This is a genomic window from Cerasicoccus frondis, assembly GCA_031296915.1.
GTDB classification, from domain to species: Bacteria; Verrucomicrobiota; Verrucomicrobiia; order Opitutales; family Cerasicoccaceae; genus Cerasicoccus; species Cerasicoccus frondis.
Map to the genome: position 1 here is coordinate 1 of JAVDPC010000041.1, position 40,734 is coordinate 40,734.

General features: G+C 56.1%; 31 protein-coding genes. 11 read left to right on the forward strand and 20 right to left on the reverse strand.

The window, feature by feature from the left end:
- Window positions 1-524: 524 nt before the first annotated feature.
- Window positions 525-4,049 carry a hypothetical protein gene (locus RBB63_RS21640; protein WP_309387357.1) on the reverse strand — a complete coding sequence of 1,175 codons (3,525 nt, stop codon included), beginning with the start codon at window positions 4,047-4,049 and terminating at the stop codon, window positions 525-527.
- 201 nt (window positions 4,050-4,250) lie between these two features.
- On the opposite strand from RBB63_RS21640, the gene RBB63_RS21645 reads away from it, so the two are divergent.
- Window positions 4,251-5,510 carry an NAD(P)-binding domain-containing protein gene (locus tag RBB63_RS21645; protein WP_309387358.1) on the forward strand — a complete coding sequence of 420 codons (1,260 nt, stop codon included), beginning with the start codon at window positions 4,251-4,253 and terminating at the stop codon, window positions 5,508-5,510.
- A gap of 6 nt (window positions 5,511-5,516) precedes the next feature.
- Here the strand turns inward: RBB63_RS21645 and RBB63_RS21650 are convergent, their stop codons facing one another.
- From RBB63_RS21650 to RBB63_RS21680, 7 genes are all read right to left on the reverse strand, one after another.
- Window positions 5,517-7,289: a hypothetical protein gene (locus tag RBB63_RS21650; protein ID WP_309387360.1), complete on the reverse strand. Its 1,773-nt coding sequence runs from the start codon at window positions 7,287-7,289 to the stop codon at window positions 5,517-5,519.
- A gap of 780 nt (window positions 7,290-8,069) precedes the next feature.
- The gene (leuA, locus tag RBB63_RS21655) at window positions 8,070-9,854 is read right to left on the reverse strand and encodes a 2-isopropylmalate synthase (protein WP_309387361.1); all 1,785 of its coding nucleotides are present in this window, start codon (window positions 9,852-9,854) and stop codon (window positions 8,070-8,072) included.
- A 484-nt stretch (window positions 9,855-10,338) separates the two neighbouring features.
- Window positions 10,339-11,295: a class I SAM-dependent methyltransferase gene (locus tag RBB63_RS21660; protein WP_309387362.1), complete on the reverse strand. Its 957-nt coding sequence runs from the start codon at window positions 11,293-11,295 to the stop codon at window positions 10,339-10,341.
- Between the two features lie 108 nt (window positions 11,296-11,403).
- Entirely contained in the window at window positions 11,404-13,494 is a 2,091-nt protein-coding gene (locus RBB63_RS21665; protein ID WP_309387363.1) for a transglutaminase family protein, read from the reverse strand.
- Between the two features lie 57 nt (window positions 13,495-13,551).
- A complete protein-coding gene (locus tag RBB63_RS21670) occupies window positions 13,552-14,454 on the reverse strand; it encodes a transglutaminase family protein (RefSeq protein ID WP_309387364.1) in 903 nt (300 codons plus the stop codon).
- Window positions 14,451-15,326, reverse strand: coding sequence for a transglutaminase family protein (locus RBB63_RS21675; protein ID WP_309387365.1), 876 nt, complete (start codon window positions 15,324-15,326; stop codon window positions 14,451-14,453). The genes RBB63_RS21670 and RBB63_RS21675 overlap by 4 nt, the downstream gene beginning before the upstream one ends.
- Before the next feature lie 113 nt (window positions 15,327-15,439).
- Window positions 15,440-17,992, reverse strand: a complete 2,553-nt coding sequence (locus RBB63_RS21680; RefSeq protein ID WP_309387368.1) for a circularly permuted type 2 ATP-grasp protein — start codon at window positions 17,990-17,992, stop codon at window positions 15,440-15,442.
- Window positions 17,993-18,151: 159 nt separating this feature from the next.
- Between RBB63_RS21680 and pncB the strand changes: the two genes are divergently transcribed.
- From pncB to RBB63_RS21730, 10 genes are all read left to right on the forward strand, one after another.
- Entirely contained in the window at window positions 18,152-19,300 is a 1,149-nt protein-coding gene (pncB, locus tag RBB63_RS21685) for a nicotinate phosphoribosyltransferase (protein ID WP_309387370.1), read from the forward strand.
- 35 nt (window positions 19,301-19,335) lie between these two features.
- Window positions 19,336-20,307, forward strand: a complete 972-nt coding sequence (locus RBB63_RS21690; protein ID WP_309387372.1) for a C45 family autoproteolytic acyltransferase/hydrolase — start codon at window positions 19,336-19,338, stop codon at window positions 20,305-20,307.
- Entirely contained in the window at window positions 20,297-21,010 is a 714-nt protein-coding gene (locus RBB63_RS21695) for an NUDIX hydrolase (RefSeq protein ID WP_309387373.1), read from the forward strand. Before RBB63_RS21690 ends, RBB63_RS21695 begins: the two co-directional genes overlap by 11 nt.
- 215 nt (window positions 21,011-21,225) lie before the next feature.
- Window positions 21,226-21,780, forward strand: a complete 555-nt coding sequence (locus RBB63_RS21700) for a nicotinamidase (RefSeq protein WP_309387375.1) — start codon at window positions 21,226-21,228, stop codon at window positions 21,778-21,780.
- A 68-nt stretch (window positions 21,781-21,848) separates the two neighbouring features.
- Window positions 21,849-22,421, forward strand: a complete 573-nt coding sequence (locus RBB63_RS21705) for an NUDIX domain-containing protein (protein WP_309387377.1) — start codon at window positions 21,849-21,851, stop codon at window positions 22,419-22,421.
- A gap of 13 nt (window positions 22,422-22,434) precedes the next feature.
- Window positions 22,435-23,676 (forward strand): hypothetical protein, encoded by a 1,242-nt coding sequence (locus RBB63_RS21710; protein WP_309387378.1) that lies wholly within the window; start codon window positions 22,435-22,437, stop codon window positions 23,674-23,676.
- A 9-nt stretch (window positions 23,677-23,685) separates the two neighbouring features.
- Complete coding sequence (locus tag RBB63_RS21715; RefSeq protein ID WP_309387379.1) at window positions 23,686-24,534, forward strand: TIGR02452 family protein; 849 nt, start codon at window positions 23,686-23,688, stop codon at window positions 24,532-24,534.
- 2 nt (window positions 24,535-24,536) lie between these two features.
- Complete coding sequence (locus tag RBB63_RS21720; RefSeq protein WP_309387381.1) at window positions 24,537-25,625, forward strand: ADP-ribosylglycohydrolase family protein; 1,089 nt, start codon at window positions 24,537-24,539, stop codon at window positions 25,623-25,625.
- A complete protein-coding gene (locus tag RBB63_RS21725; protein WP_309387383.1) occupies window positions 25,609-26,169 on the forward strand; it encodes an RNA 2'-phosphotransferase in 561 nt (186 codons plus the stop codon). Before RBB63_RS21720 ends, RBB63_RS21725 begins: the two co-directional genes overlap by 17 nt.
- Window positions 26,170-26,321: 152 nt before the next feature.
- Window positions 26,322-27,227: a hypothetical protein gene (locus RBB63_RS21730; protein ID WP_309387384.1), complete on the forward strand. Its 906-nt coding sequence runs from the start codon at window positions 26,322-26,324 to the stop codon at window positions 27,225-27,227.
- Here the strand turns inward: RBB63_RS21730 and RBB63_RS21735 are convergent.
- From RBB63_RS21735 to RBB63_RS21790, 12 genes are all read right to left on the reverse strand, one after another.
- Complete coding sequence (locus RBB63_RS21735; protein WP_309387385.1) at window positions 27,168-27,701, reverse strand: hypothetical protein; 534 nt, start codon at window positions 27,699-27,701, stop codon at window positions 27,168-27,170. The two genes, RBB63_RS21730 and RBB63_RS21735, sit on opposite strands and share 60 nt — an antisense overlap.
- A gap of 17 nt (window positions 27,702-27,718) precedes the next feature.
- Entirely contained in the window at window positions 27,719-28,957 is a 1,239-nt protein-coding gene (locus tag RBB63_RS21740; RefSeq protein WP_309387386.1) for a DUF7305 domain-containing protein, read from the reverse strand.
- A 94-nt stretch (window positions 28,958-29,051) separates the two neighbouring features.
- Window positions 29,052-29,609, reverse strand: a complete 558-nt coding sequence (locus RBB63_RS21745; protein WP_309387387.1) for a PulJ/GspJ family protein — start codon at window positions 29,607-29,609, stop codon at window positions 29,052-29,054.
- Window positions 29,575-30,012, reverse strand: a complete 438-nt coding sequence (locus RBB63_RS21750; protein ID WP_309387389.1) for a PulJ/GspJ family protein — start codon at window positions 30,010-30,012, stop codon at window positions 29,575-29,577. Before RBB63_RS21750 ends, RBB63_RS21745 begins: the two co-directional genes overlap by 35 nt.
- A 463-nt stretch (window positions 30,013-30,475) precedes the next feature.
- Window positions 30,476-31,009, reverse strand: a complete 534-nt coding sequence (locus RBB63_RS21755; RefSeq protein ID WP_309387390.1) for a hypothetical protein — start codon at window positions 31,007-31,009, stop codon at window positions 30,476-30,478.
- A gap of 20 nt (window positions 31,010-31,029) precedes the next feature.
- The gene (locus RBB63_RS21760) at window positions 31,030-32,358 is read right to left on the reverse strand and encodes a DUF7305 domain-containing protein (protein WP_309387392.1); all 1,329 of its coding nucleotides are present in this window, start codon (window positions 32,356-32,358) and stop codon (window positions 31,030-31,032) included.
- A 2-nt stretch (window positions 32,359-32,360) separates the two neighbouring features.
- On the reverse strand, window positions 32,361-32,912 hold the full coding sequence (locus tag RBB63_RS21765; RefSeq protein ID WP_309387393.1) for a prepilin-type N-terminal cleavage/methylation domain-containing protein: 552 nt from the start codon (window positions 32,910-32,912) through the stop codon (window positions 32,361-32,363).
- Entirely contained in the window at window positions 32,878-33,309 is a 432-nt protein-coding gene (locus tag RBB63_RS21770) for a type II secretion system protein (protein ID WP_309387395.1), read from the reverse strand. Before RBB63_RS21770 ends, RBB63_RS21765 begins: the two co-directional genes overlap by 35 nt.
- Window positions 33,310-34,025: 716 nt before the next feature.
- Entirely contained in the window at window positions 34,026-34,568 is a 543-nt protein-coding gene (locus RBB63_RS21775; RefSeq protein WP_309387397.1) for an antibiotic biosynthesis monooxygenase, read from the reverse strand.
- A gap of 93 nt (window positions 34,569-34,661) precedes the next feature.
- Window positions 34,662-35,876, reverse strand: a complete 1,215-nt coding sequence (locus tag RBB63_RS21780; protein ID WP_309387398.1) for an aspartate kinase — start codon at window positions 35,874-35,876, stop codon at window positions 34,662-34,664.
- Window positions 35,877-35,988: 112 nt separating this feature from the next.
- Window positions 35,989-38,871, reverse strand: coding sequence for an alkaline phosphatase family protein (locus RBB63_RS21785; protein ID WP_309387400.1), 2,883 nt, complete (start codon window positions 38,869-38,871; stop codon window positions 35,989-35,991).
- Window positions 38,872-39,806: 935 nt separating this feature from the next.
- Entirely contained in the window at window positions 39,807-40,403 is a 597-nt protein-coding gene (locus tag RBB63_RS21790; RefSeq protein ID WP_309387402.1) for a hypothetical protein, read from the reverse strand.
- Between the last annotated feature and the right edge of the window lie 331 nt (window positions 40,404-40,734).

A 40,734-nucleotide genomic window follows, 5' to 3' on the forward strand; every position in this document is an offset into this window, starting at 1 on the left:
GCTCATCGGTGTTTAGCTCAATCTTTGCTACATTGCGTCCACGTGTTTCCATGCAAAAGAGCATGAATGGGCTCTCCCAAAAAGTACAGCTTATTTTGAGATAAAATTCGCTGACACCACACTAGTTATGCCCTTCCTCACATTTCACGCAGGCACAGATTTTATACCGAAATATGTCGAGCTGCTGTCGGTGAAGGCTAGCTGGGCTTTTCGAAAAAGACGCATAAGGGTTTTGACAACAACCGGGTACGCTTTGGGCATAATGAGGGCGGGCAGGCTTTAATTGGGTTGGGAATGCGGTGGCATGTAGGGCTCGTGCTGGCGCGATGTCGCCGATTGCCTCTCCGCCGACCACTGGTTGCGGCGTCGCGCCAGCGCGAGCCCTACATCAGGGTGTGGTCGTTTTGAGGCGAATTCTGAACCCTGCTGTATGCCTGGCAGATTGAATGTTTGGCAATATTTTGGCCCGCTGAAGTGGTCTGATTCCACCTCAGGTAATCTCCTGCGCTGAACCGGATACGCTGCTAGTAGCTGAAGTCGGTGAGGGGGTGGATGCCGATGGGGAGGTCCTCGACTTTTTCTACGCCGGAAATCACATAGACCGGGTCGGACTCGATGTAGATGACAATGTTGCCCTGGAATGGTTGCAGGGTGACGTCTTCCGACTGCACGATGACGCCGCGCTCGACGCAATAGAAACCGTCTTTGTTTTTGATCAAGACGTTGGGCGCCCACAGGGTCGAGCCGACCGAGTAGTTGAGGTAACTGCTGCCGACTTTGATTTCGATGGGCTTCTTGAGCTTGGTCAGGTAGAGGAAGCGGCTGCCATCGTCGCAGGGAATGAGGACGTATTCGCCTTCCGGGACTGCGTTGCCTTCCCACCACACGCGGAGTTTGTCGCCGTTTTGCTCCAGCAGCAGCGGGTCCATAATCAACTGTGTATCGCGCAGCTCTTGGCCGGCGGTGAGGCCCTTGGCCTGCTCGAAGAGGCGGTAGCTGTTGCCGAAATGAGCAAAGGCGTTGCCGGAGTCTCCCACGTGGAATGCCCGAGGCAGAAAGAGCTGTTGTCCATTTTGATAAAAGCGATACTGGCCAGCCTCGCGCTTGAGGATGACCGGCGCGCTGAAGCTGTAGGTTGCGTGGGAGATGTTGCCATACTTGGGTGGGGGCGTCTTTTCGCCCGGGCGGCCGCGATTGTCGTAGGGAAGCATCTGGTAGGTCGCGCCCGGCCGCTTGAGATCGGCGTCTTCCAGGATGCCCCAAGGCTGATCGTCTTTGAGGACGAGCAGGTCGCCGTTAGGGTAATAACCGCCATTGGCGAGCTTGCCATCGGGCGCGCCTCCATTGTCGAAGAAGCTCAGATTACCTTCGGCGGAAGCGCGATACCAAAGGACAACGTCGGTGCCGAGGTCTGTGGCCGGGAAGAGCTTTTCTTCGCCGGTTGCGAGGTCGCGAATCAGGTAGGTGTGGCCGTTCTTGGTGTTGTATAACGCGAGGGAGTTGCCGCTGCGGAACTGCTTGTTTCCAGACAGTGCGCGACCGCGGTCGTAGAGGTTGATTTGTCCATTCTTAGCCAGATAGAGCATCGCCGTGGACGACACCTTGAGCTCCAATTTGCCGCGTGCATTCGGGTTTTTCTTGGTGGCGGGCAGCATGGCGTTTTCGCCGATGTAGTAGTTCTGGGCGATGGGCTCATAGAAAATGCCGTGCGAAAAGGGCCTCTTTTCCGAGTAGCTGCCATCGAGTTGACCGACCTGTAAGTCGTGCGCGTAAACGTAGGGGTAGCTGTTCTCGGCCAAGCCTGCTTCGTTGATCCAATGCCAGCGGTCGGGCTGCCAGGTGTCGGAGTGGTAGTAGTAGTTGATTTCGGTTTGCTTGCCGTCCTGATCCATGCGGACGTAGGCATTGCCGAAGTGGTCGTTCATGTATTGGAAGGTCTCTTCGGTGACTTTGTCGCCGTCCTTCTCGACTTTGCGGACAAGGCGGCCGTTGCCGTAGACTTCCTGAAGTGTTTTATCAATGCTTGGCCCGGTGATGGACATCGTGACCTGGAGTTGGCCATCCAAGTCCTCATAACCATAGGTAAAGTTGATCGTCTTTTTACCGCTCTGGCGGACTTGTTTAATGACGCGGCGATCATCATCGTATTCATACGTGTTGACCTCGACCAGTTGACCATCGGTGGTGATGTAATACGAGCTTTGGATCGTGCCGTTCTGGTTGTATTTGTAGATGGCGTCGATGTCCCAAAGTGAGTTCGTGTAATGCTTCTCCATGAGGAGTTTGTTACCGTTGTCGAAGAGCCGGTAAGTGGCTTTCTCGCGGCGGGCGGTTTCCTCGTCGGTGAAGTACTGGCCGGTGGGATCGAAGCGCGTGCCATCTTCGTCAAAGTAAAGGCGTTGGTTCGCCCCAAGGTAGTAAGCGATGTCGCCTTCGAGGTTCAGGTCAGGCAAGCCACTGACATAGGCGAACGGATTCAGCGGCGCATCCGTCTTGTTGACGTAGGCGCGCGCGTAGGATTGCTTTTCCTCGGGCGTAAAGGTGTAGAGCGCGGCGACGTCTTCCGTGGTGTAGCCGGGGACGGTTTCGCGGCTCCCTATAGTGGCTAAATCGGCCACATCGGCGGTGAACTTATAGTCGTCAGGCAGCGGGGTGACGGTTTCGTTATCCCCGTCGAAAAAGCGGAACGGGTAGACGCCGGGCTTCGGGTTGTTGAGCGCGCCAGGCAAGACATATTTGGGGCGATCGCCATCATAAAAAACCAGATCGTCTTCGCCCACTTTACCTTTGATCCTATCAAGGGGGTTCTCGATGGAACTGCCGAGGTAGAACAGCTCCAGCTCGCCGCTGTCGCCAACCACGTAATACATGTGCCCGCTCGCAAATCGAGTGGTGTGGTCCAGCAGGCGTCCGGTCAGTAACTCCTCCCCGGACTCCATGTCGAAAAACAACGAATAGTTAGAGGACAACCGCTCGTGATCGGAGTAGGTGATGATGCCGGTATTGGCCGTAACGCTTGCTTTGTTCTTTGAGTCTTTAAACACCGTAAGGCCGCGGTAAAAAGGCTCGATGGAGTCGTCATATAAGAAGGCGATGGTGTCGGCATTGGCAATGAGCAGTTCCGCCGGGCGACGTTCGCCGGGCTTGAGCGGCTCGCTCAGATCGACGCGGTAATAGCTTTCGTTGAAATCGTCGTAGATGATGACGTCTCGCTTGCCCTCGCGATGGGTGAATGCGACTTCCTTGGCCAAATCGCCGTTGCGGAATACGCTGACCGGTGTTGTTCTATCCTTGGGCACGGCGCCGTAGAGGAGCTCGTTGCGTTGCTTGATCTCGGGGTAGTATTGGTAGCGGGTCTTGAACTCGTCGCGGACGCCGTTGTTCTGCGCATGCACCATCTTGGTCGGGTTGCCATAGTCATCGAACTCATACTCCACCGTTAGCTCAATGGTGTCGCCCTCGGCGCGCGACGCCGTCAGGAGGCCATTGGTGTAGGTCAGGAAACGGCGCTTGGCGGGGCTGTCGCCCTTCTGAGTCGTCTCGGTAATGTGGACGTTGTCGCCATCCACTTGGTAGTCGTAGGTGGTGGTTTCCGTTCTATCCCCATCGGTTTTTTGAATACGGTTGAGGCGCCCGGCATCGTCATAGGAGTAGACGATGACCTCTTCGCTGTTGTTATACTTGTGTGTCGTTTTGCTAAGCAAACCATCGTCCCGAAATTCAAAATGCGAATCGCGTCCGCTGAAGTAGTATTCGCGGGTCACTCGGCCTTCGGCGTCGGTTTCCCACGGAACGCTGCCTTTGCTGATTGGCTGGCCATCTTCGTAGCGCACGTAGCTGATGTCTTTGATCATCCGGCCGTCCTCGCCGAAGACTTGCTTATCCGCCGAGAATACTGGCCCCTTGAGGTTGAAGTGCTCGGTCTTGTATTTAACCGGAATCGGATTGAGCGGAGCATTGCTCCAGTCCACTTTTTGAGCGAAAGCAGCAATGCCTGGCACAACGCAAGCCAGGATCGCAAGCAGCGAAAGTCGGTAGTTTTTTAGCATGGTGAGTCGTGAGCGTAGTAAGGCGTCGAACCTTATTCTTTAATCAATCCCCCCATCGGTCGGCAAGCCGACTTTGTTAAGCTTTTCTTCAACTATATTCATTGCACATGCTTGGCTTGCCGTGGCGTCAGGCAGTGGGCTAGTGTTGAAACGATTGCCACGTCCGCTATGTTGAACGACAACCAACCCGATCTTCCTGCAATGCCTAACTCACCGCCGAATAAAACGCGGCCACGTGTGGCGGTGATTGGCGCAGGGGCTGCAGGGCTGGTTGCGGTCCGCGAAGCCTTGCGCGAAGGCTTGGACGTCGTGGCTTTTGAAGCCAGTGACCAACTTGGCGGCGTGTGGGATTTTCATGAAGCTGCGGAAGATGACCCTCTGGGCTTGAACCCGAGTCAGCGCATCCACAGCTCGCTCTATGCGTCGCTGCGCACGAACCTGCCACGCGAGCTAATGGCGTTTCGCGATTACCCGATGGATGTGGTGAGCTACGTTGATGAGCGGCAGTTCCCGGGGCATGTGTGCGTGCTGGCTTACCTGCAACGCTTCGCGCGGGACTTCGAGCTCATGCCGCACATCCGCTTCAACGTGCGCGTGCATCACGTGACGCCGGTGGACGATGGTTGGCGCGTTAAGTTGGCCAACGGCGGTGAGGAACGCTTCGATGCGGTGATGGTTTGCAACGGGCATTACCGCGAACCGCGCGTGCCGAAATTGCCGGGCATGGAACGCTTTGGCGGGCTGCTGATGCACAGTCATAACTACCGCCGACCGGAAAACTTTGCAGGGCAAAGTGTCGCCGTGTTTGGTGCGAAGGCTTCCGGCGAAGACCTCGCGCGCGAGATCAGTCAATGCGCCAAATGCGTTTACTGGTGCGCGAATGGGTTCGGTCATGAGCCCGCAGGGCAGGGCAACATCGATCGGCGTCCAGCGATTGCGGGCTTCGCGATGAACGACATTAAGCTGACTGATGGCGAGGTGATTGCAGACGTCGACGCGGTTATCTTTTGCACGGGCTATCATTACCGGTTCCCGTTCCTCGCGGATGGATTGGTCGCCGTGGACGACAACTGGGTGCACCCGCTTTACCTGGATCTCATTCCGCCGCAGCATCCAACGCTGGCCTTCATTGGCCTGCCAAATTCAGTGATTCCGTTTCCGCTGTTTGAGGTGCAGGCGAAGTGGTTTCTGAGGCGCATTGCGGGGCGTTTTGCGTTTGCATCGGAAGGCGAGATGCAGGCGGCTGTCGCTGAGCGCGAGCGCGAGTTAACGGCGGAAGGGCGTCCGCTGCGTCACTTCCACAAGCTGGAAGACGAGCAGTTTGCCTACATGAATTTACTCGCGGCGGAGTGCGGCGCGGAGCCGTTGCCGAGTTGGTTTGAGCCGATGGCGCAAACCGCGCGGGAGAACCGAAAACGGTATCCGCAGCGCTACCGCGACACGCCGATTCCCAAGCCGTGAGCCGCGCTATTGCGTGAGCGTGTTGCTGGCCTCCGGGAGCGGGCCATTGATGTAGGTCACTTCGAACGTTTCGGGGTCGAGCATCGTGACGCGTTGCGTGGTCTCCACGCCATTGTGCGTGCCGCCAAAGTCTTCGCCTGCGTGCAGTTGCTTGGCGGAAAACGAGCCCTCGCCCCAAAAGGAACTGCCCGCGTGAAGCTCGCCGTTCATCACTTGAATGTATTCACCCGTCGCGTCTTCGGTATCGGGTTGAATGCGAACGAAGGCCACGTGCGTTTCGCCCTCGCGGTCGATCGCAGTGAAGGCGTAGCCGTTGAGCGGAATCGTCTGCGTGGCGCTGCCATCGTTGGCGATCGTCGGCACGCCGTTGGCCTCGAGTTTGGTGAGCGTGGGGAATTCGGGCGCCCAGTTTTGATCGCCGGTAGCGGCCTGCCCGAGCTTCTCCATGCGCGAATCGAGGTTGGCATTTTCAATCTCATTGAGCAGGTAAATGCGCGGCATGAGCGACATCGCTTCATCGGCCCGGCCTTGCTTCTCAAGGGTCTCCGCCACGGTGATCAGAGCGATCGGGCTCAGCGCGTTTGCATTGGTCAGTGCGCGCTCGGCGAAGGTGCGTTGATCGTCCTTGGCCCACCACGGGTTGAGCATCATGAGCACGGCGACGGGTTGCTCATCGGCAAACGCCTGGCTCGCAATGGCGCGGTATTGGTCTTGCGTTAGGCGTCGAATGTAGCGGGCAATGTATTCGCGATCCGTGGTGCTTGGCTCAGTGCTTTCCAGGCTGCGATCCATGGGCCAGACTTCGAGCTTTTCGGCGTATTCCTGAGTGAGCCGGAGAATGGGGATTTCGTTTGGATCGCCTTCGCGGTAGCTGGATTCTTTCCAAGCTTTGTCCTGCAAAGCTTCACTGATTTGTTTCAGCGGAAACGTCGCGCCAGCGGGAACCGTTAACCGCCAATAAGTTTCGTTGGGCAGCAAAAGTCCGTGCCCGGAAAGCATGAGCTCGGGCTGGTAGGGCGCGAAGGCTTCGGGCATCGGCTCGTTGTGAAACGCGGGGTAGAAGTAATCCGGCAGCTCGATGGTTGCGGATTGATCGGAAGCTTTGTCCTGCAAAGTCTGCATTTGTTTGGTGATGTGATCGACGAAACTTTCGGTGATATTGTCCGCCATGGAGTCGCTGAAGTTGCGGTCAACGGAGACGCCTTCGAATCGCTGTTTCACGTCCACGGAGCCATCGACAGTCCAACGCAAAACGGGCGGGGTGAGTCGGTCGCGGAGGGTGTTGTTGGAGTTGTAGGGCTGCGCGCCGCCTTGCAGGGTTGCTGTCACGGCCTGCTCTTGCTCCAACGCCCCTGCAGTGGTGGAGGTATCTTCGATGCCGATGGTGAAGATGGCGTTTGGCAGACGCGAGCCGGGCTCCGGCCATTCGTTGTAGGTGAGGATGGTGACGACCGTGTGAGGCGACGCGGTTTGCAAAGCTTCCTGCATGCGCGTGGCGACATTCTCCGCGAGCATGCTGCCATCGGTGCGCAGGTCGATGCGGTCGAAGCGAACGATGTCGAGATTGCCAGAATTAGTCGTCGAACTGAAGCGGGAGTTGGACCGGGTGGCGGTGGTCCCGGCATGCGATTCAACAAATGTCTCGGATGGTTCTTGGTTAGGCGCTGTATCTTCTTTGGCGAGCGGCGTGTTGCTGTAGTAGAGAAATCGGATGCTCGCCCCGAGGATGACAAAGAGGACGATGGCTATACGGATTTTATCAGACTTAGGTGTAGGCACAACATACTATGCCTTATGGATTTTTCTTGTGTTGGCAAATCATTCTGATCACGCCGTCAACTCGTCGGGTATATCAGCGCGAATCACCGAGCACAGTGTTCCAACAAAATGTAGAGGCCGTAATTAGCGGTTTTGAGGCGCTTGATCTCGTGGGCGATCGGTTTCTTAGCGCAGCCAAGTGATACAAAGCCAACGGTCGGTGTGTCTACGGTCGTGCCATTAGAAGCAAGGAAAGCGGCCTATCAGGACGGATTTTTGACCGAAAATCGATGCTTATCGGCGGGAGGAGAATCTGGAGGGCGATACGTTGAACCTACAAGCATCGCCCTCCAGTTAGTAATCTACTCGTATGCTAGTTGGATCTTTGAACCCCGTGCATATCCACTGGAATCCACCCCATCATCCTGGCGCAACCCTACCCATGGTTTAGACCAAAACCTTAGCTTGGTTGTGACTAAACCCTTACCACGTACGCGAGGAAGCGTCGGCGATACTTCTGGGAAGAGTCGGCGACGCTTCGATTGACAGTCGGCGATACTTCGCCCGCTCGGGGGCTCGCCTCAGGGCCGACTTTTCATGGTGAAAGTATGGCGGAATAGCCCGACTTTTGCGACGCAAAAGTGCGGCTGAAGGTGGAAAAAGATGGAGCCCGGTACCCCTAATCCAACTGAAATTTAAAGCGGCAGGATGCCGCTTCAACGGTGAGCGCCCACCAAAAGGGCGATCCCGCTGCTGCGGAATCGCCCTTGAAGTTAGATTGGTTGTTGCGGCTTCGCCGGGCTAGGCGCGCATGCGGTTGTAGGCGCTGACGAGCGCCTTCAGGCCGGCTTGCTCGATGGACGGGTCCAGCCCGCAGCCCCAGAAGTGCTTGCCGTCTTGCTCGTTCACGATCTGGACGTAGGCGGCGGCGTCCGACGCCGAGCCGCCGGTGATGGCGTGGCTGCGGTAGTCGGTGACGCGGAAGTCCTTCAAGCCCTCCTTTTCCAAGGCGTGGGCAAGGGCGTTGATCGGGCCATTGCCGTAGCCTTCGGTGACGATCTTTTTGCCCTCGAAGGTCAGCGAGAAAGTCCAGCCATACTCGGTTCCGCTTTCGCCCTGACGCTTGGCGCGCTGGTGGACGAGGGCGCCGTCGTCGTTGGCTGCTTCCACGTGAGTTTCGTCGTGGTCGCGCAGCTTCAGCGGGCCTTCGCGGTTGACGAATTCGGTGAAGAATGCGTCGCGAATTTCATCGACGGACAGCTCGCGGCTCTGCGCATCAGCCTGGGCGCTGACGAAGTTGCCGACCTCGGGGTGCATCGACTTGGGCAGCTCCAAGCCATGCTCGCGGTCGAGCACGTAAGCCACGCCGCCCTTGCCGGACTGGCTGTTGATGCGGATGATCGCCTCGTAGTTACGGCCGATGTCCTGCGGGTCGATGGTCAAATACGGCACCGCCCACTCGATGGCATCCGCGCTTTCCCCTTCTCCCTGCTGACTTCTCGCTTCTGCCTCACGCTTGATGATGTCCATGCCCTTCTTGATGGCGTCCTGGTGGCTGCCGGAGAATGCCGTGAAGACCAGCTCGCCCGCGTAGGGATGGCGCTCGTGCACGCCCATGCGCGTCAGGCGCTGATACACCATGCGGATTTGGTCCAGATCGGAAAAGTCCAAGCCGGTCTCGATGCCGTGGCTGTTCAAGTTCAAGGCGACAGTGACGATGTCCAGGTTGCCGGTGCGCTCGCCGTTGCCGAACAAGGTGCCCTCGACGCGGTCCGCACCGGCCAACATCGCCAACTCGGTGGCGGCGGTGCCGGTGCCGCGGTCGTTGTGGGTGTGCAAGGAGACTTGCACCTTGTCGCGAATGCCGTCGGCCTTCAATTGATTGCAGAACCACTCGATCATGTCGGCGTGGACGTTGGGCGTTGCCCATTCGACGGTGGCTGGCAAGTTGAGGATGATTGGCTCTTCGGCGGTCGGTCCCCAGATGTCGGTGACGGATTTGCAGATGTCGTAAGCGTAATCCAGTTCCGTGTCCGAGAAGCTCTCGGGCGAGTATTGGAAGAACACTTTGCCATCGGTGACTTTGTCCGCCAATTCGCGGACCAATTGCGCGCCTTCAGTGGCGATGGCCTTAATCTTCGCCTGGCTGGAGTCGCTGAAGGTCACGCGGCGTTGCAAGGGCGAAGTGCTGTTGTAGAGGTGCACGATCGAACGTGGCACGCCCTCCAGTGCCTCAAAGGTGCGGCGGATTAAGTGCTCGCGCGCCTGGACCAGGCATTGCACGGTGACGTCCTCGGGGATTAAGTTTTCGTCGACGAGGCGGCGGAAAAAGCGGAATTCGGTGTCGGACGCCGAGGGGAATCCGATCTCGATTTGCTTGAAGCCGATGCGGCAAAGCATTTGGAAATACTCCAGCTTTTCCTCGACGCTCATCGGGATGGCGAGGGCCTGGTTGCCGTCGCGCAAGTCGACGCTGCACCAGATGGGCGCGCGCTCGATGTGGTTATCCGGCCAGGTGCGGTCGGCGAAGCGGGTCTCGAACTTCTTGTGGAAGGGTCGGTATTTACGCAATGATGCGGGTTTCATGACAAAGGTAATATCAGTGAAGGTTGATCGCGGGCCTGCCAAGCGCTAATCCGCGCACAATGCAGGCAGGCCAAGAATAGAAAAAACGGCTATTTGCCGGAAAACTTTTTGTTTTAACGGGGAATGGTCCCCGCGGCCACATCGGGCCATGACGAAATTGCTAGTCCCCCTCAGGGGAGAAGCTTGGCGGCCGCGAGTTGTAAGAAGGCGCGCTTCATGATGGTGCAGGGTATACGACTGCGCGGGGTTGCTTGTCAAGCCGCATGTCGTGACGGTTTTGAGGCGCAGACGAACTGCTAGAGCCTGTGAGCGAAAAGCCAACAACGCTGGCGCGGAAAAGCACTCGGTTTAGGGCTTGGGGCCAGATTGGAAGTTCGCGGCGTTGGCATTTCAATCACGGGCTTCCAGCCCGCTCAATCAAAGCCGCCTTGCTGGACACGAAAAATCACTGCGGCCTGATCGGCCAATCTAGATGAAAAGTGCTCTAGTTACGCTGTAAGTAAAAAGAGCCGGGCATGGTGTCTTCCCGCAGGAAGGGGCAGACTCCCTTCAGCGTCTCGTGATGCCGGTGATGCAGGAAATTAAGCGCGGCAATAATCGACCACTCGCTGTTGTGCGTGAGGAATGATTCCAGAATGTATTGTTCATTCCAAAAGCGCACGAGCCCGAGGAGCCATTGGTCGGGGTAATTTCGGGGAGAGAAAATATCGTGGACGTGCACGATGACGCCTGGCTTCAGAGTCGGGAGTATTTGCAGGTATTCGTGGAGGACATCGCCTTCCGGCCGAATAATGTGAGAGGAATCAATAAACAGCAGGTCATTGCGCTCGAGATCCTGAAAGATCGCCAAATCGAGCGTTTCAACTTTTTCCCGCACGACGGTAACGGGGAGCGATTCCAGCCAATGGCGCTCGTAGGGTTCCACGCACTGGTGACGGCAGGTGTAGTTCGCGTCGTCCTGTTGATTGGCTTGGACTGCAGTGGCGGCGATAATCGTGGAGCTGCCGCTGCCAATTTCGAAGATGCGCCGCGGCTTTTTGGCGCGAATGATCTGATACAAAAAGTCGACGTCGCCTGCGATGAAGTTGCCGTTATCCCAGCTGTATTGCACCTCTCCGTGTCGCTGCTTGATCGCATCGGGGATTTCGTTGGCGTAAGTGAGCTCTTCTAGCAGCTCCAATTGCCCGGCTTCGTTCCAATCGATCCCGGGCAACGGTCGATCAACCTGATAAGTGCCATGGCGAGGCTTTAGCTTGAATTCGGGCTCGTAATAATGGTCGCGAATCGGCAGCACGCCGACCTTAAACAACGCCTTCTTGCAGAGCGGCATTTTATCCAAGCCAGCCTGACGAATGGACCGCAACAGCCAACCTGCCGGAAAGACGAAGGCAACCGACAGCAGGTCGATTATGGGCAGTAGTTTGGTGAGTTGGCGCTTCATCGATGTCTGCTGCCACAAGACTAGGAGCTGGATTATTCAGCAAGGATAAAATGTTGAACTAGGCATGGGCCTGCCGTGAGGAATGGTCCGTGTTCGGCTAGTGGTAGGTTATTGGCGGCGCAGGTCGATGGTCCAAGTGGATTCCGGTGCGGTAGTGGCGCTTTTTATTTCTTCGTAGGGCATCGGTTTGCGCAGCTTGATCCAGCGGGCGTCGCTGCGCTTGCGCGCTTCTTGGTCATCAGCGGGTAGGCCGTCATACATGGGGCCTTCGGGATTCCAGTAGTGGTATTGCGCGCCGGTCAGGCTGTCTTCCGTTTGCCAGTGAATGTTGAGCGGCGACTGGATCATCACATGCGGATGTAAGGCCGGGTAGGCGCTGGCGCATTTGTAGCGCAGGCCAACTACTTTCTGTCCGTCGACATCCTGCCAAGGGAGGGCGATGCCGTTGACGATCAGTTGACCTTGATCCGCAAGCTTTGCATCGCAAAGTGAAAGTTCCAGGCGGTCGGTGGAGTTGTCTACTACGCGCACCGTGGCGGCGCCTTGGCTTTCCTCGGCCATGAGCGGCCAGGGTTCAAAGGCTTGGCGTATGGTCAGCTCGCCGCCGGGGATTGCGAGCTTGCCGACCACGGGGCAACGGAAATCCAAAATAGGCTGCAGCCAGCTTGGGTCGAAGTCGATGCCCGTGCGCTTGATGTCGGCGCAGATGATTTTTAGGTCCTCCATGAGCACGGACGGCAGCAGATAGCGGTCGTGCAGTTTGGGCCCAAAACGGCGTAGCTTTTTACGGAAAGGGCGTTGGATGAGCATCGCGATGATGGCGCGAATGAAGAGCGATACGTTGGCCATCATTTCTGCAGTGGGCAGCGTTTCAAATGCGCGGAGTTCCACAATGCCGATCTTGCCCGTGGGCGAGGAGAAGTTCCAAAATTTATCCAGGCAGATCTCGGCGCGGTGCGTGTTGCCCGATGCGTCGGTGAGCAGGTTGCGGAAGAACTGGTCGAGCATTTCACGGCTCGGCGCATAGGGCAGTCGTTCCAAACCTTCGCAGGCGGACTCAAGTTCGTAGAGCAGGTGCTCGGCGCCTTCGTCGATGCGCGGCGCCTGGCAACCAGCCCCAACATACTGGCCGGTAAACAGGTAGGACAACGCCGGGTGATGCTGCCAGTAGCGCAGGACCGAGGTCAGCAGCGTTGGCTGGTTAAAGAAAATGTTTTCCTCGTGAGTGGGGCCGCCAAAAGCCAGGTGTGAACCGCCACCAGTGCCGCGGATAATGCCGTTGAGGCTGCGCTTGGTCAGGTAAAGTCCGGCCGCGTGCGCCGCATCGCAAATGGCGGTGAAAGCGGTGTTGTATTCGCGCCAGGTCGAGGCGGGAGGCAGGTTGACCTCCAGCACGCCGGGGTCGGCGGCGAGACCCAGGCCGGTTGTTTCGCCGTTGGTTTCGTAAGGCGCGTAGCCGCAGAAAACCAGATCGCGCAGGTCGAGCTTGACGCTGAGCGCCTCGAAGATGGAGATGAGCTGTTGAAAGCCGGTCCATTCAAGCGGTGGGATGAATATCTCCAGCGCGCCGTTGCGGACTTCAATGGTCAGTGCTCGTTTGATTGCGTCGTGCGGCAGCTCATTGAGCGGCAGGCGCAAGCCGATGGGGCTGTCGCCTGGAATCAGGGAAATGGGATGGCTGCGGTCGTAGGGCCAGGGTTTACTTTGCCATGCAGAGTTCTCGTAGTCCAGTGGCAGGACCCAGCCAACGGTTTGCTTCTTGGCGCCTTGCTCGGCGGCGGGGATCGCCTTGGTGTCGATGGGCAATTGATCGATTATCGCCCGCATGACGCGGGAGGCTTGCGCAGGTTGATTGCGCCCTTTTTTATCGGCGAGTAGAAAGCGCTTGGGCTCGGTCCAGATGGGCGTTCCAGCTTTGCGTTGCAAAGTAAGCAGCACCCAACGGGGGAGCGGTTCGCCCGGATAAAGCTTGCCAAAGACCTGCATGACGAGCCCACCGGTGAAATGAGACTGCAAGAGCTTGGCGGTCAACTTGCGAGCGAAGGTGAACTTTTCGGGGCCCATCGCGTCGTTGTTCCACTCGGCTCCGGTAGGCATATTGGGCACAAACGTCGGCTCGCCTCCCATCGTTAAAGTCACGCCCCGCTTGGAGAGTAATGCTTCGATTTGGTCAGCGCAGTCGTGTGGTGTGTGGCTCAATGGTCGCTTGGTTCGTTGGTTAATTAATCGGTGAACGCAGGTGTGGCAATTGGTTTCTCACGCTTTCAGTTCCTCCATGGTCAGCGAGATCTCCATGGCGGATTTCACGGGTTCGCCGCCTTTGGCGAAGTATTTTCCCTGGATGGGGTTTACGCATTTGGGCTCGTGGGCGACGGCGGAGGGGAGGAAATATTCGTTGGCGAGAATGCCGTTGGTCGGGTCGAAGCCTTTCCAGCCAGCGCCGGGCAGGAAGACTTCCGCCCAGGCGTGCATGGAGCCGACGGCGCGGTTGAAAAGGTGCGCCTCACCGTAGGCGCTGCCCATCGGCGGATCGAACAAGTAGCCGCTGACAAAGCGCGCAGCAAGACCGAGGTGACGGCAGGCAGCGATGAACAGCACCGCCATGTCGCGGCAGGAGCCGAGGCGCAGCTCCAGTGTTTCGTTCGGTGATTGCACGCCCTCTTCGTCGCGACGTGAGTAGGCAATGTCGCGGTGGATGGCCTGGTTGATATCGCCCAGATATTGCACGACATCCGGGTGGCGGTTGACGTCGGCTATCGCTAGGTAAAGCCAGTCCAGCACCTTGTGGCTGTGCGGGATGATGTTGGTGTCCAGGTAGGGCGACAGCGCGTGCGCCTCGTGCGCTAGGTAGCGAAACGGATAGGCCGTCGCGTAAGGTTCGAGGATGAAGTCGAATGGATTGTCCTGCTCGACATCGATCACCATCTTGCAGTGGAAATTCATTTCCTGGGATTCGAGGAGGCCGAGGTTTGCGACTAGGACGATGTTGTTATTACAATCGCGAATCCAGCGTTGGGCCGATTCAAGCGAGGTCGTTAATTCGAATGATTCGACTCGGAGCTTATGGCTATCGCGCGGACGTAAAAACAGATGATGCTCACTGAAGCTGACGGGCCGCGAGTATTGGTAGCGGGTCAAATGGTCGATGGAAATTTTCACGTCTCGGCGTTGGCGGTTCGGGTTAACGAAACCATGACTTGGAGCTGTTGGTCAAGCACGCCCTTGAAGGTGCCACGCATCGGGGCGACGTCATTGTAATCGCGGCCCACGGCCACCTTCACGTGACGCTCGCCGGCGGGCTGGTTGTTCGTTGGGTCGAGCCCCCACCAGAATCCGCCGGGCAGGAACACCTCTACCCAGGCGTGGCTGGCGGCGGCGCCGATCAGCGCGGGGTCGGTTTTTTCCGGATCGAACGCCTCGATGTAGCCACTCACGTAACGTGCAGGTAGTCCATGGCTACGGAGAATGGCCAGCATCAGGTGAGCGAAGTCCTGGCAGACGCCGCGCTTGTTTTTGATGACGTCTTCCAGTGGTGTGGAAACATCGGTAACGCCGGGCTTGTATTCGAACGTTTTAAAGATCCAGGTGTTTAGCTTGAGGAGCGCCGGGCCGATCTCGTCACTCTCGCGGAAGAAGACTTTGCGGATACGCTTACGGGCGGGTGTGAGCGGAGCCAGCTCGGTTGGTTGCAAGTATTCGAAGAGGCGGAATAGCGTGCTGTTGTAGATTTGCCGCGCTTCGCCAATCGGTGTTTCGAGGACGGCAGGGCGGGGCTCACAGGGAAACGTTTCAACTTCGGCAACCGACTCCACGCGCACCTCGCTGTGGCGAAATGGAATCGAAAAGAACTCCACATGGTTGCCGAAGTAATCGAGGTAATGATCAGCGCGCACGTCTGGGTCGATCACGAGTTCGCGGCTGATGATTTTTTGGGAATCACTGTCCCGCGGCCACACGCGCAGCTCCGCAAACGACTCCGAGGCGGGAGCCGCATATTTATAGCGGGTGGTGTGGCTGACTTTGAAGCGCATTTTAAGTGGGTGATTTGGTGCGTGGCTCTTCGTGCTTAGTTTTTTAATAGTGGATGGTAGGCGCGCATTATCTGAACCAAGAACTAAGAACCAAGCACGAATGCACGTTCGATTTAGGATTCGAACAACATCGGTGAGCGGGCGTAAACATACTGATGGCTGAAGAAAACGTCTTCGATGTTCTCGTGCAGTTTTTCAAATTCTTTGGTCAGCGCGTTGAGCTGTTTTTTGATTAGGTCCGGTCGCACGCGCGGGGCCTCTTCCGGTACGCCGCCAGCATCGAGACCGGGCACGGGGGAGGGGAACATGCTGTTGATCGGCAGCGCCTCCAGGTAGTCAATCAGCGCATCAATGCCGGCTACAACGCCTTCCCCCACATCGCGTTCGCCCGAGATGCTCAGCGTGCCAATCGCATAACGTATGTTGCGCAGGCAGAAGTTAACGGAACTGGGATTGTTTGGACTCAGCAATAGTAGGCGCGCCACGCGATCCAGATATGCACGGGATCGATACTCGCGGCGATAGGCGTCGAGCGAGGCGTTGAGGCGCAGGAGCGCGGTCAGGTCCGTGCTTTCCTCGTCGTCGGCGCGATAGGTTTCGGCTGCGCGGGGCAGGGCGACCTCTAACAGATAAAGCACGCCAAGCGCCCGTTCGAGGAATCCGCCAATGCGGTAAAACTGCCAGGCGTCATCGTGCAGCATGGTGCGCTCGGCTAGCCCGTGGAAACGCGCCACTTCGCTTACCACGCGATCGCTGGTTTCGCGTAAACGACTCCGACTGGTGCGGCCCCGGAATTGGTTGTTCAGGTAAATGACCAGCTCGCGCAGCGTCTGCCAGCATTCTGGGCTGATTGCGGCGCGCACAGAACCGATGTTAAACTGGGCCGATAACACGCATGAGCTGACCGATGCGGCCTCCGATGGATCGAGCACCAATTGCGTGGAAAACTTCAAGGTGTCGCGCGGCGGCTTCTTGCGCTTGGCGTATTTCGTGTGGCTGGTTGCGGCGGCGATGGCCTGAAGCAGTGGCCAGTAGGCTTGCTGGTCCATGAGGCCGAGCTGATCCCAGCGCAGGTTTTCCAGGGTGTTGAATTGGCGCGCGGTGTTTTCGGCGCGGTTCAGGTAACGGCCCGCCCAATACAGCGCCTCGGCCGTGCGGCTGCCAATGGAAATACGTTCGCCGGTGATGGTTGGCGTGATTGGCACATCCTGATCGATGATGGCCTCGGCGGGCGCCCAGGTGTCCTTCATGCCTTCAGCGTTGATCGACAAACGGCCGGAGCGGTGGTGGCGCGAGGTCTGGCGCGTTAAGCCGCCGGGCAGCACAATTGGGTCTTCGCCGAGAATGAAAAACGCGCGCATGAAAACAGTGTGCGGCGCAAACTCGCCTCCGCTGAAGCGGGGCAATTGCGAAGGTGAAATGATTGGCTGGGCAACACAGTATTCCGGATGATGCTTGGCCAGGCGGAGCACGTCGGCGGGGGTGTCGAGCAGGCCTTTCCAGCCTAGACGTTGACGCAGGGAAGCGTGGTCCTGGACGGGTTTGAGGATCATGGAGTCGGCATGCTCGTAGACAAATTCGCGTTGATCCGGGTCGCTCAAATGGTAGGTGGGCGCAGTCGGGAGAATTGGCCGACGACCGGTGTAGTAGCCGATAATACGGTCACTGTAGCGCAGGATGGCGCGGTTGTCGGCAACGCCGGCGCCGAGGGCGTTGACGATGGAAACATTGCCCTTGCGCAGCACATTGACGAGACCGGGAACGCCTTCGAAGTTTCCTCCCGGCGTGGCGACGGGGTCTACGGTGGAGCTTTCCACGCGGCGGTAAATAACGTCCACTCGCTCCAGCCCGCGAATGGTCCGCAGGTAAACATGGCTATCGCGCACCAGCAGGTCCGCCGGGCGTACGACGGAGATGCCCATGTGCCGCGCGAGGAAGCCTTCCTCGAAGTGAGTTTGGTTCGTTTCGCCTCGGGTCAGGAGCACGATGTTCGGGTTGGCGACATCGGTCTGTGCGCGGAGCGCTTCAGCGAGATAGGTCGAAAACGAGGCGACGGGCGCCACATTCATTGTCGCGAATAGCTCAGGAAAACACTGCGCCAAGAGGCGGCGGTTTTGCAGGATATAGGACACGCCGATTGGCGTCGCGAGCTGGTTCTCCAGCACCTGCCATTCACCGTCGGGCATGCGCACGAGGTCAAACGCGCCCGTCAGACAGTAGCGGCCCGCATGGGATTCAATCCCCGAAAATGAACGGTGAAATGCTGGGTCGCGCAACGGCAGCTCAAAAGGAAGGACGCGCTCGCTGAGGATTTTCTGCTCGTGGTAAATGTCGCTGATGTAGTCGTTGAAAGCCTGGGCTCGTTGGATGACGCCGCGCGAGATTACGTCCCAGTCTTCGGCGGACAGGACGCGGGGGAAGAGGTCGAGTTTCCAGTCGATGCCTTCGCGGCTGCGCTCGCCGGGCATCGCGAACTGAATGCCGAGCTCGGCGGCGGCGCGGTCGAGTCGCTGTTGACGCGTCTTGAGCTCGTGTTGGCTACACTCGTTGAGCGCCTGAACGATGGCTTTGTAGGGGCTGGCCACGGCTGCGCCGCCAAACGCCTCGTCCCTCGGGGTCGAAGCGTAATCGCGAAAATGGTCCTTGTGGTCAGCGCTTTGGAGCATGATCGCGCCGAATATCGACGTTATTGTGCGGGAGCACAAGGAGGATTGCGGAGAAATTATCGTTACCAGGTTGAACGTTAGATTCGATGATTATTTTCTGGTTCGCGCATTGACTTTGTTTTTATAAACTGTAAATTAGACACAATAAAAGCTTACGCCATGACAACTCTACTGGACAACGACCTTTATAAATTCACGATGATGCAAGCCGTGTGGCTGAAGCAGCGCGCCGCGCAAGTGCGTTATCGCTTCATCAACCGACGCCCGCGGCTGCCCTTTAAGGAGCGGGACATCGCGGAGCTGCGCGAGGCAGTTCAGGAATTGGCTAATGTTCGCTTTGCTCAGGATGAGCTGGCTTTCCTGCGGGAGCTGCCATTCATGCAAGCTGAGTTTGTTGACTTTTTGGCGGACTTCCAACTGCGCGCCGATCACGTGCAGTTCGATTTGCGCGATGGTCAACTTGGCCTGGAAGTCGTTGGCGGTTGGGTAGACACGATCCTGTGGGAGGTTCCATTGCTGGCCATGGTTAGTCAGCACTACTTCCGCGAAATCGACCAGCAATGGGATCAAAATTTAACTGATTACCACGCGCGGGCCATGGCCAAGGGGAGACGTCTTACCGCAAACGGCGCCAAGTTCATTGAGTTTGGCACGCGGCGTCGGCGCAATTACGCGACGCAGGAAACGGTGATCCGAGCATTCAATGAGACAGGCGTCCACTGCGCGGGGACGAGTAATGTCCACTTCGCCAAAGAATACGGGATGACGCCGGTGGGCACGATGGCGCATGAGTGGATCATGGGGTACGCTGGGCTACATGGCGTAGAGCGTGCAAACGCCCATGCCCTCCAGGCTTGGCGTGAAGTGTATGGCGACCAGCTTAGCGTTGCGCTAACGGATACTTACACGACCGATCTGTTCTTCGATAATTTTCGCGGAGAGCTCGCAAATGCCTATGCAGGTTTACGCCACGATAGCGAATGCCCAATTACGTTTGCCGATCGCGTGTTGAATTTCTATGCGAAAGAGGGGATTGACCCACTGACCAAGCGTATTGTTTTCAGTGACAGCCTGGACGTCGAGAAGGCCATTGCTATTCAGCAGCATGTGGCCGGGCGAATCCCGATCAGCTTTGGTATTGGGACACATTTTACAAATGATTTTGCCAACAGCCCAGCGTTAAGCATTGTCATCAAGCTGGATGAAATCAACGGCCGCAAAGTCGCGAAGCTCAGCGACAATCCTGAAAAAGCCTGCGGCGCTCGTGATGCGGTTACGGCGGCCATGAAATACATCAAAGCAGCTTAATGTCTTCGGCTCACTCAACCTGGCAACCGGCCCCTGTGCTCTCTTTCGATCTCGGCGCTCCGATGCATGAGCGTCTTGCGTCGCATCGCGAGGTGTTGGCCGCGACGGCAAATGAATTGTTGGGAGAGGTGTCGCGGCAGATTTTGGAAGCCGCTCCCAAGGCTATTCATTTGGCGCATTGGGTGAACGTGCGAACGCAGTTTCGCTACAACTGCGAGCTGAAAGCGCTGAGCAAATTACTGGGTCTTGATTGGCGGCTGGGCATGATGGCGGGCATGGCCTACGAACTCATGACTTGGGGTTGTTCGACAGCTGCTATTGCCACGGACGAAGGACCGGTGTTGGCGCGTAATATGGACTTCTGGCCGGAGGATCTATTGGCCCGGCACACTTGGTTGATTCACGGAGAAAAAGCTGGGCGGCGTGTGTATTCGGTTGCTGGTTGGCCGGGCGCATTGGGCGTGGTAACCGGACTCTCGGGCCGTGGTTTTGCGTTCGCCTTAAATGCTGTATGGAGCACGGAGGGGCTTTGTAAATCTGGCTATCCGGTGATGCTCTTTCTACGGAAGGTGCTCGATGTGGCGCGCTCCTTTGATGAGGCCGTGGCGATGCTTTCCCGGCAAAAGCTGATGGCCGCCTGCTTGCTGACAGTCGTTGGTGTGGACAATGACCAACGCGTCGTCATTGAGCGAACGCCGACCAAGTATGAACACCGGCGTGCCGATGGGGATCGCGCATTGGTCACCACTAACAATTATTGGACCGATGTCGATGCCGGCGCCGCCACCGCCAACGTGCTGACTGAGACGAGCTGTGGTCGCTTTGACACGTTGAGCGCCTATGCGGAAATGCTCGACGACAGCATGCCAAGCGACGATAAGTTGCTCTATGCGCTGACTGACCCCGGCGTCATTCAAGGGATCACGGCACAACACGTAATCGCCCGGCCAAGGCGTAATGATATGACAGTCTACACGCCCCGTATCTTTCACGATCATGCTGCCTAGCAAAAAGAAATCCAAGCCCGCCTTCCAACTGTCCAAGTTCGTGGTCTCCGTTGACTGCGTCATTTTTGGCTACATCAACAATGCGATCTATGTGCCGCTGCTGATGCGGGCACAGGAGCCGTATGAAGATTGCTGGAGCTTGGCGGGCGGACCGATTTTGGAAAACGAAACGCCGGAGCAGGCTTGCCTGCGCAAGCTCGAAGAGGACATAGGCCTCAAGGTCGAGTATTTGGAGCAGCTTTACACTTTTGGCGACCCCGGGCGTGATCCCCGTGAGCGCGCATTCAGCATCAGCTATTTTGCGCTGATCGAGCAGACGGACCGACCGCTGATCTGGGGCAGCGATTCACGTACGGCGCAGTGGTTCCACATCGATAAACTACCCGAAGGGCAATGGGCGTTCGACCATCAGCAGATTGTCGACATGGCGCTTCAGCGCCTGCGCGGCAAGCTTTCGTATGAGCCGATTGGTCTCAGTCTGCTCCCCGAAGAGTTCAGCCTCTCCGAGCTCAAAACGATCTATGATGTCATTCTGGGGCAGGAGTTGGATCGCCGCAATTTCTACAAGAAAATCAAGTCCACCGGACTGTTGATCCCCACAAAAACCGTGCCCAGCACCCGGGGAAAACCGACTCAACTCTATCGTTTTGATCAGGAGCAGTATGCTCGCCTCAAAGACGAGGGCTTCAGTTTCGAAGTGTAGCTTTGCTTAGGCTTTGACCGCGAAGGTTCTGTCCTACCAGCGTGTGTCATCGTCGTAAGATTCAAGAATCGGTCTGAGTATCATATCAAGTTGAATCCAATATTGGTTTTTCTGGGTGCGTGCGTCGTTCGTCTGAATTTTAATGTGTAAAATTTACACTTAGGCTTGACGTGATTGCTATATGTGTATTTTTTACACTTTAAAAGGAAGGCACTATGAAAAACACGACTGCACTGATCATTATTGATTTAAACAACGACTTCATGCCGGGCGGAGTGCTGGGGGCAGCGGGGGCTGATGAAGTGCTGCCCGTGATCAACCAGCTTGCGGCGAGCGAGGAGTATGCACTCGTGGTGGCGACGCAAGACTGGCATCCCGCTGACCATGTTTCGTTCGCGCAATGGCCTCCGCACTGTGTGGCGGGTACGCCGGGAGCTGAGCTGCATCCCCATTTGGATGATGCTCACGTCGATGTGGTGATTCGCAAAGGTTTTGACGCTCATGTGGACAGCTACAGCGGCTTCTACAATGAACATGGTGAAACGAACGGCCTCGCCGAGCTTCTCCGGGCGCGTCGGATTGAAGCGGTCGACATCGTAGGCATCGCGACGGACTACTGCGTCCGCGCGACCGCGATTGACGCCGTGACCAAGGCCGGATTTCGCACCCGTGTTTTGCTTAAAGGTTGCCGTGGAGTAGGACTTAAACCCAACGACGTTCCCGCCGCTTTGAACGCCATGCGCGAAGCAGGAGTTGTGGTCATCGATTGAAAATTTCCCGTATACGAAACTACCTAATTTAAGCGCTAACTAATATTAACCCACACCATTCAATCATCATGAAGAACACCATCACTAAGCAGACGATTGTGCACGACGCCAAATGGCTGAGGCTTGTGGAGGCCGAGGCGTCCATTCGCGGGCAGGCCACGCGGTGGCTCTATTGCTCCCGCAAGGAGCAGCCTAGCGCGACGCACACTGCGGACGTGGTGATCATTGTTCCGTTTGTGCAGACGCCGGTTGGCGTGAAGCTCATCACCGTGCGTGAGTTTAGGATTCCGCTTGGCGGCTGGCAGATTGCCTTTCCCGCTGGTTTGATCGATGCCGACGAGCGCCCCGAGGAAGCTGCTGCCCGCGAGCTCCGAGAGGAGACGGGTTATGAGGTTGCCAAGGTGCTCGATGTCAGCCCGGCACTGCCATCCTCCGCTGGTCTAACCGACGAGACGTTTTGCTACGTGTTCGTTGAGGCTCGGCCTGGTGGCGGTCAGCAGCTCGAAACGGCAGAAGCCATTCAGGTTGAGGCGGTGACGATTGAGCAACTACGTGAGATGCTTGACACGCCTGAGCACATCTGCGGGCGCCTTTGGCCGCTCGTCTATCAGTATATCCAAAATAATAAATTTCCACTATAAGGACTTAATTAAAATGATCTTCTTTCATACACTTGCAGTAGGTCAGCAGGCTGCCGTTTGGCGCGCTGATGGCAACTACACCATCGAAACTGGTCCCCAGCGGATCTTCACGCTCAACCGACGCGTTCAATACCTGTTGCCGTTCACGGCGCAGCCGAATGAGTACATCCGCGTGCAGTTCAAAAATGGAGACACGCGGCATATTCGCGGGCCGGGCATTGAATTCCTCGATCCCGTAGTTCATGAGAAAATCGAGGTTCGGCAGGCTATTGAAATCGACGGTGGCGAAGCGCTGGTGACTTATAACGAAGCTGAAGGCGGTGGCGTCCACCGCGAGGTGGTGCGCGGCCCTGCGTTGCATTTCCCGCAAGCCAACGAATGGGTGCAGGACTTCCAGTGGCACGGCAGCGACGGTGTGGAGCACGATAAAAAACGCCCAGGCGCGCTCAAGTTTCGCAAGCTACGCACGGCGCCCGACCAGATGTATTATCGAGTCGAGGCAGTGCGTACGCGGGACGAAGCAGTAATCGATGTGCGGCTCATGCTTTTCTTTGAGCTGGTCGATATCGAGCGTATGCTTGACGTGACGCACGACCCAATTGCGGACTTTATTAATGCGATCACGGCCGACATTATGGACTTCGTTGCGGACAAGACCTTCGATCAATTCAAGGGCAACACCCGGCATTTGAACGAACTCGAAACATACCCGCAGCTCATGAAGCGCGCTGAACGTATGGGCTATCGTGTCACCAAGGTGGCCTACCGTGGTTACCTGGCTAACCCGACGCTTCAGGCCATGCATGACAACGCGATCGAGACCCGCACCCGACTCGCGCTAGAGGCAGAAACGGAAACGCAGAAGCAAGCTCTTGCTGATCTGCAACAAGCGCGCGATCTCGAACGACAGGCTCAGCGGCGCAAAGAAGATGACGCTGCTGCCGAGCACCAGCGTCGGCTCCAGCGTGCGACTGCAGATCAGGAGCGCGAGCTCAAACAGCTCGAACACACGCGGGCTCTTCGTCAGCATGCGGAAGAGCTCGAAACCGAACGTAATCACCAGCAGGCCTTGAACGATATCGAGGTCCGCCGGGAAGCGGAACAACACGCCGACCGCCTCAAGCTGTATGAGGGCATGCGGGCCGCTGGCGTGGACCTAACCCAAGTCTTGGTCGCCGAAAAGGAACGTGCGCCAGACAAAGTAATTCGCATCGATGGACACGCGGACACGCGTCTCCACTTGCAAGAAAACTAAGACAAGAAAATGAATCGTAACGAACGCATTAAGCTGGCGCAACAGACGCTCCAGATCATCGCCGACGGCAGCTACACGGCGCCGTCCGGCCAAACAATTTCCATCCAATCGCAGCTCGAACATTGCCTCGCGCATACCTCTGCCGTGCCTCCGGAAGAGCCGATAGAACGACCATCTACTGAGGTGACGGACAGAACGCGAATGCCGATTACCGTGGTCAATGAAACGACGTTGCAGGGCGCTCGTCGTTTGGTCGAGGTGCGAGGCTATCAGCGTGTTGGCGTGCTGAACTTCGCGTCCGCGAAAAATCCTGGCGGCGGATTCTTGGGTGGCTCGCAGGCGCAGGAGGAATCCCTCGCCCGCAGCTCCGCGCTCTACGCGAGTCTGGAAACTTGCGGCGATTATTATACGCGGCATCGCGCAATGAAGTCGTGCCTTTACACCGACTACCTGATCCATTCGCCGCAATGTCCGGTGTTTCTCGATGATGCTGGAACGTTGCTTGAGAAACCATACTGCGTGGACTTCATTACCTGCCCGGCCCCGAATGCCGGCGCAGTGATCAAGAACACGCCGCAAGAGGTAGATCAGATCCCGTCGGCATTCGAGCAGCGCATTGATAAAGTGCTGGCGTTTGCCGCTCGAGAGGGGCACGAGGCGTTGGTGCTTGGCGCTTGGGGTTGCGGTGTTTTCCGCAATAAACCTGAGATAGTGGCCGATCTCTTTGGGCAGGCGCTTCGCCCGGGTGGTGCATATCACGGCGCGTTCCAAGAGGTGTTGTTTTCCGTTCTAGACCATACGGCAACGAGTGATATTTTCACTGCCTTTGCTACGGCGCTAGCACCCCAAAGTCGTTAACGATGAACCACACACGAAAACAACGACTAGCCGGCGTCATCTGGGGCTGTGCGGTTGGCGATGCACTGGGGCTGCCCGCAGAAGGAATTTCGCGCACAGGCATAGCGCGACGCGGGTGGACGGATAACTGGCGACATGCATTTATTGGGGGCAAAGGCATGCTTAGTGACGACACCGAGCATACACTGATGGTCGCGCAGGCGCTGTCTCGTTATCCAACAGATGTGGGGCGCTTTCAACGTAGCTTTGGCTGGCGTCTCCGTTGGTGGCTGCTCACACTGCCGGCAGGCATCGGCATGGCGACTGGGCGCGCCCTCTTCAAGCTATGGTTGGGCTTTCCGCCCAGTCGGAGCGGGGTGTTCTCTGCGGGGAATGGACCGGCGATGCGCAGTGCAATCTTCGGGGTCTATTTTGCGGATCAACCAGCGTTGCTCGATGCCTATGTGAAAGCGTCGACGGAGATCACTCACACAGACCCGAAGGCATTGGTCGGGGCGTTGGCTGTGGCTTATTGCGCCGTAGGCGGCAGTGACGAAGACTTGCGCGTGAAGTTGTGCAACTTAGCCAAATACGAGGGCGTTGAGTGGCCCAAACTATGGGCTGAAATTGAGGACGCTTTGCAATGCAAAGTAACCGTAGCAGAGTTTGCTGATCGACTTGGTTTGCATGACGGGGTTTCGGGCTACACCTACCACACTGTGCCCGTCGCGATCTACGCATTTATCCTTTGGCGTCGGCGTGAAAACGCTTTTGCTGGCATGCTTAATGATGTGCTGAACCTGGGCGGCGATACTGACTCCGTCGCGGCTATTGCGGGGGCAATGATGGGTGCTGAGCTGGGGGAGATGGCCATTCCCGAAGCGTGGAAGCGAGGTATTGTAGATTGGCCGTACTCCGCAGATTATCTCACTGAAACTGCGGTTAAATTGGCAGATGATGCGCCTGTTCGTCAAACTTGGCCGCCACTGCATTTAATCCGAAATCTATTCTTTTTAACCATCGTGCTTTTCCATGCGTTGCTGCGCTGTGCGCCGTTTCTGCAAAGGCGAAAAGCCGCTAAAGCTACTGAATCCAATGAACGACAATTTTAAGAAAGACAGTAAATACCTGAGCCTGATCTTACGGCACGAACCGGAGAAAATTGGGCTTAAACTGGACCCGCAAGGTTGGGCCGAAGTTGATGTCCTGCTCGACCTGTTGAGTCGAAAGGGGCGCCGCATTTCTCGTGCGCGTTTGCAAGCCATCGTGGACACGAATGACAAAAAACGTTTCGCCTTCAGCGAAGATGGCCTGCGCATTCGCGCGAATCAAGGGCACTCGGTTGAGGTGGATCTGGCGTTGGAGCCCACGTCGCCGCCCGCTGTTTTATACCATGGCACTGCGACGCGGTTTGAAGCATCGATCCGTGAACAGGGATTGATTAAGCAGTCTCGTCAGCATGTCCATTTATCCGATGATCTGGAGACGGCGATGAAGGTCGGTTTACGTCATGGTAAGCCTTTAATTTTGACGGTGAATACCGCCGCAATGCTGCGTGACGGCCATGTATTCTACCTTTCGCAAAATGGCGTCTGGCTGACTGATTCCGTTGCTGTGCAGTATTTGAGATTTCCAGATGAAGTTGATGGAAGTTAGTGAGTTCAAGCTGCCGTGTGTCCATCGCCTTGGGTCATCGTGGCCAAATGGCGGCAGTCAGTTTTAAGGGAATTTGCCGATGGCGGCTCAGGGATATTCCATGATTGATAAGATTGCCCCGGAGCGCGGAATGCCTATCCTCATGATTCAAAGTGAAAAGTGAAATTTACGTTATCCTGCGTGACAAGCAAAAGGCATATGATCACCAAGCCGTTGCTGCTAGTCGGAATGTTCGTTGGGCGGAAGCGCGGTTGAAATCCCTGCCTGCAGACCTTCGCGATGAGTTTCACATTCGACCTGTGCTCGTGGAGGACGATGTGCGAGAGCTGGTGGTGTTTTATGACCGCTGGACGCTGAGTGGCCCATTGGCATTGTCTGGTTTCGGGGTTGATCCGAAGCAAAAGCCGGTGCTGCCTATGGAGCCAGAAGAGCGGGTTACTGAAACCATTGAGCTGGACATTGCTCCGGAAAGCATTTTTCCGCAGACGATAAAAAAAATCACGAAGGGTGTGGCTAAGTCTAAGTCCGTCAAGCAAGCCGAAGCGCCTGCGCCAAAACCTATGCGGCTTTACTTGGCGTTGGGCATTGGCTTGTTAGCCTGGGTTGCGGTGTTGGCGGCGCTGTATGTGTCCGCTCAACTAAAACCGGTCGTGTTAGCTACGTCCGAGGAAATGCCTGAAGGGTTGGCGCTGCCTTTCGCGTATCAGGACGCAACTTGCGTGGAGCATGCGGGCTGGCTTTACATTGAGGGTACGCTGGGCAGCACGGCCTTTGAACGAGTCCATGCGGATTTGCGCTGGCAGGTGATTGCGCAGGATGAAACATTGCAAGTAATGCGTCCGCAGGTTTTGGACGCCAAGGCGCACGAGCGATCAGAGTTCTCTTTTGCGTCTGGGCTGGGCAACGTAGAGCAGTGGCGGAAAGATAATTTTCTGACGGTGACGGATGGCTACTTTACGCTTTGGCCCGATGGCTCGCAGATGGTGTACGAAGTAGGCTCAGATCGAGTTTACGCCCGTCTTAGCCGGGAAGTGGCCAACGAATTGTTCTCGCGTTGATGCCGGGCCAGGGAGCGTGCAGGAAAAGCCGCTCATGGTGAGTTGGAAGGAGCCGCTGAAGAGGTCGCCATCGTCGATACGGTTATCTAGCTCAGCGATGCGCGTGAGCATTTCGTCGTCAAATGTTTGGAACTGCACCTCAAGCTGGTAGACGACCCGGTTGCCATTGTGTGAAATCTCCCAGTCTGCGAAGGTCGAGTTGAAAGCGCCATCTTCATTCAGGTAGAAGCGTACGATGGGGGGCGTTTCTTCCTGAAACCCGAAGACTTCCCGGTTGGAGCAAAATGCTTTCACGTTGTGGTAGCCCTGGTATGCGCTGTTGATCCAGCTTTCGCGGTCTTGGCAAGCATGCGCAGCCATGCCTGCCTTGGCGGCGGCAGCGGCGATGGCGACAATGGTCAGCAGGGCAAAGCTAAAGATAAAGAGACGCTTTTGGTTTTGCGGATTAGGTGCGTGGTTAATGATGCGTGTCATGGTAGTGTCTCCTTGGCTTATGGTGTGTAGGTAGTCAGTGAAGTTGGCGTTTTGAGCGGATAGCGGTCGTTCGCAGCCGTCAGCTCCCGCCATTCCAACATTTGGTAAGTTTTATCCGGGGAGAAATCTTTGAGGGCCTCGTCATAGTGAAATTCGTAGTTGCCCTTTATTTCGATGCTCTCGGCAACGGCGGCTCCGTAGAATACTCCAGAGTTGCCTCCGCCCTTCAGGGCGAGGTTGGCGTTGGGGGCATAGACAACGGCGTTGAGCGCGCCATTGCCATGTAGGTCGATGTCCTGCGAGTAGTTCGCGGTACCGTAGATTTGTAAGTCTTCTGGTTTGCCATTGAGATTGAGAATGCCGTTGCCGCCGACTTCCAGATCGTCTTTGACGTAGACTTTCAAAGTGGCGCCAGGCATCAGGATCATTTGACCTCTGACGCGTAAATCGTCTGCAACGACGAGGGTGACATTGCCTTCGACATAAAGTGTGGAATTGCTGCCGATAGTCATATCGTAAAATGCATAGGTCGTGTCCAAGCCTGAGGCTCCCATCGTCGAGCCGCTTACGCTGTAATGGGCGCCGCTGGTCGAGGGGACTGAGACGTCGGGAAACTCCGCATAGAAGTCCTGAGCTACACGAGTTGGGTCGATCTTTTGGCCGTTGGGCGTATTGAACCCTTTGATGGAACCTTGGGAGCCGACCTTGGGGTATGCGCCACCGGTGGACACGTAGCCCAGGACATCGGCATTTTGAATCGACACAGAGTCGACTTCCACACTGGTGCTGGCGACTGAACCGCCGTCGTTATAATTGGTGGCAGAGTTATAGGCTCCATTGGTGCTGTCGTAAGAGTCGATACTGACTTGGTTGCCGTTCATGAGCACCTGATTTTTGGCGGTCAGTCCATTGGCGAACATACTGCGGTAGCCGAGGCGAATATAGAGCTGCTTTTCTACTGAACCACTGGTTACGGTGACTTCACTGCCGGTTGCGAGCCATACATTGGATTTTACCTGCGTATCGATGTAGACGTAGACGTTGTCCTCATTGCCGGATGGCCTGTAGTTGCGGTAATAGCGGTCCGAGGCAAGCTCGGTCCAGCCTGACCAATCATCATTGTTCATCGCCCAAATGGCGTCCTCCGCTCCCATCTCCGCAAGGTTGATCGACTGCTGCAACGCGAACGTTCTTTCCGAGTATTTCATTTCCTGCACCGCATTCCGCAGGTAAAGCGTTACGGTTGATACGATCATAATCGCAATCAAGAGCATCGCGAGAACGGCCGATCCTTGGTGCTTTTCTCGTGCAGAAAAAATGCGTGTATGACTGTCGTTGAAACAATGCATCTTATATGCTGACTCGGTGATTACGCAGAACGAATTGCGCGGAGATAATGTAATTGGTATTCGTGGTGGCCAATGCGCTACGTTCCATCATGGCTTCGAGTTGGACGCGTTTGATTTCGATCGGGTTGGTGGTTGGGTCACCACGGAAAGTAAAAAAGTTCATGTCGAAGGCGACGATGTCATCGAGGATGATCTCGCGCACTCCGGAGCCAACCTGACGGTAAAGCAGACCAGCACTGCTGCTGTAAGTGTAGGTTACTTGTAGTGTTGCGCCGCTTGAAGTGACGGTGGCAATGCTGATCGAGGTGTCGCTGAGTGAGTTCACGTTGGTCGCCGAACGAAGGTCTCGCGCAAATTGCTCCAGCATGATGCGACTTTGCTCGTTCATGTCCTGATAATTGATCATCGCAGTTGAGCTGCGTGAGAGCGCCACAACGGAAGAGGTGGCGATCATGACGAAGAATCCCATGAGCGCAGTGACAATGAGGACCTCAGCCAAGCTGAATCCCTTAGCTTGTCGTGGCTTAGAAAGCCCGGTAGTAGTAGTCGTATAGTCCATTTTGTGCAAATCCTGTTGTCATGGTGAGAGTGCGATCACGACCGCTGTTGGTCCATGAGGCGGTTACGGTTACCAGAACTCGGTCGGAGCCGTTGGCGGCGATCGTCCGAATGAACGAATAGCGATTGCGGTAGGTGCTGGCTAAAGCGCCTTCAAGGGCAATCGTTTCCTTGGCTGGAAGGGCGGAAATATCCGTCCAGTTTAGCGTGCGCATGCGTTCGATTTCGGATTGGAGTAGCTGAGTCACGCGCGCTTGGTCGCGGGCTTCCTCCACAATGTCAAAGCCAGTCTTCATACCGCTGAAGGCGCCGGTGAAGATGATGCCTGCCAGCGCCATGCCAATGATCAGCTCAACCAGCGTAAAGCCGCCTTTTTTGCTTTTACTGTCATTTGACTGATTCATGACTATTATTTTACGCTAATTAATTCGCTAAAAAAGCGGAATTATGAGCTAGTCATAATATTTCGTCGATCAGTCCTGAAATATACTAGGGGATTTTACTCCTTTTGATCGAATGAGCTTATGTATTAGGGTTTAATGACCCTAATTTTGGCTATTAAATTTCTAAAAATTCCTCTGTTTATGAGGCTTCTAGGGGATGGGGGTTCTTGCTTTTAAAAACTCCATGAATGTACTTAGCAGCAAACAAGGCGTAATCGAATGCGCCTAATGGATTATGACTAGAAGGGGATTAAATTCATCATTAGGTGACTTATATATAAGCCTGAATTTTTTCTATTCCGAGTGACTTTTGTTGGTTGCAAACTGTATGGCGATTTTCGCGGTTTTTCGCGAAAATTACAACGAAGCGCCGTAAGCCCTTTATCCAAGCGGGTTTCCCGCTATCGCCATGTTGAATTGCTGGCTAAATTGAGCTGATTTGTGGTTTTGCCGCAGCGAGGGAAGTCAACTTTTCGTTGGCTTTGAGTGGCCCCGGTAGGGTGCAGGCGAAACCGCTCTTGGTGAGAAGAAATTGACCGTTGAACAAATCGCCATCGTCGATGTAGCTATCGAGCGTGGCCAACCGGGTGATGGTTTCTTGATCAAACTCCTGGAACTGCACTTCCAAGCGGTAAATCACGCGTTGGCCATCGCTATCGATTCGCCAGTCCGCAAAAGTATTTTCGAAAACGCCCTCTTCATTGAGGTAGAAACGAACGAGCGGCGGGGTTTCTTCTAAAATGCCAAATACTTGGCGGTCGGCGCAGAAATCCCTTACATTGGCATAGCCCTGTAGTGCGTGCTCCAACCAGGTTTCACGTGCTTGATGTGCCTGGAAGTTATGATAGGCGCGGACTGTTGCCAGAGCCATCAGTGTCGCGGCAAGCAATACGATTGCTGAGCCTACTGCGGTTTTGCTCGGGCGATTGCTGTGAGAGCGGGCGAGCATTTGGGACATGGCGAGAGGCTTTGTTGAGATTATTGTTTGTAGGAAACCAGCGAGTCTGGAAATTTAAGTGGATAGCGGTCCTTGGCGGCGGAGAGTTCGCGCCATTCCAGCATCTGGTAGGTTTTGTCCGGAGAGAAATCTTTTAACGCCTCATCATAATGGAAGTCGTAGTTACCTTTAATGGAGATGTTTTTGGCGACGACTGCGCCGTAGAACACACCCTTGTTGTTGCCACCGCCCTTGAGTTCCATTTCGGCGTTCGGCGCATAAATGACTGCCGCCATTGCGGCGGCGCCGGAGAGCCTGATTGTCTGGCCCTTGTCTTGGGTGGCGGTTCCGTAAATGACGAGATTCTCCGGTTTGCCGCTGAGGTTAACAATGCCGAGGCCGCTGATGTTGGCGTCGCCTTTCAGATAGAGTGTGAGCTTCGCGCCTGGGAACACGATTAGGTCGCCGCCGATGGTAATGTCGGTATCAATCACTAAGCCGACTTGACCGAGGACGTAGAGCGCCGTGTTGTTTTTTATGTTGAGCCCGTTGAGTAGGTAGTTGGTTGAGCTGCCACTGGAGCCTAAAAAATAGGAGCTTAGCGAGGTCATTACGCCGGTGTTGACTGGCATGGTGACGTCGGGGAGGTCTGCGTAAAAGTCGGTGGATACGCGGTTGCTGTCGATCTGGACGCCATTCGGCGTATCAAAGCCAGTAATGGAGCCTTGAGAGCCAACCTTCGGCTCGCTGCCGCCAGTGGCGACATAGCCGAAGATGTCCGCGTTTTGCACAACGACTGAGTCAACCTCAACGCTCCTGCTGGCGACTGATCCGTTGTCGTTGCGATTATTGGTGTGGTGATATTGCCCTTTATCGCTGTTGTAGGAGTCGACCTTGATCTGATTGCCGTTCATGATGATGTTGTTTTTGGCAGTCAGTCCATTTTGAAACAGGCTGCGGTAACCGAGCCGGATATAGATTTGTTTTTCAACGCTGTTTCCCGTGACGTCGATTTCGCTGCCAGCTGTCATCCAGATATCGGAATGGTCCGTCCTATCGACGTAGACATAGATCTGTTCCCCGCTATGCTCTGTCGAGTAGTTGCGGTAAAAGCAATCATGAGCGAGCTCAGACCAGCCGCTCCAGTTGTCTGTGTTGATTGCCAGGAAGGCGTCTTCTGCTCCCATCTCTGCAAGGTTGATGGATTGCTGTAGGGCGAAGGTGCGCTCTGCATATTTCATTTCCTGAACGGCGTTGCGCAGGTAGAGACTCACTGTGGTGACCACCATGATGGCCATGATTAATACCGCGATGACGACTGAGCCGCGGTGTTGGTTGTGGCAGGGAGGCTTGAGGGAGAGAGAGGGCATGGCTAGCTGTTTACACGGTGGTTTCTTAAGACGAATTGTGCCGAGATGATGTGGTTCGTATTCTTGGTCGAGAGAACGCTGCGCTCCATCATGGCTTCAATCTGCACCCGTTTGGTTTCTATGGGGGTGTTGGTCGTGTTGCCGCGAAAAGTGTAGAAGTCCAAGTCGAACGCGCTGACATCGCTCAGGATGATCTCACGCACGCCGACGCCTACTTGACGATAGAGCACGCTTGCGTTGGCGTTGTAGGTATAGGTAACGGTTTGTGCTCCGCCACTTGAGGTTCTGGTCACAATTTCCAGCTCTGTGTCAGTCGCGTTGATGACTTGGGTCGCGGAGCGTAAGTCACGGGCAAATTGTTCCAGCATGAGCCGGGATTCCTCATTCATAGCCTGATAGTTAATGAGGGAGCTTGAACTCCGGGAGAGGGAAAGCATTGAACTGGTGGCGATCATCACGAAGAAGCCCAGCACCGTGGTGACGATCAGCATCTCTATGAGGCTAAAGCCCTTTGTCTTATTAGAACGCGCGGTAGTAGTAGTCGTTGAGGCCATCTCGGGTAAATCCTGTCTTCATGCTGAGTTCTCGACTGCGGCCGCTATTGGTCCAATTGGCAGTCACGGTGACTTCCACGCGATCAAGGCCATCGGCCTTGATGACGCGGTTGAGGGAGTAGCGATTGCGATATGCATTCGCCAGAGAACCTTCCAGGGAGATGGCGGAGGAGGGCGGAAGGCTGGAGATATCATTGAAATTGAGGGTGCGTAGCCGCTCGATTTCAGATTGCAGTAGCTGGGTTACACGGGCTTGGTCACGAGCTTGTTCTACAATGTCGAACCCGGTTTTCATGCCGCTAAATGCGCCGGCGAAAACCATGCCAGCCAAAGCCATACCCACAATCAGCTCCACAAGGGTGAAAGCATTTTTCTTGTGGGTTTTCGTGCGTTTCATGAGTTCTATATTAAAGGATTATATTACATGTAAAAGCAGTTTTTTTATGTAAATGTAGAGTTTTAGTTCATAGTCCCCTGAATGCACTAAGGTGTAGAATTGACTTTCCTGAAAATTGCGAATGTATTGGGGCCGTTTGGCTCTATTTGGCGAAGCTATTGAAATTGTAAGTCGTTGGATAGTATCTAAATATGGCTTATCGATTGCTGGAGCTGTAGCTGTGGGTTATGAAACTGACAGTGCATCGTGGATTGGTTCATTTATGTTGAAAATGTAGAGCGTGTAGGAGCTGTTTTTGTGATCGAAGGATTTCTTATTGGCTTATTGATAGTGCTGTTTTTTTAAGCCAGTTATTTTGTTTTATTCGGTTGGTTTTATGGGGCTTTGTTGTAGCTTTACGCGTGTACTACGTCGCTGGAAATAACCATTCCAGAGTGCGATAGGCAGCTCTCTTTGCTTAGAGCAATTTCAGTTTTAACTTTCTGTCCAGGCTGCTCTGATTTTGTGCGTCCAGCAAGGTGCGAGAAGCGAGGTGGACCAGAAGGCTGAGAGCGAAAAGCCAATGACGCTGGCGCGCGAAAGCGCACGGTTGAAGGCTTGGAGCGCAAATGAATGGTCGCTATGTTGGAGATTCAACCACGGACTTGTGGCCCGCTCAATCGCCTCCGCTTTGCGCTTCACTCCCACCAGAGCAGGCAATTCAAACGGAAAATGCTTTAGCTTGTTGGATAAAGCCAACGATGAAAAAGACGCGCAAGAAGGGGCATGACCAGAAAGGTCATCAGTCCACTAATCACGGGCACTGTGCACAAGAGACGTAGCCACATTGGCAGATCGCGGACCCAAGGCATCATGAAGAAAAAGACTACGTTGAGCGTTGGGTAAACCCCGAGAAACGCCAATACGAACATTTTCCATTTCGGAGGTGGTTCGAGGAGTGGCGTTGGTAGGTTTAGCCAAGGCTCCAGCCCACTGACTTTGCGGATTTTCTGTTCGGTCACGAGTTCACTCACACGCTCATAGAGCGCTTTTTTCTCGGGGGATTCACACCAGTGGGTGAAATTCTCCGCAGAATCAAATGTGAAGACGACCTCGAACTCGCCCGGCTTGTGGCCATCCTCGTTTTCCAGCCAACGACTGGTTACATAACCAGGAAACGCCGCCGCCGCCTCACGCACTTCGCGCAACCATTCTTCAAGTTCGGCCTCTTTGCCGGGCTTGGCGGTGCGGGAGACAAAAATGGTGACGGGTTCGGGCATGTGGAAATTAAAGTGAGCAAAATTAAAAATTAAAGTAACCTTTAGACCGCTGCACTTTAATTTTTAATTTACTCACTTTAATCTTAAGGCGCGTTAAGCGCCTAAACCAAATCCATCGTGCACCGCCTGGGTTGCTTTGGCCGCGTCTTCAAGATCAATTGCCACCGAAATACGGATTTCCGACGTGGAGATCATCTGAATGTTCACGCTGTGCTTGGCGAGGATGTCAAAGAGGGTTGCGGCAACGCCGGCATGGCTGCGCATGCCTACGCCCACGACGGACAGCTTGGCAATGTCGCCCGTGTAGTTGACGGTGCCGCCGCCGGTTTGAGCGAGCACCTTTTCTACGGCGCCCGTTGCGCGGTGGACGTCGTCCTTGGGGACCGTGAAAGTAAGGTTCGCCGCGCCACCACGACCGACGTTCTGAACAATCATATCGACGACTACATTGGCTTCGCCGAGGGACTTAAAGACGAGGGCCGCCATGCCGGGTTTGTCCGGCAGGTCGCTAACGGTGATCTTGGCCTGGTTCTTATCCAGCGCAACGCCGCTCACGACGACGTCTTCCATAGAGGGGACTTCTGCTTTCACGATGGTTCCGGGTTGGTCATTAAAACTGCTGCGTACTTCGAAGATGACGCCATGCTTCTGGGCAAACTCCACGGAGCGCGCCTGCATGACCTTGGAGCCCATCGAGGCGAGCTCCAGCATTTCTTCGTAGCTGATTTCGTTAATTTTACGGGCGTTGGGCACGACGCGAGGGTCGGCGGTGTAGACGCCGTCCACGTCGGTGAAAATTTGGCAAAGGTCGGCCTTGAGACCAGCGGCCAGCGCCACGGCGGAGAGGTCGCTGCCTCCTCGGCCCAGCGTGGTGATCTCGCCCTGATCATTGCGTCCCTGAAAACCGGCCACAATGACGACTTCGCCCAAGGCGAGGCGGTCATGGATGTCGCCGCCAGTAATGTCGATGATGCGGGCGCGGGTGTGCTCACCGTCGGTGACAAAGCCGGCTTGGTGTCCGAGGCGGGACACGGCGGGCTGGCCGAGGGCGTGGAGCGCCATGGCGGTCAGCGCGATGGTTTCCTGCTCGCCGCAAGCCAGCAGCATGTCCATCTCGCGTTCGGCGGGTTGGGGGTTGATTTGCTTGGCGCGGTCCACGAGTTCGTTGGTCACCCCGCCACGCGCGCTCACGACCACGACGACCTGGTGTCCCTGGTCGACGAAGCCCTTAATGCGGCGCGCCACATTTTGGATGCGGTCCACGTCCTTCACGGAGGTGCCGCCGTATTTTTGCACAATTAACGCCATGGGTTTTGTAAAGAGCCGCAAAGCAAACACGAATCCCCCCCACCATTACAACCAAAAACAAGCGCATCGGCTGGTCGAGGGGGCCTTGCTCGCGGGATGTAATGCTCAGCGACTACTTAGCTTTGCTTGGGCTGCGTTCGCGGTGCAGTGATGCATCGGAGGCGGCGGCCATGGCGGATTCGTCCAAGTGGCCTCCCAGGAAGGCGTTGACCTGCTGGGAAACGGCAGCGGGATTGTCGATGGCCTCCTGAAACTGCACATAAAGCGTCGCGACGCCGTGCGCCGCGAGCATGGCCCTGCCTTGGGCGATTTGCTGTTGGGCGAACTTGATGATTTGCTCGTCGTTGAGCTTGCCGCCTTCCGTTTTCAGGCGATCAAGCATGCTGCGCTGCGAAGCGACGATTTCCGCCGGATCGCGTTCCATGACGATCACGCGGTAGGCGACTTTTTGAGGCAGGTAGGGGAGGAGGGGGGAGACGACTTTCAGCGCCTTGCCTGATGCTTCACCGAGCCATTGATTGTCCTGGTTGAGCCGCTTAACCGGATCGTATTCGAGGTAACCGCGCGGGTTGTTCTCGTCGGCCTCGCGGAGATCATCCTGCATGATGGCCGCGCCGCCTGCGGCGAGCATTTGCATCATCATCGAGGTGCCGGAGCGCGGCAGCCCACTGACGATGGTCACGTAAGGCGCGTCTGGCGCCGGTTTTTGCGCTGCGTCTGGCTTGACGGCGAGCGGCGTATCCATGTGGGCCATGGGCGATGGCGGTAGATTGGGCAGGGCGGCGTCAATTTCGTCATCCGACATGCTGGGAAGCTCGCCGACGATGGAAACGTCTTCCTTTTGCCGCTGAAGCTTTTTGAGCTGCTGAGCGCGCTTCTCATACTGCTCGACGAGGATAGGCTGCTTGAGCTCCTTCATGATTTCGGCCAGGGCGACAAAGGCTTCCGGGAAATTCGGATTTTGCTCAATGGCCAGGTTAAGCGACTCAATGGCTTCCTGCGGACGGCCAAGACCGGTCAGGGCTTTGGCGTAGAAGAAGTGAGCGGGAGGGAACTGATACTTCAGCGAAATAGCCGATAGCGCAGCTTCGGCAGCCATCGGGTAATTTTCCTCTTTGAGGAAGCAGCGGGCTTTGCCGAGGTAGGCTTGCGGGTTGTCGGAATCCAGCTCCAGCGCACGGTCAAAGCTGCGTTGCGCTTCGGCCAGGTTGCCCAGATTCAGTTGTGCGTTGCCGGTTTGCAGGAAAAAGCCTGGCGATTGGTTTTGTGAATCGGCGGTTTGGCTGAGCAGGCGGAGCGCGGTCTCGTGGTCTTCGGTGGCGATGGCGACGAGGCTGTCCAGGTAATCGATAATGTAAGGGTCGCCTTTGGCCATGGCGCGGATGCCTTTGATGGCGCGCCGCTCGTTCTCGTTGAAGATTTGCTTGTCGGATTTTGCCTCATCCTGATCGGAAAGACCAAGTGTGCTGCGGCGTTGCTTGCCAATTTCACGAATGTCGAGCAGGCGGACTTTGGCGCGTTCGGCGGAGCGTTGCCAAAGGGCGCGCAGATTGGGCGTCAACCGTTTCAAGTCGGAATAGGCGCCAACGGCGTGCAGGCACAGGCCCAGCTTCACGCCGAATCGAAACTCCAGTGGATCGTTGCGGTAGAGACGGGCAAAGATCGGCGCGGCCTCGCCATAGAGGTTGCCATCCATGTAGGCCATGCCGAGGTTGTAGTCGAGTTCGCGCTGAGTGCGGCGAACGTTTTCCTCCATGTTGCCTTGCGGTTTTTCGATATAGCCCAAGGCAACCAACTGATCGAGCTGTTCGCGGGCTTCATTGGCGTCCATCGCTTTGTCAGCGGGGTGGCGGCCGTCGTCGCCCTGCACTTCGTCCCAGCTTGGGATGGTCTCCAGCTTCACTTTTTCGGTGAAGATGTCCTTGAGCGGACGTCCGTCCATGTCCTTTCCAACGGGCAGGCCAAAGAGCGTCAAGATGGTTGGGGTGATGTCCAGTAGGTTGGCGCCGTGAATCATCTCATCGCGCTTGATGCCGGGGCCGCGGATGGCGAGGATGCCGAGATCTCGGTGTTCGACGGCGGGGCCGGCGGGCTCGTTGGGCATCGCTTGGGGCCGGAGGTGGTCCGGGTGAAACCCATGGTCGGACATGAGGATGACGGTGGCTTCCTCGCCAGCGTGCGCCATGAGGTGCCCGAGCATCATGTCGTGGTAAACGTAGCCCGCAGCGACGACGTTCTGGTAAAGGTGGAAATCCTGGTCGCTGACAAACTTCTGCTGCGGCGGATGATACTTCATGAAGCCGTGGCCGAAGTGGTCGATGGCGTCGAAGTAAACGGCGGCAAAATCCCATTCCTCGACTTGCAGCAGGTGGGTGGCGCAGTTCTGGATGGTGGTGGCGTCGGCAATCATGCGCGCGAGCGAATCCAGGCGGCGGTCCTTGTCCTGGTCGACTTCATGCGCGTTCGGCACAAAGGGGCGGATGTGCTCTTCCTTAATGTCCAGCGGATGAAAGCGGATTTCGGACAGCTCTTCCTCAAGTTCCGGCGGGTGGACTGTCCCCGGCGCCATTTGCCAATTGCGATCCGTGCTCTTGGGGGCGCGTTGGTAGTGGTTGGACACCATGACGCCGTCAATCGGCTCCGCTGGGTGGCTGGGCCACCAACCGATGACAAGTGAGCGCAAATCGTTTTGCTGCAGGATGTTCCAGACGGCTTTCGTCTTACGGGAGAGGTTGGTGACGGGTTGCACGGCCTTGCCGTCGGGGGTCGGTTCGGTGAACCCGTAGATGCCGTGCTTGTAAGGGCGCTTACCAGTCGCAATGGACGTCCACAACATCGGCGAGAAAACCGGCGACAGCGTGTGGAGCTTGGCCATGACGCCTTCTTCGACGAGTTTCTGGACGTTGGGCATCAAGCCGGCGTCCATCAGCGGGTGAATCATTTTCCAGTCGGCGGCGTCCCAGCCGACCAGTAGCACTTTGTGTGAATCAGGCATCGTAGTTTGAGGAAATAGCGAGAGCAACATTCCCGCGACATCCTTGGCGGACGTCAACAAACAACGCTCTTCGGTTGGGGGCCGGGGGGGGGTAAATCCGCCTCGAATTGATATCAAAGAACACTGCCTTACCCGCCCGCTCGCCAGGACGAGGCGCAGGTAGGGCGCAGGCGGCTCAGGGGCCGCCGGCCGGAGCGACGGACAAACTCTGTCGCTCGCACGTCGACGCTGCGCTGACCAGGCTGGCATAGGGCGTCGTGCAAAGGGTGGATCGGACAAAAACTGGGCGTCGCGGACTGGTTGCTGTCACCAAGTCAGCCCGCGAATGAGCCCGTTTGCCCGGCACGCAATGCACGCGGCCCGAATGGCCCCGCATGGCGTCGACTGGGATACCTCGGCGCGGGTCGCTAAGGCGGATGTTTGTGGGGGGAGTTCATGGGGTTGTAATGTGGGTAGGGGTTGTAAGGTGGGTAAGGTTGGGAGGGTGGGTAATGTGAGGAGGGGTGAGCAGTGCGGTTGGGTAGCACAGGCGTCTCGCCTGTGTTCCGACTTCCAACTAGCTGAGTACGCAAGCAGTGTGGCTTCACTCAGGTGATACGCTTGCGTGCTGTTAGATGGGGTAGAGCACAGGCGGGACGCCTATGCTACTGCGATGCGTAACGCCTGAATTGAGTGATCAATAAAACACTACCAGCTTTCGGCCTGATCACAAACAAAAAGTGAACGCACGAGCATTTTAATAGTGAGTGGCTTTCACTAATAATCCGTGCTGGGCATCAAGGACTTACGCACGCGAAAACGGCGCTCCAATCAAGAGTAGCGCATTTCAAGCGCAGCGTATCCGCGATTTTGCGGCATGCAAAATGCGCTTAAGCACCTGGGAGATGCCCGTCGAAGGGCAATTTTTTAGAGACGCCCTCTAAGGACGTGTGTGGTTACGCCGTAACTTTGGCTTTGCGTCGGCGCTTTTCGCGAATGCCGACGCCAATGGCGAGGGCCGACAAGCCTGCCAGGGCGATGGTGGTGGACGTTTCCGGGATTATAGGAGCGCCTTCGACGCCAGCGATAATCGTGCCGCCGGGCGTGTCATTGTATGCGCCGTAAAGGTAATGAATGGTCGTGCTCAGCGGGCCAAAGGCGATGCGTATCCAGCCAACCTGATTGGAGTCGGTGATAAACCCGATGGTGTGGGTCCCATTTGGGTAATAAGATAGCGGACCAGGAATGCCTCCACTGAAATAATCGGATGAGCCCAATGGCTGGCCCTTGCCCACCATCGTGATGCCTGCAATGGCGTTTACAGAAGTGTATTTGACGACGAGAGTCCGGCCATACGTATCATTATACTGCCAAATATTGCCGCCCGGAATTTGGTCGATGTTGACGCTGGTTCCAAACCAACCGCCGCCCGAATAAGGCACCGCGTTGGGCGAGAAGCTCAACTGCACAATCGCGGCAGAAGCTGGCGTTGCAACGATGGCGACACTCGACAAGGCGGAGCCATAAGAAAAAACACTTTTAGCAGTAGTCATAGAGTAGTTAGGCGGTAATGAATAGTGCAGTGCCTTGCGTAGAGTCGAGTACAAAAGTCAGGCCTGGGGTGACATCCTTTTGTGGGCTACGCCCTGTCGCTGGATTTGGAGTGGGGTGAATCTCGATTGGTGGTTGGAGTTGCCCGCTCAATCATCTCCGCCTTGTGTGGCATTCATTTTCACGCACACCGGTTCGAACAGGCTGCTAGGCCAAATAAGCCCGCGGCCTGATCGGCCAATCTAGATGAAAAGTGCTCTAGTGTGGTGTCAGCGAAGTTTATCTCAAAATAAGCTGTACTTTTTCGGAGAGCCCATTCATGCTCTTTTGCAT

Bases quoted from the DNA above. Each gene is read 5' to 3' on its own strand.
- RBB63_RS21640 (WP_309387357.1), bottom strand. From the start codon at position 4,049: ATGCTAAAAAACTACCGACTTTCGCTGCTTGCGATCCTGGCTTGCGTT.
- RBB63_RS21645 (WP_309387358.1), top strand. From the start codon at position 4,251: ATGCCTAACTCACCGCCGAATAAAACGCGGCCACGTGTGGCGGTGATT.
- leuA (WP_309387361.1), bottom strand. From the start codon at position 9,854: ATGAAACCCGCATCATTGCGTAAATACCGACCCTTCCACAAGAAGTTC.
- RBB63_RS21660 (WP_309387362.1), bottom strand. From the start codon at position 11,295: ATGAAGCGCCAACTCACCAAACTACTGCCCATAATCGACCTGCTGTCG.
- RBB63_RS21675 (WP_309387365.1), bottom strand. From the start codon at position 15,326: ATGCGCTTCAAAGTCAGCCACACCACCCGCTATAAATATGCGGCTCCC.
- RBB63_RS21680 (WP_309387368.1), bottom strand. From the start codon at position 17,992: ATGCTCCAAAGCGCTGACCACAAGGACCATTTTCGCGATTACGCTTCG.
- pncB (WP_309387370.1), top strand. From the start codon at position 18,152: ATGACAACTCTACTGGACAACGACCTTTATAAATTCACGATGATGCAA.
- RBB63_RS21695 (WP_309387373.1), top strand. From the start codon at position 20,297: ATGCTGCCTAGCAAAAAGAAATCCAAGCCCGCCTTCCAACTGTCCAAG.
- RBB63_RS21700 (WP_309387375.1), top strand. From the start codon at position 21,226: ATGAAAAACACGACTGCACTGATCATTATTGATTTAAACAACGACTTC.
- RBB63_RS21705 (WP_309387377.1), top strand. From the start codon at position 21,849: ATGAAGAACACCATCACTAAGCAGACGATTGTGCACGACGCCAAATGG.
- RBB63_RS21710 (WP_309387378.1), top strand. From the start codon at position 22,435: ATGATCTTCTTTCATACACTTGCAGTAGGTCAGCAGGCTGCCGTTTGG.
- RBB63_RS21715 (WP_309387379.1), top strand. From the start codon at position 23,686: ATGAATCGTAACGAACGCATTAAGCTGGCGCAACAGACGCTCCAGATC.
- RBB63_RS21720 (WP_309387381.1), top strand. From the start codon at position 24,537: ATGAACCACACACGAAAACAACGACTAGCCGGCGTCATCTGGGGCTGT.
- RBB63_RS21725 (WP_309387383.1), top strand. From the start codon at position 25,609: ATGAACGACAATTTTAAGAAAGACAGTAAATACCTGAGCCTGATCTTA.
- RBB63_RS21735 (WP_309387385.1), bottom strand. From the start codon at position 27,701: ATGACACGCATCATTAACCACGCACCTAATCCGCAAAACCAAAAGCGT.
- RBB63_RS21740 (WP_309387386.1), bottom strand. From the start codon at position 28,957: ATGATCGTATCAACCGTAACGCTTTACCTGCGGAATGCGGTGCAGGAA.
- RBB63_RS21745 (WP_309387387.1), bottom strand. From the start codon at position 29,609: ATGGACTATACGACTACTACTACCGGGCTTTCTAAGCCACGACAAGCT.
- RBB63_RS21750 (WP_309387389.1), bottom strand. From the start codon at position 30,012: ATGAATCAGTCAAATGACAGTAAAAGCAAAAAAGGCGGCTTTACGCTG.
- RBB63_RS21755 (WP_309387390.1), bottom strand. From the start codon at position 31,009: ATGTCCCAAATGCTCGCCCGCTCTCACAGCAATCGCCCGAGCAAAACC.
- RBB63_RS21760 (WP_309387392.1), bottom strand. From the start codon at position 32,358: ATGCCCTCTCTCTCCCTCAAGCCTCCCTGCCACAACCAACACCGCGGC.
- RBB63_RS21765 (WP_309387393.1), bottom strand. From the start codon at position 32,912: ATGGCCTCAACGACTACTACTACCGCGCGTTCTAATAAGACAAAGGGC.
- RBB63_RS21770 (WP_309387395.1), bottom strand. From the start codon at position 33,309: ATGAAACGCACGAAAACCCACAAGAAAAATGCTTTCACCCTTGTGGAG.
- RBB63_RS21775 (WP_309387397.1), bottom strand. From the start codon at position 34,568: ATGCCCGAACCCGTCACCATTTTTGTCTCCCGCACCGCCAAGCCCGGC.
- RBB63_RS21780 (WP_309387398.1), bottom strand. From the start codon at position 35,876: ATGGCGTTAATTGTGCAAAAATACGGCGGCACCTCCGTGAAGGACGTG.
- RBB63_RS21785 (WP_309387400.1), bottom strand. From the start codon at position 38,871: ATGCCTGATTCACACAAAGTGCTACTGGTCGGCTGGGACGCCGCCGAC.
- RBB63_RS21790 (WP_309387402.1), bottom strand. From the start codon at position 40,403: ATGACTACTGCTAAAAGTGTTTTTTCTTATGGCTCCGCCTTGTCGAGT.